A 57,671-nucleotide genomic window follows, 5' to 3' on the forward strand; every position below is an offset into this window, starting at 1 on the left:
GACTTTGGAGACGACGGAAGAAGAACTGATGAACACGGTCTTCCCGCATCCGACGATGTCGGAAATGATGCATGAAGCGGTGCTTGCAGCTTACGGACGGGCGCTGCATATTTGAGGGGATGAGGGTGTCAGGCGTCTTGCATGTAAAGCGTCAGACGCTTGGCGGCGTTCTTGAGATGGGACGCCGCCGCCTCACGCGCTCGGCATCTCCGGCCTCGAGCCTTCAATGATCGTGGCGCAGAGCATTCATATGGGCGACATCGTGACCCGCCGCCCGCTTGCCTGACCACCGCAGGCGTTCAGCAGAAGATCACCGAAGAATAGTCGAAGCTCTTGCAAATCCGGGCGATCAATCCGAATGCGAAGATTGTCGAGCTGTCGGGTGGCTCGGACCGGAGTCTCGTGAACTGTCTGGGCCGCGTGGTTGAGGAGTTTAGCCCCTCGGATGCCACCGAAGAAAAGATCATGTACGCGGCTGTGCACTGATCCTGACCATCTAAGTGTTTGAAAACAAAAGCCCCGTTCTGCCGTTGATTTGCGTCATTGCGGGATGGGGCAAAATGGTTAAACTTATTCTATGGGCCTTTGCCATGCGTGGCGGGGCGGTGACAGCATTGTCACGCAGGTCATGGACTGGCCCCGGGAGGGAAAACCATGTCCATAAATCACACAAAAACATCTGAAAAACTGCGCCATTCGCGCGATCAAAACATCTATCTTCGCGCCTTGCGCGGCCAGTTTTGGACCGCGCCTGCGGCGCTTTTGCTGGGCGCCGGGCTTTGCGTGCTCGGGTCTGCCGCCTTGGCGCAGACGCCCGCGGGTTTTGATCTGGATGCGGCGCAGACCGCGCTTTGGTCGGAACCCGACGCGGATCAAATCGCAACCTTGCAGGCCGATCTCGAGGCCGCAGCCGCCACGGGAGATGTCGCCGCGCAGCATCTTTTGGGGCAACATCTGCTCAACGGCTGGGTCCTGCCACAGGACGTGCCGCGTGGCCTGTCGCTACTCGAAGGGGTGGCCGAGACGGGCCATGTCGGCGCCTTGACCGATCTGGGTCAGGCCTATCTTTGGGGCACGGCTTTGCCCGCTGATCCGGATGTCGCAGTGCCCTATCTGGAACGCGCCGCAGCAAATGGCGGCACGGAGGCGCAGCGCATTCTTGGTGAGCAGATGATTGGCGGCTGGGTGCTGCCGCGCGATGTTGCGCGCGGTCAGGCTTATCTCGATCAAGCCATCGCGGGCGGTGATGTCGAGGCGCGGATCGCGCTTGGCAAACTCCAGCTTTACGGCATCGGCGTGCCCAAGGATGAGGCGGCAGCGCTGGCGCAATTCGAAGCCGCCGCAGAGGCCGGCAACGGTCACGGGCTGGCCGCCTATGGCGACAGCTTGATGTGGGAGTTCACCGATCCGGCAGAGGCCGAGGCCCTGTTGCAACGCGCGGGAAATCTCGGCGCGAGCGAGGCTTGGGTCTCTCTGGCCCGGGGCGCGATGTATGGCTACTTGGGCGGCGGCTCCGTGTCGCGGGCGAAATTCGACGGCTATGCGGAAAAGGCGCTGAGCGCGGGTGAGGAGGACGTTGCGGTGCTTGAGGCCACGCGTCAGATGTGGGGCATCAATATGCGCGCCAGCGGGCCGGAGACGATTGCGATCCTGCGTGAGGCAGCCGAAGAGGGGAATGCGTCTGCCGCGCGGTTCCTGATCGAGCTTTTGCGGGATGGCAATGGTTTGAACCTGCACCGGAAACGCGCAGAGGCCGCGGCGGCGCTCGATCAGTTCGGCCCGCTTTTGACCGACAAGGAACAGGCGCAATATGCGCTGACGCTGCGCGCGGCGGCGGCGCGCACGCCCAAAGCCTATGCGCCGGTGGCCGCCGATTATGCGGCGCATCCCGAGCTGCAGTCCGGCTGGTTCGCACAGGAGCTTTTGAAGGCCAATCCCAATGTCGCGGTCTATATCTTGCAAAAGAAATTCGCCGAAGAGGGGCTCTACCGTGGGGCGCTGGATGGCTTTGCGACCCGCCAGACATTGCGGGCAGTCTACAAGGCCTGCCTCGGGTTGGATCATCCCGAACGCTGCAACGACAGCGTCATGCGGCCGGACATCATGGGCGCATTGCTCGTGAACTGAAAAGCATCCTCATGTTCCGGATGGGATCAATCGCCTGCCTCCACAATCTGGGGGCAGGCGTGTTTTTGCATATTTAGACTGGGAGTGTTTGAGTCAAAGTCATCCCGATGATCGCCGTCATCGGGATGGAGCTGTGCAGTGCGTCAGTGTCTGTGACTGATTCTTGCGCAGATGCGACTCAGGATTTTCGAAAGTTTTAACCAAAATTTCCGCTGCGACATTGATAGCGTGTGACAACCATTGGGGTGAAAAGTGAAACATATACATCCCTAAGGTTGTGCATATCAAAATAGAACAACCTATTGGGTCAAAACTGTCTGAAAAGTTGCTTTGTGTCATGGCGGGCTGATGTAAGTTAACGGATACTTAACCATCCAGCGACCCGTCGATGGACTAACCAAGTTGACCGGCTCGTGTCGCTGAGAGTGACAAGGAGGGAATACTATGGGGGGAACCAGAATATTCCGGCCGGATTTCGAAAAACTCGAAACAGGCGCGACGGCAAAAACGGTCGTTATCGCTGGTGGGGCTGGGTTCATTGGGTCTAATTTAAGTCATCGTTTGATCGCAGAAGGCAGCAGGGTCATTTGCATCGACAATATGGAAACGGGGCGCCATGAGAATATCGCAGGGCTTCTGACGCATCCGAATTTCGTCTTTTTCTTGCATGACATCTTGGACCCGTTCCGGATCGAGGGGCCGGTCGATCGGATTTACAACATGGCCTGCCCGGGCTCGCCGCCGAAATACCAACGCGACCCGATCCACACCTTCAAGACCTCTGTGTTCGGCGGGCTGAACCTCTTGGAAGTGGCTGAGGAAAAAGGCGCGCGTATCCTGCAAAGCTCGACCTCAGAGGTCTACGGCGATCCCGATATTTCGCCCCAGACGGAGAGCTATCGCGGCTGCGTCAACACGGTCGGTCCGCGGTCCTGTTACGACGAGGGCAAACGCGGCGTCGAAACTCTGTTTCACGAGATGCACGAACGGCGCGGTGTCGACACGCGGATCGCGCGGATTTTCAACACCTACGGCCCGCGTATGGACCCCGAAGACGGGCGCGTCGTGTCGAACTTTGTGATGCAGGCGCTGATGGGCAAGGACCTGACGGTCTATGGCAACGGCGGGCAAACGCGGTCGTTTTGCTACATCGACGATCTGTTGAACGGGCTGATGGCCTTGATGGAGGGCGACGATCCTCTGGGGACGATTTTCTCCCCGGTCAATCTGGGAAATCCCGGCGAATTCACCATTCTGGAATTGGCGGAAACCGTGTTGCGCATGACCGGATCGCAGTCCGAAGTGGTCTACCGCGACCTGCCGATCGACGATCCGCATCAACGCTGCCCGGATATTTCGCGCGCCAAATCCATTCTGGATTGGGAGCCGAAAATCTCACTCGCAGACGGGCTCATCCCGACCATCGCCTATTTCAAAGGAGAGATCTCGGGGCGTCAGACCTTTGCGACACGGAGTGTGGCGTGATGACAGAGCTTAAGCCCTCGATCCTCGTGACGGGCGGCGCAGGCTACATCGGCAGCCACGCCTGCAAGGCGCTTGCCCAGGCGGGCTTTCGCCCCGTCGTCTATGACAACCTCTCGCGCGGCCATGCCGATGCGGTCAAATGGGGCCCGCTCGTTGTGGGCGAGCTTCATGACATCGCGCGTCTGCGCGAGACGCTCCGGCTCGAAAACATCCGGGCGGTGATCCATTTCGCCGCACTCGCCTATGTCGGCGAAAGCACGCAAGAGCCGGGGCGCTACTATGACAACAACGTCGGCGGGATGATTTCTCTCCTGGCGGCGATGCGCGACGAGGGCGTGGACAAGATCGTCTTTTCCTCGAGCTGCGCCACCTACGGCACGCCCGAGGCACAGCCGATCACCGAAGACATGCCGCAGGTGCCGATCAACCCCTACGGGCGCACCAAGCTGATCTGCGAATGGATGCTGCAGGACGAGGAACAGGCCACGGGTCTCACCCACGTTGCGCTGCGCTATTTCAATGCGGCAGGCGCCGATCCCGATGGCGAGATCGGCGAGCGGCACGATCCAGAGACCCATCTGTTGCCACTGGCCTTGTTAGCAGCGCGAGGCGGCGGTGAGGGTGCAGGGGAGCTGTCGGTCATGGGGACGGATTATCCCACGCCCGATGGCACCTGCATTCGGGACTATATCCATGTCACCGATCTGGCCCGCGCGCATGTTCTGGCGCTGGGGCATCTCATGGACGGGGGCGGGAGCCTTGCGCTCAATCTCGGCACCGGCGAAGGCCAATCGGTGCGCGATGTCATCGCCTCGGTTGAACGCGTCACGGGGGCCAAGGTGGCCTACCACGACGCCCCGCGCCGGGCGGGCGATCCGCCGGAACTGCGCGCCGATCCCTCGCGGGCCGAGGCCGAGATCGGCTTTCGCGCCGCCTACCGCGACCTCGATACGATCACCGCCCATGCCGCGCCCTGGTTCGGGTTTTCGGACTTTGAACGCGCGCCTTTGGGATTAAAGGACACAGGCTGATGACACGCCGAAGAGCCCATCCCGCGACCCTGAAACGCCCGATGTTGGCGCCGATGCTGCGCGGGTGGATGGCCGTGAAATACTATCTGATCGCCGGTCTCTGGATCGTCGCGGCGGGGTGGTTCTGGGCTTGGTGGCTGCAACCGCATCACATGGTCGGGCCGATCCGCTATTGGGGGGTGACGGCGGCGATGGTCTGGATCTGGGGGATGCAGCTCTACTTTGTGCTGATCTTCCTTCAGGCTCGCAAATCGGTGGCGCCCGACCCGCAACCGGGGCAATGGCGCGTCGCGATGATCACCACGAAAACGCCTTCGGAAAGCTTTGCCGTCGTGCGCGAGACGCTGGAGGCGATGCTGGCGCAGGATTATCCGCATGACACTTGGCTTGCGGATGAGGACCCGGATGCGGAGACGCGGGTGTGGTGCGCGGAGCATGGCGTCAAGCTGTCGACGCGCAAAGGTGTGGAGGCCTATCACCAAGCCACATGGCCGCGCCGCACCCGCTGTAAAGAAGGCAATTTGGCCTATTTCTACGACCATTGGGGCTATGAGGACTATGACATCGTCAGCCAGCTCGACTCGGATCACGTGCCTCGGCCCGGCTATCTGCGTGAGATGCTGCGGCCCTTTGCCGATGAGGCGGTGGGCTATGTCTCGGCCCCCTCGATCTGTTCGGCCAATGCCGACCGAAGCTGGGCGGCGCGCACGCGGCTTTATTCCGAGGCGGCATTTCACGGCGTGTTTCAGGCAGGCTATTCCTCCGTCCTGACCCCGATGTGCATCGGCTCGCATTACGCCGTGCGCACCAAGGCGTTGCGCGAAGCGGGCGGATTAGGCCCGGAGCTGGCGGAGGATCACTCGACCACCATGCTGATTTCCTCAGCGGGCTGGCGCGGTGTGCATGCGCCCGATGCCATTGCGATCGGGCAGGGGCCGGAAACGCTCGCAGACCTCGTGACGCAGGAATTCCAGTGGTCGCGCTCGCTCCTGTCGCTGCTCCTGCGCTACACGCCACGGTATCTCAAAACGATGCCCCTGCGGCTCAAGTTGCTTTTTTTGCTGTGCCAAACGTGGTATGTTTTCTTTGCGCTGTCGATGGCGCTCATGTACCTCGTGCCGATCCTGGCTGTGACCTTCGATCTGCAGATCGCGGATGTCACCTATCCGGCCTTTGTCGGCCATGCCTTGCCCGCCATCGCTGTGATGTTCGTCTTTGCCTTGGCGATGAAATCTGACGGGTTTTTGCGCCCCTTCAAGGCCAAGGTCTTCGCTTGGGAAACCATGCTTTTCGTGATGCTGCAATGGCCCTGGGTGTTCTGGGGCTGTGCCATGGCGGTGCGGGACCGGGTGACCGGGAAATTCGTTGATTTCCGCATCACCCCCAAAGGCGAGACCCAAGGCGCGCCGCTGCCGTCGCGGGTGATTGCCGTCTATGCCGTGCTGGCCATGGGGGCCGCGATCCCGGTGATCACCGTCTCCGATGTCCATGCCGCGCGCGGGTTCTATCTTTTGTCGCTGGTCAATACGGCGGTGTACCTGATCCTGTTGGCCGTGGCGTTTCGCTCGGAACTTAAACGCGCGCGCGGGGTCCGACACCATATTCGAAAAATACTGGCGCGCGATGTCCCTGTGTTGAGCCTGATCATGGCACTTTTGGGCACAGGGACCATACTGAGGGCGGAGGACAGCGCCAATGCGCTGGCTATCGGCCTCGAGGCGGTTGGAGCCGTCAAGGTGGAATACGTGGTGTCCGGCGCCGGCATGGGAGGTGACGGCGGCATCCGGGTCCGTTTCACACCGTTTTGGGGCGAGGGCTCTCCACGCTCCACTGTTAGGGAGGGAGAACGATGAGACATGAGTTCATCAAAACTGTGAAAACAATCCTCTATGGAACCGCGATGGCGACGGCTTTGACCGTCTCCGCCAGCGCGCAATCGGTGCCACCGGGAGAGCTGCCTTTTGGCGTTTATGACCCGGATGGGGACTTCACCGGATTGCAACCCGTGGTGATTGAGCACCTGTTCCTGCCTTGGGAGGACGTGTTCCTCGAAACCCTCTATGATGCCGATGACTATGCACAGGAGCGCAACCGCGCGCTTTTGGTGACGCTTGAACCCTGGACTTGGTCGCGCAGCGAGCGCAACACCGCGCGCTACCTGCAAAGCGGGATTGAGAGCGGGCGCTATGACCCCAACATGAAAGCGGTTTGTGACATCCTCGGCACGCTGAAAAGCCCGGTCACGCTGCGTTTTGCCCATGAGATGGATGACGACAACGGTCAGTTCATCTGGGCGGGCTGGGAGCCGGAGACCTATATCTCAAGCTACCGTCATATGATCGACGTCTGCCGCGCCTCCGCGCCGAATATCTCGGTGATGTGGTCGCCTTTGGGGGACGAAGGGATGGAGGACTACTACCCCGGCGATGACTATGCCGACATCGTGGGCCTGTCGGTCTTTGGGCTTCAGGCTTGGGATCAGGCGAAATACGGCGGGGATCGTGGCTTTGATGACATCTTTGGCCCGCGCTATGAGCGCGCCACGCAATTCGGCAAACCGATTGCTGTCGCCGAGCTGGGCTATGTCGGCACGGCGGATTATGTCGAGATGTGGAAAGACAGCGTGCGTGTGGTGAAAGAGGACTATCCGCAATTGGTCGGTGTCGTCTATTTCAACTACCCCGAGGTTTACCCCTGGCCCGAGGGCTTTGGGACGCCGGATTGGCGGATGAAGAACCAGATCCTCGAGTAAGGGCCACGGCGCAGGCTGTGTGAATTTTCGAGAGATTGCGTGAATTTGTGGCGTGCGGAGTGAATTTCCGCACGCCACTTTTGGTTTCAGACTGCTCAATTGCCGTATTTTCGCCGATTTTCAGACACGGAAAAGTAAGACTTGACCTCTAAGCTGGTTTGACGTGACACCTATCGGAAACCTCGATATCGGCGTGCGTCACAGGCTGCGTCGGTGATCAATAACAAAGGCAGAGCAGTCTATGATTACGATCTCCCTACGCAAGGTTCTTGTGTCTATTTCCATGGCTTCCGCATTGGTGAGCGCATCCGTCCTTCATGCCGAAACCACGCCGGACACCGCGCCTGTGGTTGCCCCGAAATCCGTGAAATCCGCCGCTGGCGTTGGTGCCGCGCGTTTTGACTGGCTTGCGAAATCCGCCTCCTCTGAGGCTGCGCCCGTGCGTGTCGCCCGCACCCAAATGTTGGGCAGCGGCAGCTGGGTGTGTTCTCCCGCGGGCTTTAACCGCAAATCGCGATGTGTTTCCCGCTGAGACGGCTTCCATGCTGTGTTGAGTGACCGATCATAGATGTGCTCTTGCGCATCTTTCGGTGTTTTTTGCCTCATGTGATGATCTTCTGTGCACGCAGCTCAGGAAACTTGGACTGCGGCAATCTGCGTGTGGGCGCGCGGGAGCGAACCTGTTAAGCCATGTTCGAATAACCGAAGGCTCGTTTTTATTGAGCGCATTTAGAGACAGACCAGAGATACGTATTTTATGACAGGTTTTCAGAACAACCCCGATTTCAGCTCCAAAAAACAACCGAAAGGACGCAACCTTTTCGCCCTGTTTCGCGTGATCGCCGTGATCGAGGGCGTGACCACCTTGCTGTTGTTCCTTGTCGCCATGCCGATCAAATATGGCCTTGATGATGCCTCCTGGGTCAAGCTCATGGGGCCGCTGCACGGCTATGCCTTTCTGGTCTATATCGCGCTGATGCTTGTGGTGATGCGCGGGCCGTTCTGGCAGGGGCGGGACCTGACGCGGGCGGCTCTGGCCTCTCTTGTGCCCTTCGGCACCTTCCTAAACGACCCGCATCTCAAACGTCGCGGCCAAGACATCTACTCGAACTGAAACCCGTTTCGGGCGAGGCACCTTGTCCTCTATGCGATGGCGCCCAGGGTGGTATAACGCCTTAGGTTTACATATTCGCATAAGAGGGATGATAGCATGACGCGCAAGGTTGATTTGGCCATTCTCGGGGCAGGCAGCGCTGGGGTCACCGCGCTGTTCACCTTGCTCAGGGCCGGGAAATCCGTCGTTCTGATCAATTCGGGGCCGGAGGGCACCACCTGCGCGCGCGTGGGCTGCATGCCGTCGAAAGCGCTGATCGAAGTGGCCTCGCTCTATCACGCGAAAACCCGTCAGGCGGCGTTCGGGATTGCGGGCACCGAAGCGCTTAGCGTCGATGGCCCCAAAGTCATGGCCCGCGTCCGTGACATCCGGGACAAATTGGTCAATGGTTTCATCACGCGTACCCACAAACATCTCGACGAGACGCAATTCATCGACGGCTTTGCCACGCTCACAGGCCCCAATTCGGTCGAGGTGAACGGTGAGACCATCGAGGCGGGTGCGATCATTATTGCCACCGGATCAAGCCCCGTTCTGCCCGCACCCTTCCGTGCCTTGGGCGACGCGCTTTGGACCACGGACACGTTTTTCGAACAGGCTGACCTGCCGAAATCCGTCGCCATCGTGGGCCTTGGCGTGATCGGCTGTGAAATCGGTCAGGCGCTGGGCCGTTTGGGCGTCGAGGTGCATGGCTTTGACGCCGCTCCTGTGATCGCGGGGATCAAAGACCCGGTGGTGGCCGAGGCCGCCGCAGAGGCGCTGGGACAGGATATGTCGCTCACTTTGGGCGCGACTGTCGAACCGACGCGTGAGGCGGACGGCACAGTAACGATCAAGGCGGGGGAAAAGACCATGCGGGTCGAGCGTGTACTCGCCAGCATCGGGCGGCGTCCGAATGTGGCGGGGCTGGGGCTTGAGAGCCTCGGTGTGGAGTTGGATGACAAAGGCATGCCCGCCTACGATCCCGAAACGCTCCAGATCGGCGATTTGCCGGTTTATATGACCGGCGATGTGAACGCTGACCGCCCGCTTTTGCACGAGGCCAAGGACGAGGGCAAAATCGCCGCGCTGAACATCATCGCTGGCGCGCGCAAATCCTTCCGTCGCCGCGTACCTCTGGCCGTGGCCTTCACCAGCCCGCAGATCGCCACCGTTGGCGCCGCCTTCGACACGCTTGACCCGGAGCAGATCGCCGTGGGCACCGCCAAGGCGCAAGACAACGGGCGCTCGAAGGTCAAGGCGGAGACGGCAGGGCTGATCCGCGTCTATGCCGACAAAACCTCGCTGAAACTTCTGGGCGCGACTTTGGCGATTGGTGACGGCGAACACATGGCGCATTGGCTGGCGCTGGCGATTGAACAGGGGCTGACGGTGGATGCCTGTCTTGAGAGCCCGTTCTATCACCCGGTGCTCGAAGAAACGCTCCAGGACGCTTTGATGAGTTGCCTGTCGAACAGCGGGCAGAAATTGCCGCATCCGCCGGGGCTGACGCCGGCATAACCTGAGGTTCGACAGAAACAGGGTGGTCGCAGCGGCGCTTTCGTGAAACGCTTCTGGTCAAACAGGAGGGGGTTCATGACCGCGCGCAAAGGCATCCTTGCAACCGGCATCGCCGTGATTGCGGCGGTGATCACGCTTGTGCTGCTGTTTCAGGGCGCGGCGATCTATTTCACCGCGCAGGAGCAATCGAAAGCGACGGGGCGTTTGTCGCTTTACCGCTCGACGGTGATTGCCGAATTGGATCGGTTTTCGCATCTGCCCTATGTCTTGGCCCGCGATCCTTACGTGCAGGCCACGGCGGAGGGCGGCGACCGGGCCGCGCTCAACAGTCGCCTGCGGGATTTTGCTGAGCGCGCGGGCGTCGATGCAATCTATCTCATGGCGCCGGATGGCGAGACGATCTCCGCCTCGAACGCGGGAACGGCGCTGAGTTTCGTCGGACAGAATTACGGGTTTCGCCCCTATGTCCGCGCCGCGCTCGACGGCGGGCAGGGGCGGTTTTACGGCATCGGTGCCACCACCGGCCTGCCGGGGTATTTCATCTCCGATCCGGTGCGCGATGCGGCAGGGCAGGTGATCGGCGTCATCGCGATCAAGCTCGACCTCACCGATCTGGAGGCCGCCTGGCGCGACGGTGGCGAACAGGTGCTTTTGGCTAATGACGAAGGCGTGGTGCTTTTGGCCTCGGATGAGGCGTGGCGCTACACCTTGCTGCGTGATCTGTCCGACGAAGAACGCGCGCGGATCGACAAAAATCGGCAATTCAGCGGTGCCGACCTGCGGCCTTTGGACTGGGATATTCAAAGCCAGCACGCCGCCCGGATCGGGGGCGAAGAGGTGATCCATCTGGAAACCCATGATTTGCCGCATGGCTGGAGCCTGCATTATTTCGCCAGTCGCGAACGCGTTGTGACGCTGAGCTGGCTGGTGACGGCGCTGGCCCTTGGGCTCGCGGCCGGGGTGGTGATCCTCTACCAGCTGCGGCGTACAGAACGGATTGGTGCGGCCCTCAAACGCTCGGAGGCCGAAGAGGCGGAGCTGCGTCAAGCCAACGAACGTCTGGCCAAAGAGATCGAGGACCGCCGCGCCGCCGAGCGCCGGTTGCAACGCACGCAAAAGGAATTGGAACGCGCCTCGCGTCTGGCGGCGCTGGGCGAACTGTCGGCCTCTGTGACGCATGAGCTGGGGCAACCGATCGCGGCCCTGAAAAATCACATTGCGGCGGCGGAGATCGGCGGCAAGACCGACCCCGATCTGCTGGCTCGGCTGTCCGGTCTGACCGAACGAATGGAAGGATTGACGCGGCAGTTGCGTTTCTTTGCGCGGCCCGGACAGCGCGGGCTGGAACCGGTGGACCTCGATCTGGCGATGGACGAGGCCTTGGCGCTGGTGGCCCCCAATCTTGCGCAGACGCGCGTGGCGCTGACCCGCAAACGTGCGGCGGCGCCGGTGGTGATCAAGGGCTCGAAACTCAGGATCGAACAGGTGATGACCAATCTCTTGCGCAATGCCGTGGATGCCATGGAGGAAGAGTGCGACACCCGCCTCGATGTGACTTTAGGCACGGGGCTGGGGGAGGAGGGCGAAGGGATCGGCTGGTTCGAAATTCGCGATACCGGCCATGGGCTTGGCGCGGCCACCCTCGATGAGCTTCAGGAACCCTTTGTCACGCGACGCGCCTCGGGGGCGGGCATGGGGCTTGGCCTCGCGATTTCGGCAAGTATCGTGCGCGAACATGGCGGGCGGATCGCCGCGCGCAACGTTGAGGAGGGGGCGGTGTTTCGGGTCGAATTGCCGCTGGTCGCAGAAGAGGAACATGGGGCGGATGAGCATGGCACGGATGCACAGGGGGAGGGCGAGGCATGAGTGAGGCAGGGTTGCGCATTTTGGTGGTCGATGATGACAAGGCGATGCGCACGTCTTTGATGGACCTGCTCACGGCGGCTGGTCATGAGGTCGAGGCCTTGCCGCGCGCCGATCAGGTGGTCGCGCATCTGGCGCAGAGCCTGCCGGACGTGATCCTGTCCGACGTGCGGATGCCGGGGATGTCGGGGCTTGAGCTTTTGGCCGCTTTGCCGCCCGAGGCGCCGCCTTTGGTGCTGATTTCGGCCCATGGCGACATCGCGACGGCCGTGCGGGCGATGCAGGACGGGGCCTATTCCTTTGTCGAAAAGCCCTATGAACCACGGCGTCTTTTGTCGATCCTGTCCCATGCCGGACAGCAGCACCGGCTGCATCAAAAGACCGAACGTCTCAAGGCCCGGCTGCGCAATTTGTCGGGGCTGGACAAGGTGTTTTTGGGCCAAGCTGCCGCGACGAAAGCCCTGCGCGAAGAGGTGCTGACGGTTTCCGACAGCCCGGCCTCCGTGCTCTTGGTCGGAGAAACCGGCACCGGAAAGGATGTGATCGCCCATGCGCTGCACGATCTGGGCGCGCAATCGGACGGGCCGTTTGTGGCGCTCAATTGCGCCACCCTGTCGCCCGACGGGTTCGAGCGCGAGATGTTCGGCGTCGAGGGCGGCGCGGCGGGGAAACTGGCCCGCGCGGATGGCGGCACGCTGTTCCTCGATGAGGTCTGCGCCTGTCCCTTGGCGGTGCAAGCCATGCTGTTGCGGGTGCTGGAACAGCGCGAGATCACGCCTCTGGGGGCCAGTCAGCCGCGCAGGCTCAGCTGTCGGGTGATCTCCGCTACCAACGAAGACCCGGAGGCGGCAGAGGCGGCGGGCACGCTCCGGCGCGATGTGCTGCATCGTCTCAACACGGTGCGGATTGACCTGCCGACCCTGCGCGGGCGGCGTGATGACATCCTGATGCTGTTCACGCATTTCGTGGCGGAGTTCGCCCGCATCTATGAGGTCGCGCCGCCCGAACCCGATGCCGACGGGCTGGCCATTTTGATGGGCCACGACTGGCCGGGCAATGTGCGGGAGCTGCGCAATGTGGCGGAGCGTTTCGTGTTGATGGCACGGCGGGGGACGCCATCGATGGCGGCGGCGGTGCATGCGGATCAACTGGAGGTGCCCGACACGCTGCGCGAGGCGGTGGCGGCCTTTGAGCGCGAGGTGATCGCGCGGGCCCTGCGCGCCAAAGAGGGCCGGATGGATGCGGTGGCCGAAGCGTTAGGGATCGGGCGGCGGACGCTCAATGAGAAGATCGTCAAGCTGGGGCTCGACAAGGAGGCGCTTTTGTAGGGCGAAAGCTCTGCGGAAATCCGCAGGGCGCGTGCGCGGCAGCTTGCAGATTCCTTCATAGGGAATACGGCAAAGCCGGTGCATAGTTTGACCAGACACATCAAAATGTCTTGGGAGGACATCATGAATAAGGTTTTGGGACGTGCGGCGATGGCCGCGCTTTGCGTTGGTTTTGCGACCGAGGCGATGGCGACGGAGTGGAACGTATCGCTCTGGGGCAAACGCCGCGCTTTCACCGAGAATGTCGAGAAAATCGCGGAGCTGGTCTCCGAGAAGACCGACGGCGCATTCACCATGAACATCTCTTATGGCGGCCTGTCGAAGAACACCGAGAATCTCGACGGCATCTCCATCGGCGCTTTCGAGATGGCGCAATTCTGCGCGGGCTATCACCCGGACAAGAACCCCTCGATCACCGTTTTGGAACTGCCGTTTCTGGGCATCGACAGCCTTGAGCTGGAGCGCGAGGTCTCCATGGCGATCTACAACCACCCGGCGACGGTCGAGGACCTTGCCCGTTGGAACGCCAAGCTTTTGATGCCGTCGCCCCTGCCGCAATACAACCTTGCGGGCGTGGGCGAGGCGCCGCATTCCATCGATGATTTCGCCGGTCTCACCGTGCGCGCCACCGGCGGCATCGGCGCGGCCATGTCCGCCTCGGGCGCTGTGCCGACCTCGATGTCCGCCACCGAAGTGCGTCAGGCCATGGACAGCGGCGTGATCCGCGCCGCCGCCTTTGCACCGCATGCGCATATGTCCTTTGGCACCGCCGAGATCGCGACGTGGTGGACGACGAACCTGAACCCCGGTGCGGTGAACTGCCCGGTGGTGGTGAACATCGACGCCTATGACATGCTCTCGGAGGCCGAACGTGAGGCGCTTGATAGTTCGGTCGAAGAGGCGATGGACTATTACATCGACTATTACAACGATGAGACCATGGCCAAATGGGGCCCGTTGATCGAGGACAAAGGCATCGAACAGGTGACCTTTTCGGAGGAGGACATCGCGGCCTTCAAAGCGGCGGCGGCGATGCCTGCGGCAGAGGCCTGGATCGCGGAGAACACCAAGCGCGGCCTGCCAGCGCAGGAGCTCTATGATCTGGTGATCGAAACGGTTGCGGCCTCGAAATAATGCCTCGAACCACGACCCGTCCTCGACCGAGGGCGGGTTTTCCGATTTCAAAAAGGGGGATGAGCGATGGCGGGAACAGCCACGGTCCTGACCGATGACAGCCGGTTGAGCCGGGTGGATCAGGGGTTACACAAACTGGAGCTGATGCTGGCGCTGTTGAGCGGGCTGACGGTCTTTGGCTTGATGCTTTTGGCGGTGATCTCCGTCGGCGGGCGCAATTTCTTCAATCAGCCTTTGCCCGGCTATGTCGACTGGATCCAACAGGCCATGCCTTTGATCGCCTTCATGGGCATCTCTTATACCCAGCGCAACGGCGGGCATGTGCGGATGGACATGCTGGTGGGCGCCTTGAAAGGCCGCCCGCTCTATATCGCGGAGCTGATCACGACCTTGGCGATGTTCGTCTTCATGGTGCTCATGGTCTGGGGCACATGGGCGCATTTTCAGCGCAGTTTTGATTTCGGAATGCCCTTGTGGAGCCGCGACAGTTCGATGGACATCAGCCTGCCGCTCTGGCCCGCGAAGCTTCTCGCTCCCGTCGCTTTTGGTGTTCTGACGGTGCGATTGGCGCTTCAGATCGTGGCCTATCTGCGCGCGATCATCACGGGCACGGACAACCCGGTGGCGGTGCCGTTGCCGATCGATATGGCGACACAGGCCGCGATGGAGGCCGAAAGCGTCTCCGGAAAAGACGAGTGAGGGCAGTCGCATGACATCCATTGAAATCGGACTGATCGTCTCTGGCGGGCTTCTCGTCATGGTGGTGCTCGGGATGCGGGTGGCCTTTGCCGCAGGGCTTGCGGGCATGGTGGGGCTGATCTGGATTTTCTGGTCGAAAAAGGGCTACGACCCTGAGGCCTTTGGCTGGGCGTTGACCGTGGCAGTGAAAACCGCAGGCCAAGTGCCGCATTCCAAAGTCTCGTCACAGGCGCTCTCGCTGATCCCGACCTTTATCCTGATTGGCTATCTCGCCTATTACGCGGGGCTGACCAAAGCCCTGTTCACGGCCGCGAAACGCTGGATCGCCTGGGTGCCGGGGGGGCTTGCGGTGGCGACCGTCTTTGCAACCGCAGGGTTCTCGGCGGTCTCCGGCGCCTCGATTGCGACCTCCGCGGTCTTTGCCCGGATCGCCATCCCGGAGATGATCGAAACCGGCTACAACAAGAAATTCGCCGCCGGTGTCGTGGCGGCGGGCGGCACGCTCGCCTCTCTGATACCGCCGTCGACGATCCTCGTGATCTACGCCATCATCGTGGAACAGGACGTGGGCAAATTGTTGCTCGCGGGCTTCTTGCCCGGCATGTTCTCCGCCGTGGTCTACGCGCTTTTGATCGTCGGGCTGTCTGTGGCGATCAAAGGGTTCGGGCCCGCCGTGGGAGGCTTTACCTGGAAAGAGCGGTTTCAATCCCTGCCGCCCGCAGCCCCCATCATGGTGGTGGTCCTGACTATTGTTCTCTTCGTCTATAACCCCTTCGGTGGCGAGGCTTGGGGCACGCCCACCGAAGGCGGCGCGATCGGGGCCTTCGTCGTCTTCCTCATGGCGGTTTACAAAGGCATGCGCTGGGGCCAGTTCCGCGACGCTTTGCTGGAAACCGCGAAGCTCTCGGTGATGATCTTCACCATCATCTGGGGTGTGCTGGTCTATGTGCGCTTTTTGGGCTTTGCCGATCTGCCAGGGGCCTTCGCCGACTGGCTGACCTCTCTGACCATGTCGCCGATGCTGATCCTCGTGTGCATCCTTCTGGCCTATGCCGTCTTGGGCATGTTCATGGATGCCATCGGCATGCTGCTTTTGACCCTTCCTGTGGTCTACCCGGCGGTCATGGCCTTGAACGGTGGCGAAATGGTGTCTGCGGCGGATGCGGCCTTTGGCATGTCCGGCCCGATGTGCGCGGTCTGGTTTGGCATTCTTGTGGTGAAAATGGCGGAGTTCTGTCTGATCACACCGCCCATCGGCCTCAACTGTTTCGTGGTGGCTGGCGTGCGTGAGGATCTGTCTGTGCAGGATGTGTTCAAAGGCGTGACGCCGTTTTTCATCGCCGATGCGATCACCATCGCGCTTTTGGTGACCTTTCCGATGATCGTCTTGTGGCTGCCGATGCAGGCCTGACGCGGGAGACATTTTTGAAAGGGCGGCGTGCGAGTTGCGCCGCCCTTTGACGTTTTAAACGGTCTGATTTTGGCGTTTGATCAGATGCAGACGGCGCACAAAAGCCACGAGAAAGATCGCGGTTTGCACGAGAACGATGGTCGGTGCAGGCGCGCTGTCGAGCCAGAAGCTTGCGTAAACGCCGCCCAGCATCGCGGCCAGATTGATCGCCGTTGCGGTCAAAAGCATCGCGGAAAACCGCCGCGTGAGCAGAAAGGCAATCGCGCCGGGGGCGATCAAAAGCGCGACGGCAAGGATCAGCCCGGTGGCGGTCAACGTCGCGACAATGCTCAGAGAGATCGCGGTCAAAAGCCCGTAGTGCAAAAGCTGAACAGGTAGCCCGGAGGCCCGCGCCTGTGCCGGGTCAAAGGCATGGAGCATCAGGTCTTTCCACTTGAGCAACAGTCCGGCAGAGACCATGAGCGCGATGGACCCGGCGGTCCAGAGGTCCTCGGCACCCACGCCCAGCATATTGCCGTAAAGGATGTGATCGAGATGCACATCCGAGGGCGTCGCAACATACATCACGATACCAAGGCCAAACATGCCGGAGAAGACGACGCCCATCACGGTGTCCTGCTTGACGCGGCTGTTCTGCGCCAGATAGCCGGTCGAGAGCGCCGTCACCATGCCCGCAGCAAAGGCGCCGACGATCAGGGGCAGGCCGAGGATATAGGCCAGAACGACGCCGGGCAGGATCGCATGGCTGATCGCATCGCCCATGAGCGCCCAGCCCTTAAGTACCAGAAAACAGGACAAAAGCGCGGTGGGGATCGCGACCAGAACGGAAATCAGAAAGGCGTTCTGCATAAAGCCGAACTGGAAAGGCATCAGGAGCGTGTCGATCATTGGACTGGGTCCTTGAGCGCGGCGCGGGCCTTGGCTTTCGCGGCCAATATCCCGTGTTTCGGGGCGAAAACAAAGGTCGTGAGGAAGATCAGCGTTTGCAAGCAGACGATGACCCCGCCGGTCGCGCCGTCGAGGAAATAGCTGATATAGGCGCCAGTGAAACTCGTCACCGTGCCGATCAGAACCGAGGTTGCGATGAGGCGCGGGAAGCGGTCGCACAACAGGTAGGCGGTCGCCCCCGGCGTCACCACCATGGCGACGACGAGAAAGGCCCCGACGGTCTGCATCGCCGCGACAACGGAGGCCGACAACAGCACGAAGAAGACGGCTTTCAACAAGCCGGGACGGAGGCCAATGGAGCGGGCGTGGCTTTCATCGAAAAACACCACCATCAGGTCTTTCCACTTCGCCAAAAGCACGGCCAGCGAGACAAACCCAATGAGCGCCAATTGCAGCGTGTCCTCGGGCGTGATCGCCAGAATGTTGCCCATGGTGATCGTATCCACTGAGATGGCCATGGGATTGAGCGAGACCATGAACAACCCGAGACCGAAGAAGGACGTAAAGATCATCCCGATCACCACGTCGATCTTGAGGCCCGAGCGCTCCGAGAGAAACAGCATCGCGGCGGCGGCCAGCCCGCCCGACAGAAACGCGCCCAAGGCAAAGGGCAGGCCCAGCATATAGGCCCCTGCCACGCCGGGAACGACGGAATGCGACAGCGCATCGCCAATCAGGGACCAGCCCTTGAGCATAAGATAGGCCGACAAAAAGGCGCAGACGCCGCCGACCAAGGCCGAAACCCACATGGCGTTGGTCATATAGCCGTAGGTGAAGGGTTCCAGCAGGGTCATCTGTCTGCCCCTTCTGAGGATTTCGCCTGCACCCGAGTCTGGCTGCCGTAGCGCACCAGAGGGCGTTCGTCGTCCGTCAGGATCGTCACATGCCGCGGGTCGTCATCGTCATGAAGATCGGCACCGCTTAGGGTAAATTGGCGCAGCACACCACCAAAGGCGCGCTCCAAATTCTCGCGGGTAAACGTCGTCTCGGTCGGCCCATAGCCCAGCACCGTGCCTTTGACCAAAACCGTGCGGTCGCAAAACTCCGGCACAGAGCCGAGGTTGTGGGTCGACACCAACATCACCCGGCCTTCGTCACGCAGATCGCGTAAAAGCGCGATGATCTGCTCCTCGGTTTTGACATCGACGCCGGTGAAAGGCTCATCCAAAAGGATCACCTGACCCTCCTGTGCCAGCGCGCGCGCAAGAAACACGCGTTTCTTTTGTCCGCCGGACAGCTCGCCGATCTGGCGCTGTCGAAAGTCCTGCATATTGACCCGCGCGAGGGCGGCCTCCACCGCCGCGTGATCGGCCTTTGACGGACGGCGCAGGAAGCCCATGTGACCGTAGCGCCCCATCATCACCACGTCCTCGACCAGCACGGGGAAGGACCAATCGACCTCCTCGGCTTGCGGTACATAGGCCACGAGGTTTTGGCGCAGCGCCTCTTTGACGCTCAACCCCAACAGCCGAATGTCGCCCTGCGCCACGGGGACAAAGCCCATGATCGCCTTGAACAGCGTCGATTTCCCCGCGCCATTGACGCCGACCAATGCGGTCACCGTGCCGCGCGGGATCTCGAACGTGGCCTGCCGTAGCGCCGTGTGGCCATTGCGATAGGTCACCGTCACATCGCGCGCCGAAATCCCGTCTCCTGCTTCAGCGCTTTGAACAGGGTCGCCGTTTTGCATCATCTCGCCTCTCTTATGTCCCACGCTCAGTTGCGCGCGGCTTCAAGCCCATCCGCCACGGTCTGAGCCGTCACCCGCAGCAAATCGAGGTAGCTCGGCACCGGGCCGTTTGGTTTTGACAGGCTGTCGACGTAAAGCTCGCCGCCATAGCGCGCGCCGGTCTCGCGGGCGACCTGTTTGGCGGGGGCGGTGTTGACCGTGCTTTCGCAGAACACCACCGGAATGTCGTTGTCCTTCACGCCGTCGATCACCGCGCGCACCTGTTGCGGTGTGCCCATCTGATCGGCGTTCATCGGCCAGAGATAAAGCTCCTTCATGCCGAAATCGCGCGCCAGATAGGAGAAGGCGCCTTCGCAGGTCACCAGCCAGCGTTGATCTTCGGGAACCTCGGCGACGCGGGCGCGCAGAGGCTCCAAAGTGGCGCGCAGATCGGTCTTATAGGCCTCTGCATTCTCCGCATAGGTGGCGGCATTCTCGGGGTCCTGCGTGCTTAGCGCCGTCTCGATATTGTCGATATATATCAGAGCATTATCCAACCCCATCCAGGCGTGGGGATTGGGCTTGCCCTCATAGCTTCCGCCCGCGATCGAGATCGGGTCGATGCCGTCACTGAGGGTCGCGGAAGGCACATCCTTGAGATGCGACAGGAACTGTTCGAACCAGAGCTCAAGGTTCATGCCGTTCCACAGGATCAGGTCCGCGTCCTGCGCCCGCACGATGTCGCGGGGCGTCGGTTGGTAGCCGTGAATTTCCGCGCCGGGTTTGGTGATCGACACAACGTCTGCGGCGTCTCCGGCGACCTGGCTGGCCATGTCGGCCAAGACGGTGAAGGTGGTGACAACTTTCATCCGGTCTTCGGCCTGTGCGCTAGAGGCCAAGGCGAGTGCGGCGACGGAGCCGAACACGGATATTCTGGTGAGACTCATGGTCCGTCCTTTGCGGGCTTTTTCCTGTTGCTGTCATGTAAGTGATAATCATTCGCAACTGTCAAACAGATATTGCGAACCATTCGCAACTGGACGCTTCCAGTTGCGAATGCCTGAAATATAGGCTCGAAATTGGCCCTAGATCGGCCTGAGATCGGACAGAAGTTGGCGTGACATAGGCGCGGGATCGCCGCTTTACCCGCCAAAGACCTTGCGCATCATCTCGGGATTTTCGCCAACCCAGACGGCGGCGCCTTTAGCCACGGCTGTGTAAACCGCCGCGCCAATCGCCTCTCCCAAGGCCGTGTGAAGCCCCGCATATTCCTGAGCCCCATCGGGGGCGGCCAGAGCAAGGCAATCGGTGCCGGTGCCAGTCACGGGACCATGGGGAAAGCTGAGACCCGCCTCCATTACGGCGGCCGTGCGGGCTTGGGCTGCGATGCTCAGCGCTTCGATCTGCGCCGTCTCGGTGACCGCTTCGGAAAGCTGCACGGCGATGTTGATTGTGCCGAATTGCTCGACGCCCCAATCGCGGGGTGTGCGCGAGCCGATGCGCTCGGCATTGCCCAAGCCCACGGTGGCCATCGCGGCCACACGCGTGCCGTCAATCTCGGCTTCAGCGCGTTGAAATTTCGTCACGTTGCGCGAGGTGAGCATGCCGACCGCCTCCGCGTGACCAACCTTTGCCATCTCAGAGGAAATCCAATCGGAGACGCAAACTTCAGGTGGCAGGTCGGCATTTCTCAACTCGCGCCAGACGATGTGTTGCGCGGTGACGAACCCCGGTCGATAGGGGGCAAAACTCAACACCCGCATCGGCGCGCCGAGGTCGGCCATGAGCCAAGGACGGGTGAGGGTCGGGGTCAGCATCGCGCTCATCTCTTGACCTGCGACAGCGGGTGCAAAACCATGCCCTCGGGCGTTTCCGCAATGTGGCAGCGGATGGCAAAGACTTCGGCCAAGAGCGCCTCGGTCAGCACCTCGCGCGGCGGCCCGTCGGCGACGATCCGACCTTCGGAGAGCACAACGATGCGGGTGCAATGCCGCGCGGCGAGACCCAGATCATGCAGCGAGACCACCACACTGCGGCCCTCACCCGCGAGGGCGGCAAAGGTCTCCATGCAGCCGATCTGATGCGCGGGATCAAGCCCTGCGGTGGGTTCATCGGCCAGCAACAAGGGCGTGTCCTGCGCCAGTGCACGCGCGATCAACACGCGGGCCTGTTCGCCGCCCGACAGCCCCGTGGCCTTGCGGTCGGCGAAGTCCAAAAGGTCCATGCGTTTCAGGGCTGCCAACACTTCGGGGGCGTCTTCGCGCTCGTTTTGCGCCAGAGACACCAGATGTGCAACGCTGACCGGCCAGGCGATCTCGCGGGCTTGCGGCAACCAGGCGGCGGCTTTGGCGCGCGCTGTTGGGGACATTTGGGCCAGCGTGCTGTCGCCTTCCGCCGGGATCAACCCAAGCGCCGCACGTAAAAGCGTGGATTTGCCCGCGCCATTGGGGCCAATGAGGCCGATCATTTCGCCGGGCTCTACGGACAACGAAGCGTGATCGAGGGTCACGCGGGCGCCGCGCCGGACGGTGAGATTTTGTGTCGTCAAAAGGCTCATGACCGCCCCCGCATCCGCCAGATCAGATGGAAAAACACCGGCGCGCCGACCAGTGCCATCAAGACGCCGAGTTTGAGGTCGCGACCGGGCAGGATGAGCCGCACGGCCACATCTGCGGTCAGGACCAAAATCGCGCCGCCCAAGGCGGAGGCGAGCAAAAGCCGCGCCGGGCGCGCGCCAACGAGCGGGCGCAAAATATGCGGCACGACAAGCCCGACAAAGCCCACGGCGCCCGCGACGGCGGTGGCCGCGCCGACGGAGGCCGCGACACCGCCGACAAGGAGCAGACGCAGGTGCTTGAGGTTCACGCCCATGGAAGCGGCGGCCTCTTCGCCCAGCGTCAGCCGGTCGATGCCGCGTCCTGTGAGGGCCAAAAGGCCCCAGCCCACAGCCATGATCGGCAGGGCCATCCAGACATGGAGGAAAGATCGGTCCGCCAGAGAGCCCATCATCCAGAAAATGATCTCATTGGCGGCAAAGGGATTGGGCGAGAGGTTGAGCACCAGCGCGGTGAGCGCCGAGGACAGGGCCGAGACCGCGATGCCCGCGAGGATCAAGGACAGCGTGCCGCCGGAGCCCGCGAGCAGGAGAATGAGCAGGACGCAGATCGCGGCGCCGACGAGCGCGGCGAGGGGCAGGGCGAGGGCGAAGAGCGCGGCAAAGCCGCTTTGAAGTGCGATGACGGCGCCCAAGGCGGCGGAGGCGGAAATGCCGATGACGCTGGGTTCGGCCAAAGGATTGCGCAGGTAGCCTTGCAGCGCGGCGCCCGAGAGGCCGAGACTGACGCCCACCATCACGCCCAAAAGCGCACGCGGCAGGCGGATCTCGCGCATCACCATCGGCAGGGGGCCTTCGCCGCCGCCAAAGAGGGCACTGAGACTGTCGGAGATGGGCATATCGGCGACGCCCACGAGGAGTGAAGCGATGAAAAGCGCGACGAGGGCGAGGGTCAACAGGACCAAAAGCCGGGGGTAGGTCATTGAGGCATCTCCAGCGTGTCCCGCTCGTCGCGCAGCCGCTCGATCGCGCCCAACACAGAGGGCAGGCCGCAAATCCAGTCCTTGTCCTGCATCGGCATATGCCCGCCCGTCAGATGGGTCAATGCGGGATGGGACAGCACCTCTTCGGCGCGCGCGGTACCGGGATAGTCGGCGCCGGAGATTACCAGATCGGGGTCGGCCATGATCAAGGCTTCGAGCGGCACAAAGCCGCCCATCGGCAGGCCTAACTCGGAGGCGAGTGTGGTGAAACCGGCGGTCTCGATGATCTCGCCCGAAAGGCTTTGTGCGCCGGTGCTATAGCCGTTGGCGGCATAGGTTGCGGCGGTGGGGCGGGCATCTGTCGGAGTTTCAATCTCGTTGAGGCGACGGGTGAAGTCTTCGGCCATGCTCTGCGCCACATCTTCGCGCCCCAAAGCCTCGCCCATTTTCACCATATTGGCGGCGACATCGTCCAAAGAGCGCGCGGGGGAGAATTCGACGACCTCGACGCCAAGACGGCGCATCATCGACACGGTCGCCCGGGCGGTGAATTGGCCTGCGAGGACGAGATCGGGTTTCAAAAGATAAATCTCTTCGGCCAGCCCGTTGTTGGTCGGATAGGCTTTCGCCGCGTCGGACATGACGGAAGCGCGCGGGTCTTGGGCCATGGCGGTGATGGACAAAAGCTGACCGGGGCTTGCGATCATCATGGCGAGTTGATCGGTGCAGAGGTTGATCGAAACGACATGTTGCGGTGTCGTGTCAGGTGGCGTTTCCGCCAAAACCGCCGCCCCCGAAAAGAGGGCGGTGGTCAATGTTATGATCTCAGGAAAGCGCACTCAGAAGGACGCTTTGAGACCGAGATAGGCGGAGCGACCGGGGGTGTTGTAGCCACCCGCGGTCTCGTAATCCTCGTCGGTGAGGTTGTCTGCGCGCAGGTAGAGCTGGACCTTGTCAGTCAGGTCATAGGACAGGCTGGCATTGAACAGCGTGTAGTCATCGAGTTTTTCCGAACCGTCTAGGACATCGGCAACGTGTTGAACCATGAGCTGGCCGTTGATGCGGTCAGAGAGGATGGCATCGACGCCGACGACAAGATCGTGGCGCGGCACACGGACGGCACGCACGTCTTCCGTTTTGGCGGACGTATAGGTGTAGTTCCCGAACAGCGAGATGGCATCGGACAGAGTGTATTGGCCGGAAAGCTCGACACCTTTTGAGACCGTTGTGCCTTCGACCTGATCGTAGCCGGAGCCGCCCCAGTCGATGCGATCATCAATCTCGGTATAGAACAGCGTGCCTTTGACGAAGCCGAGATCGCCAAAGCGACGCTCAAGGCCAAATTCGGCGCTTTGGCTGGTTTCTTCCTTTAGGCCGGAGTTGCCGTAGGGCCCGAAAAGCTCGTAGAGCGACGGCGCGCGAAAGCCCGTACCCAGGACTGCGCGGGCAGTCCATTCCGGGGCAAACTCCCAAGCGGCGGCGAGACGACCAGAAATATGTTCGCCGAAATCGGAATGATCGTCATAGCGCAGAGCAGCGGAGAAATTTAAACCGGCTGTGGGTTCGATCAGCAGTTCGCCTTTGAGAGATGCCGTGTGGCTTTTGCCTCCGGACGAACCGTAAGCTCCCGAGGCGCTGGAGTATTTTTCTTCGACGTAGTCGGCACCGAAAGTCAGGGTCGTGAGCGCCGAAAGATCGGTCGAGCCGAGATAGTTGAACTCTTTACGTCGGCTGGTGTAATCCGTTTCGTCTTTCGGGAAAAAGCCGACCCCCCATACATTGGTATCTGCGATATAGGTCCGGTCTGCGTTGAACATCGAGGCGCTGATCTCATGGGTCACCACGTCTCCCGCGATGCGAACATAGCCGCGTAGCCCTTTTTCTTCATGGCTTGCTGTGGCGTAGACATCGTCAAAGGCATCGTAATCCAGATCGGAGTCGCGATAGAGACCGGTCAGGCCAAGTGTGATACTGTCACTGACGTCTTGCTCCAGGCCGAAGGTCAGGGTGGTTTCTTCGAACCCGTCATCTTCGGAGTTGCTGGCCTGCGAAGAGAACCCGTCGGTTTTGAAATGCGACAGCGTGAAGGCGAGAGAGCCAGTGTCATTTTCGATCTTGTTGGAAACGCCTGCGGAGTAGGTGCCGTAGCTGCCCGCCTCAACGGTCGTGCTCAGTCCGGGCTCACCTGAGAGTGTGTCGATGCTGATCAGACCGGCGATGGCTTCGGAGCCATAGAGCGCAGATTGCGAGCCTTTGAGAACTTCGATTGAGGAGGCGCCATAGGACAAGAGACCGCCAAAATCATAGCGCACCTGTGAACCAGACGCGTCTGTCACATCAATGCCGTTGATCCGCACGCCGATGTAATCGGACGAGAGACCGCGAATGCGCAATGTGGTGCTGGCTCCGACGCCACCGTTACGGCTCATCGAGACGCCGGGCAGGGTCGAGAGTACATCTGAGACCGATTGCGTGGCGTTGCCGCTCTCATCGGCGTCCACCGTCTCCACCGTCGCGCCTGTGTCGCTTTTGGCGACGGGCGTCAGGCTACCGGAGACGACGATTTCGTCCAGTGTGTAAATCTCGTCCGCGTCTTGGGCGAGGGCGGCGAGTGGCAGGGTCAATGCGGCTGTTGCCAGCAGTGAAAAGCGCAGGCTGGTAAGGGCGTGCATGGAGTATCCTCCTGAAAAGAAGCGCGCGGCTTCCCGTGATCCGTTGGGGCCTGTGGAGGAGAGCTCCGCAGACAGTGAGGGCGTCACCGCTGCGGACAGCCGCTTCCGTGACGCACCCCGCGTCCGGGAAAGGGTGATCATCCAAGCAGGTCTCCTGGCTCACGGATCGCAGCGGTCGCCAACCTTCCCAGGGTGTTCCCAGTGGTGTTTTGGCGTCGCTCACCGTTCACAGTTGCGGGGGCAGCCACGGCTTTGATCATAGGCAGCTCTGCCGGATCATCCCGTGTTCCCTTTTCATCCGGCTGGGCCGGAACTTGAACGGGTGCAGAAAAGCGAAATGGCCGGAGAAGTCAAGATTCTCCGGCCAATGCTTTGGTCCTATCATGTTGCGGAAGGCCGCACTCGCGTCAGGTTTTCTTTTTCATCGCATCCAAAAGCGCAGCACCAAAGGCGCCTTGGCTCTCGGAGGTGCGGGGCTTGGGCGCGTTGCCGCCACGGGGTTTGCCACCGTATCCGCCTTTGCCGCCGGTATTGCCGCGGGGCTGTTGCGCGCTGCGGTCCTGTTGACCCCTGTCCTGCGCACCGCCATCCTTGCGCATCGACAAGCCGATGCGTTTGCGCGGAATGTCCACTTCGGTGACGCGCACCGACACGATGTCGCCTGCCTTCACCACTTCATGCGGGTCTTTGACAAAACGGTCGGCCAATTGGCTGACGTGCACCAAACCGTCCTGATGCACGCCGATGTCCACGAATGCCCCGAAGGCCGCGACGTTGGTCACAGTGCCCTCAAGCCGCATGCCGGGTTTCAGATCCTTGATGTCCTCGACCCCGTCGGTGAAGGTCGCGGTTTTGAACTCGGGTCGCGGATCGCGGCCCGGTTTTTCCAACTCCGTGAAAATGTCGCGCACGGTCGGCAGGCCGAAGTCTCCGGTGACGAATTGCTCCGCCCGCAGGCCCTTGAGCGCCGTCGGATTGCCCATGATCTCGCGCATGTCACGGCCACAGGCTTTGACGATTTCGCGCGCCACATCATAGGCTTCGGGGTGCACGGAGGAGGCGTCGAGCGGCTCGTCACCTTCGCGAATACGCAAGAACCCCGCGCATTGTTCAAAGGCTTTCGGACCAAGACCGGACACTTTCAAAAGCGCCTTGCGCGACGGGAATGCGCCATGAATGTCGCGGTGGGTGACGATGCTTTGCGCCAGAGACGGGCCAAGACCCGCGACCTGTGCGAGCAAAGGCGCGGAGGCCATGTTCAAATCCACCCCCACGGCGTTCACCGCATCCTCGACCACGGCTTCGAGTGCTTGCGACAGGCGGCGCTGGTCGACGTCATGCTGATATTGACCGACGCCGATGCTTTCGGGCGTGATCTTGACCAGCTCGGCGAGCGGGTCCTGCAGGCGCCGCGCAATCGACACCGCGCCACGCAAGGAGACGTCGAGATCGGGGAATTCCTGCGCCGCCAATTCCGAGGCGGAATAGACCGAGGCGCCCGCCTCGGAGACCACGACCTTGGTCGGGGCTTTGACGCCCGGCGGCAGCAGTTTTAGCGTCTCGCCTACCAGTTTTTCGGTCTCCCGGCTGGCTGTGCCGTTGCCGATGGCGATGAGGCCAACGCCGTGGCGGGTCACCAACTCGATGATCTTCGCCTCCGCCCCGCGCACATCCATTTTCGGCTGGAAGGGGTAGAGCGTTGCGGTTTCCAAAAGCTTGCCCGTGGCATCGACCACGGCGGCTTTGACGCCCGTTCGGATGCCCGGGTCGAGGCCGAGGGTGGCTTTTGCGCCCGCAGGGGCGGCCAGAAGCAAGTCTTTGAGGTTTCTAGAAAACACAGTGATTGCATCTTCATGGGCGCGCTGGCGCAGCTCGCCCAACAGATCGATGTGCAGCGAGATCGCGAATTTCACCCGCCAAGCCCAACGCGCAACGGTGCGCAGCCACAGATCGCCGGGTTGCTCGGTCGAGGTGCCCAGATAAGAGGCGACCATGGCGATGGCGCGATCTGCACCGGCCTCAGGCTCTGGCGCGATCTCCATGGTGACGATCTCTTCTTTGGCGGCACGCAGGATCGCCAGCGCCCGGTGTGACGCGATGTCGGCCCATTTTTCGGAATGGTCGAAATAGTCCGAAAACTTCGCGCCCTCTTGTTCCTTGCCCGCGATGACTTTCGCGGTGACAAGCGCCTCGCGCCGCATGAAATCGCGCAGTTTGCCCAGAAGGTCCGCACTTTCCGACAGCTCTTCGGTGGCGATGTCACGCGCGCCATTGAGGGCGTCTTTCACGGTCGGCACGGCCTCAGAGATGAACCCTTCTGCAAGCGTTTCGGGATCGGCGGAACGGTCAGATTTGATCGCCTCCAACAAAGGCTCCAGCCCGTTTTCGCGCGCGATCATCGCCTTCGTGCGGCGTTTGGGCTTATAGGGCAGGTAGATGTCTTCGAGCGTCGATTTGCTCTCCGCGCCTGCGATGGCGCGTTTCAGGTCGTCGGTCAGCTTGCCCTGATCCTCGATGGATTTGAGGATCGTTACCCGCCGCGCTTCCAGTTCGCGCAAATAGGACAGACGGTCGTTGAGCAAACGCAACTGCGTGTCGTCCAAACCGCCCGTCACCTCTTTGCGGTAGCGCGCGATGAAGGGCACGGTCGCGCCCTCGTCCAAAAGCCCGATGGCGGCGGTGACCTGCGCCGTGGAGGCGGCGATGTCGGTGGCGATGGTGCGCGAAATGCGCTCAGATGTTTGCGGATCGGTGGGCGTGCTCAAATCTGGTCCTCCTGTCGGGAGGCCAGTCTTAGCGGTCCTGAAAGGTCGCGCCAAGAGGGGAGATGACCTCTCCACAGTCGATATGATATATCTATCGTAACGCATCGCCTCGATCAGGTTTTCGCCATGCTCAACAAGCTCGAAATGTTCATCGCTGTCGCCAAGGAGGGCCATTTTGGCCGCGCCGCGCGGGCACTTGGCATCACCCAGCCCAGTCTCTCGGCGGGGATCAAGCAGCTTGAGGACCAGTTGGGGGTGCAGCTCATCTTTCGCGGTTCTCGCTTCGGCGGATTGACGCCGGAGGGACAACGTGCCCTCGTCTGGGCGCGCAAGATCGTCGCCGACAGCCGTCAGCTCCGCGATGAAATGCGGGCGACCCGGCACGGGTTGTCCGGCCAGCTGCGCCTTGCCGCGATCCCGACGGCGCTCACCTGGGCTGCGCGGATTTCAACTGTGTTCACGGCGGCGCATCCCAATGTGAAACTGACGATCCTCTCGCGGCCCTCGTCGCAAATCCTCACCATGCTCGACGATCTCGAGACGGACGCGGGCCTCACCTATCTCGACAACGAACCGCTGGGGCGGGTCAGCGCCGTGCCACTCTATGGGGAGCGCTACATGGTGGTGAGCGCCGGGGGCGGCGTCTTTGCGGGGCGAAAATCGGTGGATTGGAGCGATCTCGACGGGGTGCCGATGTGTCTCTTGTCGCCGGAGATGCAGAACCGGCGGATCATTGACCGGAACTTGGGCGCCTCAGGCGTGGTGCCGCAGGTCGGCGTCGAATCGAATTCCACCGTGGTGCTGATTGCGCATGTGCAGAGCGGCGGCTGGGTCACCGTCCTGCCCGAGGGCATCGCGCGGTTCCTGACACAGGGCAAGCCGCTGGACCTCATTCCGCTCACCGGCGGTGAAGTGGGGCATCGTGTTGGCCTGATTGCGCCGCACCGCGATCCCAATACGCCGGTTCTCGCCGCTTTGCTGGCGGAAGCAGGGCGTGTGTCTGAACTTTTATAATAGGTTTTGGCTATCGTTTAACGGTTTAGCGATATTGATTTCGCGATACACCTCATGCTCTCATGGGAGAAATGTATACGGTCGTATCCGAAGAGGTCAGCCATGACGCCAGCCAGCTCCCCGTATGATGACGGGACGATTGCGGAGATCATCTCCTCCCACGCCCATCTCGAAGGCCCGCTTTTGCCCATGTTGCATGCGTTGCAAGAGAGCTTTGGAGTGATTCCCGAGGCGGCCCATGCGCCCCTTTGCAAGGCGCTGACGATCACGCGGGCTGAACTCAAGGGCGTGATTTCCTTCTATCATGATTTCCGCGAAAAGCCCGCTGGCAAACATGTGCTGAAAATCTGCCGCGCAGAAGCCTGTCAGTCGATGGGCGGCACGGCTCTGGCAGAGCGGCTTTTGGAGAAACTCGGCCTCGATTGGCACGGCACCACGCCGGACGGCAAGCTGACGGTGGAGCCGGTCTATTGTTTGGGCCTCTGCGCCTGTGCGCCCGCCGCGATGCTGGACGAGAAACTGATCGCGCGCGCCGACGAAGCCCGCGTTGAAAAAGCGCTAGCAGCCAAGAAAACGGGGGGCTCGGCATGAAGATTTACGTCCCGATGGACAGCGCCGCCAAGGCGCTCGGCGCCGATGAGGTGGCCGCAAAACTGACGCAGGAGATCGCCGCACGCGGCCTCAAAGCGGAGATTGTGCGCAACGGCACCCGTGGCATGATCTGGCTGGAACCGCTCGTCGAGATCGAAAAGGACGGTGAACGTCTGGCCTATGGTCCGATTGCCGAGGACGATGTCGCGGCGCTTTTGGAGGGGCAGATCGACACTCTGGGGAAGGTCGAGGACATTCCTTTCTTTGCCCGCCAGACCCGCCTGACCTTTGAGCGCTGTGGTGTGATCGACCCGCTGTCTCTGGCGGATTACGAGGCCCACGGCGGGCTCGAAGGCCTCAAACGCGCGATTGGCATGAGCCAGGACGCGATCATCGACGAGGTGAAAACCTCTGGCTTGCGTGGCCGTGGCGGTGCGGGTTTCCCGACTGGCATCAAATGGGACACGGTGCGGCTTGCGAAAGCGCCGCAGAAATACATTGTCTGCAACGCCGACGAGGGCGACAGCGGCACCTTTGCCGACCGGATGATCATGGAGGGCGACCCCTTCACCCTGATCGAAGGCATGGCCATCGCGGGTTTGGGATGTGGCGCGACCAAAGGCTACGTCTACACCCGCTCTGAGTACCCGGATGCGGTTTCTGTGATGCGGCAGGCGATTGAAATTGCGCGGGCTGCGGGCGTGCTGGGCACCAATGTGCTGGGCTGTGGTCGCGCGTTTGACATGGAGGTCCGCGTCGGTGCGGGGGCTTATGTCTGTGGTGAAGAAACTTCGCTCTTGAACTCGCTCGAAGGCAAACGCGGCGTGGTCCGTGCCAAGCCGCCGCTTCCGGCGCTTGAGGGGTTCCTGGGCCGCCCGACCGTGGTGAACAACGTGATCTCTCTGGCCACCGTGCCGGTGATTTTCGCCAAGGGCGCGGAGCATTACGCCAATTTCGGCCTCGGGCGTTCGAAAGGCACCATGCCGATCCAGATCGCAGGCAATGTGAAATTCGGCGGGCTGTTCGAGACCGCATTCGGCATGCCGCTTGGCACTTTGGTCAATGAGATCGCGGGCGGCACCGCCTCCGGGCGTCCGGTCAAGGCTGTGCAAGTCGGCGGGCCTCTGGGCGCCTATCTCCATACGGATCAATTCGATACGCCCTTTGGCTACGAAGAGTTCGATGGGCAAAAGGCGCTGATTGGACATGCTGGCATCGTGGTGTTTGACGACACGGCGGACATGCTTGCCATGGCGCGGTTTGCGATGGAATTCTGCGCAGTGGAAAGCTGTGGCAAATGCACGCCCTGCCGCATCGGCGCGGTGCGGGGCGTTGAGACGCTCGACCGCATCAAAGAGGGCGACGCCAGCGCGATCCCTCTGCTCGAAGACCTCTGCGAAGTCATGACCGACGGCTCGCTCTGCGCGCTGGGCGGCTTTACGCCCTTTCCGGTGCTCTCCGCACTGCGCCATTTCCCCGAAGAATTCGCGCCCAACACCGCTCAGAAGGAGGCCGCAGAATGAAAGATTTCATTATTCCCTGGGAAAACGGGACCGGCATTCAGGACGACATCGACCGTGGCACCCCCGCCAAAACTGGCAAGCCGGTGACGCTGACCATTGACGGCATGGAGATCACCGTGCCGGAGGGAACCTCCGTGATGCGCGCGGCAAGCGAGCTGGGCATCCAGGTGCCGAAACTCTGCGCCACCGACAGTCTTGAGGCCTTTGGCTCCTGCCGTCTTTGCGCCGTCGAGATCGAGGGCCGTCGTGGCACGCCCGCGTCTTGTACGACGCCGGTGCACGCCGGGATGAAGGTCCACACCCAGACCGACAAATTGCGCCGCATCCGTAAGGGCGTGATGGAGCTTTACATCTCCGATCACCCGCTCGACTGCCTGACCTGTTCAGCCAATGGCGACTGTGAGTTGCAGGACATGGCGGGGGCCGTCGGACTGCGCGATGTGCGCTACAAGGCGCCGAAAAACGCGCCGCTCGCGAACCATTTCGAGACGCGCAATACATCGGGCGAGGCCAATCCCGAATGGCTTCCGAAAGACGACAGCAACCCCTATTTCTCCTACGACCCGTCGAAATGCATCGTCTGCAACCGGTGTGTGCGGGCCTGCGAAGAGGTCCAGGGGACCTTTGCTCTGACCATCGAAGGCCGTGGTTTTGACAGCCGCGTGGCCGTGGGCGCGGAGAACTTCCTCGCCTCCGATTGTGTGTCTTGTGGCGCCTGTGTTCAGGCTTGCCCGACCGCGACGCTGCAAGAAAAATCCGTGATCGAAATGGGCACGCCGGACCGTTCCGTTGTGACCACCTGCGCCTATTGCGGTGTCGGCTGTAGCTTCAAGGCGGAGATGCAGGGCGATCAATTGGTGCGCATGGTGCCCTATAAACACGGCAAGGCGAACCGGGGTCATTCCTGTGTTAAAGGCAGATTTGCCTACGGATATGCCACGCATAAGGATCGTATTTTGAGCCCGATGGTCCGCGACAGCGTTGATCAGCCGTGGCGCGAAGTGTCTTGGAATGAGGCGCTGTCTTTCGCGGCGAAGAAACTCGTCGGCCTGCAACAGAAATACGGTCAGAAAAGCATCGGTGTGATCACCTCGTCGCGCTGCACCAATGAGGAAACCTACCTCGTTCAGAAACTCACCCGCGCCGTGTTCGGCAACAACAACACCGACACCTGCGCGCGTGTGTGTCATTCGCCTACGGGCTATGGTTTGGGCCAGACCTTCGGCACCTCGGCGGGCACGCAGGACTTCGACTCGGTTGAAAAATCCGATGTCGTGGTGGTGATCGGGGCGAACCCGACGGACGGGCACCCGGTTTTTGCCTCGCGTCTGCGCAAACGTCTGCGTGAAGGGGCCAAGCTGATCGTGGTCGATCCGCGTCGCATCGATCTCTTGGAAACCCCGCACCTGAACGAGGCGCATCACCTGCCGCTGAAACCCGGCACCAACGTCGCCGTGGTCTCTGCGCTGGGGCATGTGATCGTGACCGAAGGGCTTTATGATGAGACCTTCATCGCGGAGCGCTGTGATGTGGATGCCTGGGAAGATTACAAGGCGTTCATCTCCGACGAACGCCATGCGCCCGAAGCCACCGAAGCCCTCACCGGCGTGCCTGCACTGGCCCTCCGCGAAGCCGCGCGCGCCTATGCGCAGGGCGGCAACGGGGCGATTTACTATGGCCTCGGTGTGACCGAACATTCGCAAGGTTCGACCACGGTCATGGCCATCGCCAACCTCGCGATGATGACTGGCAACATTGGCCGTCAAGGCGTGGGGGTGAACCCGCTGCGCGGTCAGAACAACGTGCAGGGCTCCTGCGACATGGGCTCTTTCCCGCACGAACTGCCGGGCTATCGCCATGTGAAACTGCCGGAAGTGCGGAAGATTTTCGAAGACACCTGGGGCGTCGAACTGGACGCAGAACCCGGTCTGCGCATTCCGAACATGTTGGACGCCGCTGTCGATGGCACCTTCAAAGGGCTCTATTGCCAAGGCGAAGACATCCTGCAATCCGACCCGGACACCAAACATGTGGCCGCCGGTCTTGCCGCTATGGAATGCGTCATCGTGCATGATCTGTTCCTGAACGAGACTGCAAATTACGCCCATGTTTTCTTGCCCGGATCATCTTTCCTCGAGAAAGAAGGCACATTCACCAACGCCGAGCGCCGCATCAACCGCGTGCGCAAAGTGATGGCGCCGAAGAACGGCTATGAGGATTGGGAAGTCACCCAAATGCTCGCCAATGCCGTCCTGAAAGAGACCGGTGGCAAGCCCTGGTCCTACGCGCATCCGGCGGAAATTATGGCGGAGATCGCCGCGACCACGCCATCCTTCGCGGGCGTCGATTACACGGTGCTCGAAGAAAAAGGCTCCGTGCAATGGCCCTGTAACGAGGAGCACCCGGACGGCACGCCGCTCATGCATGTCGACGGTTTCGTGCGCGGTAAGGGGCGGTTCATCGTCACCGAATATATCGCCACGGACGAGAAATCCGGGCCGCGTTTCCCGCTTTTGCTGACCACGGGGCGTATTCTGAGCCAGTATAACGTGGGTGCCCAGACGCGGCGGACGGAGAACTCCGTCTGGCACGATCAGGACGTGTTGGAAATCCACCCGCATGACGCCGAAAATCGCGGTCTGCGGGATGGTGACTGGGTGCGTCTGGCGTCGCGTTCCGGCGAGACGTCTCTGCGGGTCAAGATCACTGATCGGGTCAGCCCCGGCGTGGTCTACACCACCTTCCACCACCCGGACACGCAGGCCAATGTCATCACCACGGATTACTCCGACTGGGCGACGAATTGCCCGGAATACAAGGTGACGGCGGTGCAGGTGTCGCCGTCGAACGGCCCGTCGGAATGGCAGGAACGCTACAACGCGCAGGCCGAGCAATCGCGCCGGATCGAGGCGGCTGAATGACCACGGTCGACGCCCTCCCTGAAGAAGCCCCCGTCGCGCTCGTGTATAACGGCTCGACGGCGGCTGTCATGATGGCGTCGCCCTTTGATTTGCCTGAGTTTTTGACCGGCTTTGCCGTCTCCGAGGGCATCGTCTCCGAGGCCTCGGACGTCACCGAGATTTCGGCGATCAAACACGCGCACGGCTACGAGGTGCGCGGGCGCATTCCTGACGACCGCTCGGCGGCGATGGATGCGCGGCGACGGGCGTCAGTGGGGCCAATGGGCTGCGGCTTGTGTGGCATCGAAAGCCTGGATGAAGCGACGGCTTTTCCGGGGACGGTGACGCCGATGATGGCGGGGTTGGAAGCCCATGCTCGTGCCGCTTTGGATGCGCTGAACGCAGGCCAAAAGCGCCGTGATCAGGTCGGCGCAATGCATGCCGCCGGGTTCTTCACAACTGAGGGGCTTATTGCCCTTCGCGAAGACGTGGGGCGGCACAACGCGCTCGACAAACTCATTGGCGCGCTGGCCGGAACGGATGTGAGCGGGGGCGCGGTGATCATCACCTCGCGGCTCTCCGTCGATCTGGTGCAAAAATGCGTGCGCGCCGGGATTTCCGGGCTCTTCGCTTTGTCCTCGCCAACACGCGCGGCGGTGGAGCTGGCAAAAGACACAGGACTGACTTTGATGGTGCTGCGCCGCGAGGCGGTGGTGGCCTATACGGACGAGAAGGAACACTGCGCATGACCGATGCGAAAATGGTGCTGATGGCCAATCAGATCGCGAGCTTTTTTGCCACGCAGCCGGGCGGGGATCAGGCCGCCGGAGTGGCAGCGCATCTCAAGGATTTCTGGGAGCCGCGGATGCTCAATCAGCTCAAGACCTATCTGGGTCAGGGTGGCGAAGGCTTGCACGCTCTGGTGATTGAGGCCGGTCAGGCGCTCTGAAATGTCAAAATAGAATTTAAAAACCCCGCCGATGTGGCGGGGTTTTATTATTTTGGGCTTTAGGAACGAGGACGTTCCTTTTTCGGATCGTAATGCGGGAAGGGCGCGACGCGGGCAGAGTAGCGTTTGAGGTGGCCGTCAAGCTGGCCGACCTCGACCTCTGTGCCCTCATCGGCATGGGCCACATCAATGCGGGCAAGTGCAATCCACTGGCCAGTACGGGGGCTGCGCATGGCGGAGCAAATCTCGCCCACCTGTGCGCGCCCGATGCGGATACAATCGCCATGCGCCACGGCGTTTTGGCCGTCGATCTCAAGACCTACGAATTTGCGCGAGGGCGTTTCCTTGCGACGCAGCAGAGCATCGCGCCCGACAAAGTCAGAGGTCTTGGATTTCAGCGGCACGGTAAAGCCGACACCAGCCTCGAAAGGATCCGTCTGATCGGAGAAATCGTAGCCTGCGAACACCAGTCCAGCCTCAATTCGCACGAGGTCCAGAGCGGCGAGGCCCATGGGCTTCATGCCGACCTTTTGACCGGCCTCCCAGACCGCTTTGAAAATCTCCGCGCCATGTTTCGGATGACAGAAAATCTCATAGCCTAACTCGCCGGTGTAACCCGTCCGCGAGATCACCACAGGGATGCCGTCGTGATCGCCGAGACGCGCGGGGGTAAAGCGGAACCAACCCATCTCCATCAAATCAGGATGATGCGGGGCGGTCCAAAACAGCTCATTGATCAAATCACGCGATTTCGGACCTTGAACGGCGAGGTTGTGCATCTGATCGGTCGAAGAGCGGATCATGACGTTGAGGCCAAGGCGCTTCGCCTCTTCGCGCATCCAGACGCCGCCCTCATCAGAGCCGCCGATCCAGCGGAAATTATGCTCGCCCAGACGGAACAAGGTGCCGTCGTCAATCATGCCGCCGTGCGGGTAGCACATGGCGGAATAGACCACCTGACCCACGGCGAGTTTCTCGACATTGCGGGTCAGAACCCAGTTCATCAGAGCCTCGGCATCGGGGCCGGTGACCTCGAATTTACGAAGCGCGGAGAGGTCCATGACCACGACGCCCTCGCGGCAGGCCCAGTAGCTCTCCACCGGGTCGCATTCGGGGAAGGAGTTCGGCAGCCAGAACCCGTTGTAGTCGGCAAAGTCGCGGGTCATCGTGGCAAAGGAATCGTAGAAACCGCTTTCACGCGTCATGATCGGATCCTCGTCAGGGGTCGGGCGCCAGGCGGTGGCGCGGGAGAAACGTTCCTCGGCGCCGTAGGTGCGCACATGGATGTCGGTGAGGTGCCAGCCATTGGCGGCGGAGGTGTCATCGGGGCAGGACGACGAGACGCACACGAGATCGGTGAGTGCGCGCAACAAGACGTAGTCGCCGGGACGCGACCAAGGCTCGTCGGCCAACATCACGCCATGCTCGTCGACGCCCGTGTTGAAAAAGAAATTCGCCGCCATCCAGCCGGGGCGGGCGGGGATGCCGTACGGGTCCAGAACTGCGTTGAAATTGTCGGAACAATTCGCGTGACCGGGGTAGCCGATGTCGTCGTAATATTTTGCGTTGCACGCCAGTCCAAAGGCGTCGTGACGGCCGCAGGTGTCTTGGACGACTTCGACCAAGGGCGTCAGATCGTGGTCGAAATACTTCGAATGCAGGCCGGGCATCGGGTAGGCGTGGCCTTGGATCGTGCGGGTGGTGGTGACGTCGAGCGGGTGGAAAATGCCCTTGTCGACCTTGCGCGCATCAAAACACTGGAAGTCGGTGCACTGACGACCATCGACATCCATGATCTGGATGAATTCGCCCTTTTTGACCGTATAGGCCTTGGCCGTGGCGGAGGCGATGCGGATGTCTTGCAGCGTGTCGGCGAGCGGGTCGGGGAGGGCGAATGAGCCCTCATGGCGGGCCTCCGCGCGCGTGAGTGTCACGGTCAAAGGCGTGGCGGTGTTTTGCGCCTCGAAATCGGGTTCCGGGGCCGGGGCGGTGATCAACAGCCAGCCCGGTCCATGCGCGGTGAAGCTGACGCCTTCGCCGGCGGGGCTGGTGGTGGAAAAGAGGCCGATGGTCTTGGCGCCAGTCAGTTCGATCTGACGTTTCGCAAGGCCCAAACGGAGACGCGCCATGCCGGGTAGAGCGCTATTCACCGTGGCGCGCAGATCGTCGCCGGATGCGTCAGCGGACCAGCCGAGAACACCCGGATCGACGCGACCGTCCGTGTGCGCCGCGAGCAATTCACAGCGCTGGCCGCCTTCGGTGTTGGTGACGCTGATCCGATCACCGGGCTTTACCTCAAGCAAAGACGCCCCACCGCCTTGGACGGTGTGGCGTTCCTCGTTGGAGGCCAGCCGGTAAGCGCCAGCACGACGCGGGAGAGAGGCCGTTGGCGGGCCGGATCGAAAGGGAAGGCCGGAAGGATCGAGGATCAACGGGATCTCCATCGGTATAAAAAAATCCGGGGGTGCGGGGACGCGGTCCCCCGGATCAGGGGAGAGGGAAGGGGCCCCGTCACCGGGGCGCCTGATCAGTTTTGCAAGTAGGCTTCCATGCTGTCGTCCAGCGCGTCTTTCCACGGCGTGTGGTGGACGGGCGCCATGGTGCCGGTGATGACCGAACGGTAGGAGTTGTTGCGGAAGTCCATGATGTCTTTCGCCTTGTGTTTCTTCCACTCGAAGAAGGCCTCGCAAGCGCCGTCGATGTCGAAGGACGGGTAGTCGGTGTCGGCCACCAGTTCCTTGACGTAATCGGCCTGATATTTGATCGCGTATTTCACATCGTCAGAGGCGTCTTCGCGCTCCACACGTTCCACAACGTCGGCCTCCAAAACGGCTTTATCGGTCGGAACCTCGATGCGGCCAAGGATGATGTCACGCACATACCACGCCTGCGCGTCGAACATGTTGAAGGTGAACCACTGGTCCTGCATGCCGAGGTAGAAGAGCTTCGGATTGTGGGTGTAGACCACGCCTTTGTAGAGATCGGCGGTCGCCAGACGGTTCTTGGTCTTGAGGCGCAGATCGTCGGGCAGGAAGGGGAAATAGTGTTTGTAACCGGTGCACAGGATGATCGCGTCGATGTCCTTGGTGGTGCCATCGGCGAAATAAGCGGTCTTGCCCTCGACCTTTTGCAGCGCCGGTTTTTCTTCCCAATTGTCCGGCCATTTAAAGCCCATCGGCGCGGAGCGGTAGCAGGTGGTCACCGAGTTCGCGCCGTATTTCCAGCATTGCGAGCCGATGTCTTCGGCGGAGTAGGAGGACCCCATCAAAAGCACGTCCTTGCCTTCGAATTCGCGGGCGTCGCGGAAGTCATGGGCGTGGACGATGCGGCCGTTGAACTGGGCGAAACCCTCGTATTCCGGCACGTTCGGGGAGGAGAAGTGGCCGGAGGCGATGATCACATTGTCGAAACGCTCTTTGTAAACGCGGTCCTCGACCATGTCGTGCACGGTGACTTCGAAATCGCCTTTTTCTGCGTCATATTCGACCCAACGGATCACGGAAGAGAAGCGAATCCACTTGCGGACGTCGGCTTTGATCACGCGGCCTTCGATGTAGTCGAACAGCACGGCGCGCGGCGGGTAGGAGGCGATTTGCTTGCCGAAATGTTCCTCAAAGGAATAGTCGGCAAATTCCAGACCCTCTTTCGGACCATTGGACCAGAGGTAGCGGTACATAGACCCGTGCACAGGTTCGCCATTCTCATCGACGCCGGTGCGCCAAGTGTAGTTCCACAGCCCGCCCCAGTTCGATTGCTTCTCAAAACAGACGACTTCCGGGATCTCGGCGCCCTTTTGGGCGGCGGATTGGAAGGCACGCAGTTGAGCGAGGCCGGAGGGGCCCGCGCCGATGACGGCGACTCGTTTGGTCATATTGAAAACTCCCGTTGGTTGAGCGTGTGTTGGTATGGACCAATAATCAAGATTGGTTCTTTTGGATTTACTCTGGTTTGGTCCAAAAATTTTCTACTGGTCAATGAATTTTCCTTAGAGGAATATGTGAATCGGGAAATCTCTCGGTCCATTGACCTATTTTTGAGCGCGAGGTGAAAAAATGAGCAGCGCTTCTCTGGCGCAGAGACTGGCCGTCGCAGGCACCTTGCCGCGCCTCAGCGTGCAGGATCGCGCGCCCATTCGGATTGGCGCGCTGGTGCCGATGTCGGGCGCCGAAGAATTCTGGGGCCGACCCGGTGTCGAGGGCTGTCAGCTTTGGGTCGATTGGATCAACGCGCATGGCGGTATGATGCTGGGCGGGCGGCGGCACTTGGTCGAGTTGAGCGTCTATGACAGCGGCGACGGGCCAGAAGTGACGCTTGAGGCCGCGCGGCAGATGGTCGAGACCCAGCGCGTGCGGCTGGTCCTGACGCTTGGCGGCGGCGACATGGCGCTGGCGCTGCCGTACCTGATGCAACGTCGCATCCTGACCGCGACGCTCTTGCCGTCGGACCTCTCCCCCGATCACCCCTTTCTCATCGCGCCCGCCGAAGTGCACCCGTTTTTCAACGTCACCGGCGTCGACTGGCTGGCCCGCACCCGGCCGGAGGCGACGCGAGTGGCGCTCTGTTCGCAACGCGATCTCATGGGGCTGCCGTCTCTCGCCACCTACCGCGCCGCCTTCGATGTCGCAGGCCGCGAGGTGGTGCGCGAAGTGCATTATGAAGCCGAGGCGGGGAACGCGCGCGCCATCGTCGCGGAGATGCTGTCCTCCGATCCCGATGTGCTCTGCTGGTGCTCGTCTGCGCCGCCGATGATCGAGGAGCTGACAGTGGCGGCCTATGAGGCCGGGTTCACCGGCGAGATCCTCGCCTGTACCTGCGACAATTATCAGCGCCTGATCACCCGCACTTCGCCCGACTTCATGGAGTGCTTCACCTTCCAATTCCCGGATTTCGACGATGCCGCGCTGGCCGACACGGCGTTTTTCTTTCACCGGCCCAAGGCGTTTTTCGACGCCTATACCGAACGTTTCCCGGATCACTGGTCCGCGGTAAGTTGGGAATATGCCTCCATTCTGGACCTTTGGCACGATGCGGTGGAGACGGCGGACAGCCTCAATACGGCTTCGGTTCTGGCCGCGCTGAAACGGGGCCGCCGGATGCCGCATGCTTTTGGGCTGGCGACCTGGTGGGGCACGGATGTTTACGGCATCGACAATGCGCTGGTGGGCGATTGGCCGGTGGTGGCGATCCGGGACGGCAAGGCGGAGATTCAGGAATTCGGCTCGGTGCTGGGCTGGCTTGAGGCCCATGGGGACCGGTTGATGGAAGAGCTGGGTGCGCTCGGTCAGCTTTGGCACCAACGCGACAAACCCGATTTGACACGCGCACTGGCGCAGGACTGACCGCCAAAACGCGGGTCTTATATATAAGAGAGAAAGAACGTGACAGGAGAGATGACTTTGAAGCCGGAAGAAACCGCCCTGCGTCAAAACCCTCATGCTGTGAAAGAGCTGCGGGAAAAGAACCTCGAAGTCGCCATCGGGCGTCAGGTGCGCGAGCTGCGCAAACGTCAGCGCCTGACGGGCGCCGATCTGGCGGCGCAGACCGGGCTGTCCGTGGGGATGCTCTCCAAGATCGAGAATGGCGTAATCTCGCCTTCGCTCAACACGATCTCCGCACTGGCGCATGCGTTGAAAGTGCCCTTGGTGCAGCTGTTCTCCGGCTATGAGGAAGAGCGCGGCTGTATGCATGTGAAAGCGGGCGAGGGGGTCGAGATCGAACGCGAAGGCACCCGCGCCGGGCATCAATACAGTCTCTTGGGCCATATCGGGTCGAACAATTCGGGCGTGGTGGTCGAACCCTATTTGATTGAACTGACCGATGCCTCCGACAGGTTCCCGGCGTTTCAGCACGAAGGCATCGAGCTTTTGTACATGTTGGAGGGCCGCGTCGAGTATCGTCATGGCGACAAGATTTATCCGCTGGAGCCGGGCGACACGCTTTTGTTCGACTCGGATGCGCCGCATGGCCCGGAAGTCATCAATGAGCTGCCCGCCCGCTACCTGTCGATCATCACCTACCCGCAGGCGCGCTGAGCCTGCGGATCATTGGCGATTCTGCGTCGTTTTGGGTGAAATTTTCACATTTCGCCCAATTCGTGGGCGATTTCCTCGGCTCTGCAAGCTTGTTGAGTAAAAAGAAAGCATATTTCCTGTGGATAAGTATTTTTTCCAGTGAGGTGAAAAACTTTCTTGAAGAGAAAATAGGTTTCCCGCTAGTGATGTTGGTGACGGCGCAAGACGCCGATAACCTCACTCACTATGGAGGAACCTATGTGTGGCATTGTTGGCCTCTTCCTGAAAAAGGATGAATTGCGCCCCCAACTGGGCGATTTGCTGACCGATATGCTCATCACCATGACCGACCGCGGCCCGGACAGCGCCGGGATTGCGATCTATGGCGATGAGACGGACGGCATGGTGAAAATCACCGTTCAATCGGACACGCCCGCCGAGGCCTTCGCCGATCTCGACGCCGCCGTCTGTGCCGCCATCGATGCACCGGTGACGATCAAAGTGGTCGACACCCACGCGGTTCTGACCCTGCCGGAAAGCGCCGTGAAACCCGCCATCGCGGCGCTCGAAGACAAGGGCCTGCGCATCATGGGGTCTGGTGCTTCCATGGAAATCTACAAGGAAACCGGCCTGCCGAAAGACGTCGCGGCGCGTTTCGGCCTGCGCGATATGGGCGGCTCCCACGGCATCGGCCACACCCGCATGGCGACTGAATCCGCCGTGACGACGATGGGCGCGCACCCATTCTCCACCGCCGACGACCAGTGCCTCGTGCACAACGGCTCGCTGTCGAACCACAACCAGATGCGCCGCAAACTCGCCAAGAAAGGCGTGTTCACCCGTTCTGAGAACGACACCGAAGTGGGCGCGGCTTACATCTCGTCCCGCATCGCGGATGGCGCCACTTTGGGCGAAGCGCTCGAAGGCACAATTGAGGATCTCGACGGCTTCTTCACCTTCGTGACCGGCACCAAGAACGGCTTTGGCGTCGTGCGCGATCCGATCGCCTGTAAACCCGCCGTGATGGCCGAGACCGAAGACTACGTCGCCTTCGCCTCTGAATATCGCGCCTTCGCAGACCTGCCGGGCATCGAGGCCGCCCGCGTCTGGGAGCCGGAACCTGCAACTGTTTACTTCTGGGAGCGCTGATCCAATGACTATGACGCTTGATAAAACGGTGCTCGACATGACCGCGACCGAGTTGCGCGAGGTCAACACCACCCTTCAGGCCGCCGCCAAGGCACAAGCCAACGCCGCCTATGAAATCATCAACCCGCGCGGCTCGCACGCCATGGCCTGTGGCCTCGACGGTCCGCTCTCCGTGACGATCAAGGGGTCCACCGGCTACTACTGTGCGGGCATGAACAAGGAAGCCACCGTCACCGTCGAAGGCTCCGCCGGTCCGGGTGTGGCCGAAAATATGATGTCCGGTGTCGTGACCATCGAAGGCGACGCCTCGCAATATGCGGGCGCCACCGGTCACGGCGGGCTTTTGAACATCAAAGGCAATGCCTCCTCGCGCTGCGGCATTTCGATGAAAGGCATCGACATCGTCGTGCATGGCAACATCGGCCACATGTCCGCCTTCATGGCGCAAAAGGGCAATCTGGTTGTTCTGGGCGATGCAGGCGACGCTTTGGGTGACTCTCTCTACGAGGCCCGCCTCTTTGTGCGCGGCAATGTGAAATCTCTCGGCGCCGACTGCATCGAGAAAGAAATGCGTCCGGAGCACATCGCGATCCTCAAGGAACTCCTTGAGAAAGCCGGCGCCGACGCCAAACCCGAAGAGTTCAAGCGCTACGGCTCTGCCCGCAAGCTCTACAATTTCAACATCGATCACGCCGACGAATACTGAGGAGCGCGACATGGACAAGACACCTCAAACCGAACCGCGTCAGAGCTGGACCTTCTCCAACTCGATCAACTCGGAAATCCGTCGTGCGGCCGACACCGGCATTTACGACATTCGTGGCGGTGGCGCGAAACGCCGTGTGCCGCATTTCGACGACCTGCTGTTCCTCGGCGCCTCGATGTCGCGGTATCCGCTCGAAGGCTACCGTGAGAAATGCGACACTTCCGTCACCCTCGGCACGCGGTTCGCGAAAAAGCCGATCGAGCTGAAAATCCCGGTGACCATCGCGGGCATGTCCTTCGGCGCTCTGTCCGGTCACGCGAAAGAGGCTCTGGGCCGTGGTGCGACCATGGCGGGCACTTCGACCACCACCGGCGACGGCGGCATGACCGAGGAAGAGCGCGGTCATTCCGAGAAACTCGTCTACCAATATCTGCCGTCACGTTATGGCATGAACCCGGACGACCTGCGTCGGGCGGATGCCATCGAGATCGTGGTGGGCCAAGGCGCGAAACCGGGGGGCGGCGGGATGCTTTTGGGTCAGAAGATCACCGAACGCGTTGCCGGTATGCGCGATTTGCCGGTTGGCATCGACCAGCGCTCCGCCTGTCGTCATCCCGACTGGACCGGGCCGGATGACTTGGAAATCAAAATCCTCGAAATCCGCGAAATCACCAATTGGGAAAAGCCGATCTACATCAAAGTCGGCGGCGCGCGTCCCTATTATGACGTTGCTCTGGCCTGTAAAGCGGGTGCCGATGTGATCGTTCTCGACGGCATGCAGGGCGGCACCGCCGCGACCCAAGACGTGTTCATCGAGCATGTCGGTCAGCCCACGCTGGCCTGTATTCGTCCGGCTGTTCAGGCGCTCCAAGACCTCGGCTTGCACCGCGAAGTGCAGCTCGTCGTCTCCGGCGGCATCCGCACCGGTGCGGATGTGGCGAAAGCTTTGGCTCTGGGCGCGGATGCCGTTGCCATCGGCACCGCCGCTCTGGTGGCTCTGGGCGACAACGACCCGAAATGGGAATCCGAATACAACAAACTCGGCACCACGACGGGCGCCTATGACGACTGGCACGAGGGCCGCGACCCGGCGGGCATCACCACGCAGGACGTGGAGCTGATGAAACGCCTCGATCCGGTCGCTGCAGGTCGCCGCCTGCGCAACTACCTCAACGTGCTGACGCTGGAATGCCAGACGCTCGCACGCGCCTGTGGTCACAACCACGTCCACAACCTTGAGCCGGAAGACCTCTGTGCGCTGACCATGGAAGCCGCTGCCATGGCGCAAGTGCCGCTGGCTGGGACCAACTGGTACCCGGGCAAGCCCGGCTTCTGAGCTCTAAACGCACATATTTGAGGGGCCTCTGGCCCCTCATTCACCAACAGGGAATTGAAAATGAGCAAACTTGCCAAATTCGCCGAGGAAAAAGGCGTCAAATATTTCATGATCTCCTACACCGATCTCTTCGGAGGCCAGCGCGCCAAACTGGTTCCGGCCCAAGCGATCGCGGATATGGAGGAAGACGGCGCGGGCTTCGCGGGGTTCGCAACCTGGCTCGACCTGACGCCGGCGCACCCCGATATGCTGGCCGTGCCGGATGCGGACGCCGCCATCCAACTGCCTTGGAAACCCGAAGTGGCCTGGGTGCCCGCCGACTGCGTGATGGAAGGTGAGCCGGTCGAACAAGCGCCGCGCAACGTGTTGAAGAAACTCGTGAAAGAAGCCGCCGAAGAAGGTCTGCGCGTCAAGACCGGGATCGAAGCGGAATTCTTCCTTTTGACGCCGGAGGGCGATCAAATCTCCGACCCCTTCGATACGGCGGACAAGCCCTGTTACGACCAACAGGCCGTGATGCGCCGCTATGATGTGATCGCGCAAATCTGTGATTACATGCTGGAACTTGGCTGGGGGCCGTATCAGAACGACCACGAGGACGCCAATGGCCAGTTCGAAATGAACTGGGATTTCGATGACGCCCTGCTCACCGCTGATCGCCACAGCTTCTTCAAATTTATGGTGAAATCCGTCGCTGAACAGCACGGTTTCCGCGCCACCTTCATGCCGAAACCGATCGAGGGCCTGACCGGCAACGGCTGTCACGCGCATATCTCGGTCTGGGATCTCGAGGGTAAGACCAACGCCTTTGCGGGCGATGCCGGGGGGCAGATCGGCGAAGTGGGCCTCTCGGAGCAGGGCGGTTACTTCCTCGGCGGGATCATGAAGCACGCCGAAGCCTTGGCTGCGATCACCAACCCGACGGTGAACTCCTACAAACGCATCAACGCGCCGCGCACCATGTCGGGTGCGACCTGGGCACCCAACACCGTCACCTGGACCGGCAACAACCGCACCCACATGGTCCGCGTTCCGGGTCCGGGCCGCTTCGAGCTGCGCCTGCCGGACGGGGCGGTGAACCCCTATCTGTTGCAAGCCGTGATCATCGCCGCTGGTCTTTCGGGCATCCGCTCCAAGGCCAACCCCGGTCCGCGCTATGACATCGACATGTATGCCGAAGGTCACAAGATCGAAGGCGCGCCGAAACTGCCGCTCAACATGCTGGATGCGATCCGCGCCTATGATGCCGATCCGGAGTTGAAAGCCATGCTCGGCAATGATTTCTCCGCGTCTTACATCAAGATGAAGCATCAGGAATGGAACACCTTCGTGTCGCATTTCTCGCGCTGGGAAAAAGACAACACGCTCGACATCTGAGCCCGAAATATCCCTGAGCGGCGGCCCTCATCGCCACCGCTGTTCCCTGAAAGGCCCGGCTTATGTCGGGCCTTCTTTTTTGCGCAGTTGCGAGGGCGCCATACCGTAGGATTTGCGGAAAGCATCAGAGAAATGCGCCTGTGACGAGAAACCTGTCATTTGGGCAATTTCGGCCAGGGGGATACGCGTCGTTTCAATCAAATCTTTCCCTGTTTCCAAACGGATACGACGATATTCCTCCATCACGGATCGGCCCGTGTTTTCGCGGAACTGGCGTTGCAATTGACGGGTGGAGAGGCCGGAGAGATCGGCCAATTGGTCCTGATCCAAAGGGTCGGCGATATGCGATTGCATCAGCTCCAAAGCGGCCATGACCGCGTCCGGCAACACACCGTAAAGGGCGGACAAAGACCGGCGCTGCGGCGCTTCCGCTCCCCGAACTTCGGCCTGAATGAACCAGTCCGAAATGCGTCCGGCGAACCCCGTACCGTGGTCGCGCGCGATGATCGCATGCATCATGTCGAGAGGCGCCGAGCCCCCCGCGCAGGTGTAGCGATCCCGGTCGATGACAAAGAGTTTGCGCTCCAAAAGCCAGTCGCCGGGCAGTTCGTCGAAGTCATCGTAATGGTGCCAGTGAACGGTAAACCGGCGGTTCTCCAACAGGCCCGCTTTTGCCAATATCACCGCGCCGCCGGAGATGCCGCCAAGCGCCACGCCGTTCCTGTCCGCCTGCCGCAACCACTTGAACAGCGCGGGGTCGGTGATCCGTGCGGGGCTGCCTCCGGCGACGACGAACAACAGGTCGAAAAGCGGGAAAACGTCTTGGAAAGGCCGGGTCTGAAACGTGGCGCCGACGGAGGATTTCGCCTCTGCTCCGGTGCCCGAGAGGAGCGTGATGTCATAGTTCAACGTGGGCGAAAACAGGTTCGCTGCGCGCAAAGGTTCAAGCGCCGAGGCCGTCGACAAAAGCGCATATCCGTCGAGCAAAAGAAAGGCGATTCTCCGCATTTGCGACCCTTGTCAGTTTTTTGGAAATTTCGTCTTGAATATATAAATAAATGACTTGAAACAGGAAGAACAGCCCCAAAATCACCGCTAAAACAGTGTTGTGACGAAGGAGCGCATCTATGAAATTTTCAGGTTTCAAAGTCGTGAAAGAGGCCCTGACCGGGCACAAGGGCTGGACGCAACTCTGGCGTAACCCGGAGCCGAAACCGGCCTATGACATCGTGATCGTGGGCGGCGGCGGACACGGGCTGGCGACGGCCTATTACCTCGCCAAGGTCTATGGCGAGCTGAGCATTGCGGTGCTGGAAAAGGGTTGGATCGGGTCCGGCAACGCGGGCCGCAACACGACGATCATCCGCTCCAACTACCTGCTGCCGGGCAACCAGCCGTTCTATGAGTTCTCGATGAAACTCTGGGAAAATCTCGAGCAGGACACGAATTTCAACTCGATGGTCTCGCAGCGTTCGATCATCAACCTGATCCACTCGGACGGCCAGCGCGACGCCTATCGTCGGCGCGGCAATGCGATGATGCTCTCGGATGCGGGGGCAAAACTTTTGTCCCGCGACGACATCAAACGCATGGTGCCGTTTTTGAATTTCGACAATGCGCGCTTCCCGATCAAGGGCGGCTTGATGCAGAGCCGCGCGGGCACGGCGCGCCACGATGGTGTCGTCTGGGGCTATGCCCGTGGTGCCGATCAGCGCGGCGTCGACATCATCCAGAATTGCGAAGTCACCGGCTTCAAAATCGAGAACGGCAAGGTGTTGGGCGTCGAGACCTCGCGCGGCTTTATCGGTGCGAAAAAGGTCGGTGTCTCGGTTGCGGGCTCGTCTGGCCGAGTGATGGAAAAGGCAGGGATGCGCCTGCCGATCGAAAGCCACGCGTTGCAGGCCTTTGTCTCCGAAGGGCTCAAGCCGACCATTCCGGGTGTGATCACCTTTGGCGCCGGGCATTTCTATGTCAGCCAATCCGACAAGGGCGGTTTGGTCTTTGGTGGCGACATCGACGGCTATAATTCCTATGCGCAGCGCGGCAATCTTCCAGTGGTCGAGGATGTGCTCGAAGGCGGTATGGCTTTGATGCCGATGATCGGTCGTGCGCGTCTGTTGCGTGCCTGGGGCGGGCTTGTCGACATGTCGATGGACGGCTCGCCGATCATCGACAAAACCGGCATAGACGGCCTCTATTTCAACGGCGCCTGGAACTACGGCGGGTTCAAAGCGACGCCGGCGGCGGGCTACACCTTCGCCCATTTGCTCGCGACCGATACCCCGCATGAGACCGCGACGGCCTTCCGGTTCGACCGGTTCAACCGCGGCTATGTCATCGACGAAAAGGGCGTTGGCGCCCAACCGAACCTGCATTGAGGAGCGCGTAACATGTTGATCCCTCACCCACTTCTCGGCCTGCGCGACAGTCAGGAGTTCACCTATCTGGGCGACGCCTCTCTGATGCAGCGGCCTGATGCCTCTGCGGAAAATGCCGAAGCTCAATTCTGCGACTACGTTTTTCTGCGCGACAACCCGGCGGGCGTGCACCGTGAGCTGTGGTTCCACGAACAGGGCGACCGGAGCTGGCTGGTCGTCACCCGCGACACCACCACGCATGAAATCCTCGGCGCTGAATTGGCCTTAGACGTGAAAGGAGCGGCGAAATGACCCGTTTGACCGGTGGTCTCATTGACCGCAATGCGCCGCTGAATTTTACGTTTAACGGCAAGACTTACAAAGGTTTCCAAGGCGATACGCTGGCCTCGGCTCTCTTGGCCAATGGCGTTCAACTCATGGGCCGGAGTTTCAAATACCACCGTCCGCGCGGCGTCTTTGCGGCAGGCTCCGAAGAGCCCAACGCCATGGTTGAACTGCGCACCGGCGCGCGCCAAGAGCCCAACACGCGGGCGACCGTGACCGAACTTTTCGACGGGCTGATCGCGCGGACTCAGAACCATGTCGGGCCGCTGGAACGTGACTTTATGGCGGTGAATGACCTCCTGTCGCCCTTCTTCGCGGCGGGGTTCTATTACAAGACCTTCATGTGGCCGAAGGTGTTTTGGGAAAAGCTTTACGAGCCGATGATCCGCAAGGCGGCGGGGCTTGGATCGCTTTCGATGCTGCCCGACCCGGATGATTACGACAAAGGCTTCCTGCATTGCGATCTTCTGGTCGTGGGCGGCGGGGCTGCCGGTCTGGCCGCCGCTTTGACGGCGGGGCGCGCGGGTGCTGAGGTCGTCGTGGCCGATGAAGATTTCGCCCTTGGCGGGCGCCTCACGATGGAGAGCGATCTTTTGAACGAGGCTGCCGCGACCGATTGGATCGCCAGCGTGAAAGCCGAGTTGGAGAGCCTGCCGAATGTTCGCATCATGACCCGCACCACGGTGTTCGGCGTCTATGATCACGGCATCTACGGAGCGGTTGAACGCGTGTCGGATCACCTCGCGGTGCCGGGCGACAAGGTGCGTCAGACGCTCTGGCGGATCACCGCGAAACGCGCGGTTCTGGCGGCGGGGGCGACCGAACGGCATATGCCCTTTGCCGACAACGACCGTCCGGGCGTGATGCTGGCGGGGGCGATGCGGGCCTATGCCAACCGCTGGGCCGCAAGCCCGGTGAAGCGCGACAGCGATGCGATTGCGATTTTCACCAATGGCGATGATGGTCACCGCACCGCGATGGATCTGATCGCGAAAGGCGCGAAGGTTTTGGGCGTGATTGACGCCCGCGAAGCCGCGCCGCGCTTTGGCGATTATGAGGTCTTCGCTGGATCGATCGTGACAGGGACGAAGGGTCGTCTGGGCCTCACCGCGATCGAGATCACCCGCAATGGCCAGTCGCAGTGGCACAGTGTCGGCGCGCTTGGCGTGGCGGGCGGGTGGAACCCGAACGTGCATCTGGCCTCGCATCATCGCGGGCGTCCGGTCTGGGACGACAACCTTCTGGCCTTTGTGCCGGGGCCGAATGGTCCGGCGGGGCTGATCCCGGCTGGGGCTGCGGCGGGTAAGGGCGGCACCGAAGAGGCTTTGACCGACGGTATGACAGCCGCGATCACGACGCTTTCCGAGATTGGGATCACGGCCTCAGAGATTGTGTTGCCGAAGGCCGAGAATATGCCCTCTGAACAGGTTGCGTTTTGGCATGTGCCGGGCACCAAACGTGCCACGAAAAAAAGGGCATGGGTGGATTTCCAGAACGACGTGACCGTCAAAGATATCGCCTTGGCGCATAAGGAAAATATGACGCCGGTCGAGCATTTGAAACGCTGGACCACGCTGGGTATGGCGACCGATCAGGGCAAGACCTCGAACATTTCCGCGCTGGCCGTCATGGCCGAACTGACCGGCAAGTCGATCCCCGAAACCGGCACGACGATTTTCCGTCCGCCCTACACCGGCGTCTCGCTGGGTGTCTTGGGCGGGGGCGACACCGGGCCTTTGTTCCGTCCGCGTCGCCTGACGCCGACGCACGCTTGGGCGGAGGCGCAGGGGGCAGAGTTTGTCGAGGTTGGACCGTGGATGCGGGCGCAATATTTCCCGCGTGCGGGCGAGACGACATGGCGCGAGACCGTGGACCGCGAGGTTCTTGCCGTGCGCTCCGGCGTGGGTCTTTGTGATGTCACCACGCTCGGCAAGGTCGATGTGCAGGGCGCCGATGCGGGCGAATTTTTGAACCGCATGTATTCCAACATGATGGGCACATTGAAGGTCGGCATGGTGCGTTACGGTCTGATGCTGCGCGAAGATGGGCACGCTTATGATGACGGCACCTGCGCGCGGATGAGCGAAGATCACTATGTGGTCACGACGACGACCGCCAATGCGGGGCTGGTCTATCGCCAGATGGAATTCGCGCATCAATGCCTCTGGCCCGAGCTGGATGTGCAGCTGATTTCCACCACCGACGCCTGGGCGCAAATCGCCGTGGCGGGGCCGAAATCGCGTGAGTTGCTCTCCCGGATCGTCGATGAGTTTGACCTGTCGAATGAGGCCTTCCCCTTCATGGCCTGCTCTGAGCTGACGATCTGCAACGGTCTGCGCGCACGTCTGTTCCGCATCTCGTTTTCCGGCGAATTGGCCTATGAAATCGCGGTGCCGGCGCGTTACGGCGATGCTTTGATGCAACGCTTGATGGAGCAGGGGGCCGACCTCGGCGCCACGCCTTACGGCACCGAAGCACTTTCGGTCCTCCGCATCGAAAAAGGTCACGCAGCGGGCGCGGAACTCAACGGTCAGACCACAGCGCAGATGCTGGGGCTGGGCAAGATGGTCTCCGCCAAGAAAGACAGCATTGGCGCGGTGATGTCGCGGCGCGAAGGCATGGCGGCGGAGAAACGGCGTCTCGTGGGCTTCAAATCCGTCGAGCCGCAAAAACAGGCCATGGCCGGCTCGCATCTCTTCACAGACGGCACAGTGCAGGATATGAGCACAGACCAAGGCTGGCTGACATCGTCTTGCTACTCGCCGCACCTGAATGGCTACATCGCGCTTGGCTTTTTGGAGAATGGCGATACACGGATGGGCGAGATCATCGTGGCGGCCAACCCGGTCGAAGGCCAGACTGTGAAACTTGAAGTGGTCTCTGCCCATTTCGTTGATCCCGAAGGAGGACGTCTCCGTGCTTGATCATGTGACTGATTTGACCCCCATCACTGCTCTGGGCGCAACAGCCGCACGCGCTGAAAGCTTTGGCGCGCTGACTGTCACGGAGAACGCAGGTCTGGGCTTGGCCTCTCTGGCGCTCCGCAAGGGGCAAAGCGCGCCGCAGCCTTTTGGTCTGCCGCTGCCGGGTGTAGGCACAGCCGTCTCCATGGGCGATTATGCCGCCTTCTGGACCGGCCGCGATCAGTGGATGGTGGAGGCGACCGGCAAGGCGGAGGTGAACTTCGCCGCCATGTTGAAATCCGAGGCGCCGGAGTGTTCTTTGACGGAGCAGACCGACGGGTTCACCGCCTTTGAAATTGCCTCCTCGCAAGGGGCGGCACCGATTGAGGCCTTGATGCGCAAACTTGTCAACATCGACCCGAAAGCCTTCGGGCCGGGGCAGGCGACGCGCACGGGGCTGGAACATATGACCGTCTTTCTGATCCGCCGCGCCGATGACCGGCTGGCCGTGATCGGGATGCGCACTTTGGCGGGATCGCTGTGGCATGCTTTGGCCGTCGCTGCGCGCCGCCTCGAAGACTGAGTTGGAGAAAGAACATGACTGCACAGATCATTGATGGAAAGGCCTTCGCGGCCACGGTGCGCGAGAAAGTCGCCTCCCATGTGGCGCGCCTCAAGGAGGTGCATGGCATCACGCCCGGTCTCGCCGTGGTTCTGGTTGGCGAAGACCCCGCGAGCCAGGTCTATGTGCGCAACAAGGGCAAACAGACCATCGAGTGCGGCATGAACTCTTACGAGCATAAGCTGTCGGAAAAGACGTCTGAGGCCGATCTTCTTGCACTTATCGAACAATTGAACGCCGACCCATTGGTGCATGGCATCCTCGTGCAACTGCCCTTGCCCGACCATCTCGACAGCGATCTGGTGATCAACTCCATCGATCCGGCGAAGGATGTGGACGGGTTCCATATTTCCAACGTGGGTCTTTTGGGGACCGGTCAAAAGAGCATGGTGCCCTGCACGCCCTTGGGCTGTCTCATGATGCTGCGCGATCAGCTCGGCAGCCTCTCCGGGCTCAATGCTGTGGTCGTCGGGCGCTCCAATATTGTCGGCAAACCGATGGCGCAATTGCTGCTGCGCGACAGCTGCACCGTGACCATCGCGCATTCGCGCACGAAAGACATCGAAGAGGTCTGTCGCCGTGCTGACATTCTTGTGGCCGCCGTCGGCCGCCCGGAGATGATCAAAGGCGATTGGGTCAAACCCGGCGCGACCGTGATCGACGTGGGCATCAACCGTGTGGATGCGCCCGAAAAAGGCCTGCGCGAAGATGGTTCCGTGAAAACGAAACTCGTGGGCGATGTCGATTTCGACACGGCGGTCGAAGTGGCGGGTGCCATCACGCCAGTGCCGGGCGGCGTCGGTCCGATGACCATCGCCTGCCTTTTGGCGAACACCGTGACGGCCGCCTGCCGCGCCAATGATCTTCCCGAGCCCGAGGGGCTGACGGCCTGAGTGGGCCTGTGGGACCAAAGTTAAAACAACGATAAAAAACACAAAATACACACCAACATCGGGGCGGCGCACACAGGGGAGCGCTCCCATCTGGAGACAAGACATGACGAAATTTTGCCTGACCGTGGCCTGCGAGACCAAACGTGGGATCGTCGCCGCCATTGCCACTTTCCTTGCCGACAACGGCTGTAACATCACCGACAGCTCGCAGTTTGACGACACCGAAACGGGTCAGTTTTTCATGCGCGTGAGCTTTGCCTCGGAAGAGGGCGTGAAGCTTGCAGCACTCGAAGAGGCCTTTGCCGCGATCGCGGAAGACTTCGGCATGACATTCTCCTTCCACGACGAGGCCGTGAAGATGAAAGTCGTGATCATGGTGAGCCGTTTCGGTCACTGTCTGAACGATTTGCTCTACCGTGTTCATATCGGCGCGTTGCCGGTGGAAATCGTGGCGGTGATCTCAAATCACATGGATTATCAAAAGGTTGTGGTGAACAACGACATTCCGTTCCACTGCATCAAAGTGACCAAAGAGAACAAGCCCGAGGCCGAGCGCGCGATCATGAAAGTGGTCGAAGATGCCGATGCCGAGCTGATCGTTTTGGCACGCTACATGCAGATTCTGTCGGATGAAATGTGCACCAAGATGTCGGGTCGGATCATCAACATCCACCACTCCTTCCTGCCGTCGTTCAAAGGCGCGAACCCCTACAAGCAGGCCTACGCGCGCGGCGTGAAGCTGATTGGGGCGACCTCGCACTATGTGACCGCCGATCTCGACGAAGGTCCGATCATCGAGCAGGACATCGTCCGCATCACCCACGCCCAAAGCGCCGAAGATTACGTGTCGTTGGGCCGTGACGTGGAAAGCCAAGTGCTGGCCCGTGCGATCCACGCCCATGCCAACCACCGCGTGTTCCTGAACGGCAACAAAACCGTGGTGTTCCAGGCGTCTCCGGGGTCTTATTCGAGTGAGAGAATGGGGTGAGGCGCGGTCGACCCGCAGGGTCGATCCATCGCTCCAGTGGAGCGATGGAAGCGCCGAACGCCCGAGCACGCCTGCGAGGGCTGGGGTGAGAACCGGTCGCGGCCTTGCCGCGGCACAAGGCTCCAGTGGAGCATTGTGAGGTTCGAACGCGCCCGCAAACCTGCGGGCGCCGGGTAAAGACGTTTGTCTAAGCAATCAAAAACCCACCCAAAGAGGCGCGAAATTCCGCGCCTCTTTCGCATTCAGTCCCATACATCGCCTGCCACCCTCTGGACCAATTCCGAAAAATTGGTCTAATAGGCGGTGATTTCAAAGGACTGATCCGTTGCCGAATTCCTCTCTGCCCCACGCCTCTCTGCCCGGTGCCACCGTGAAATACGTGATCGAGACGCTCTCGACGCGGATTGTGACGCGCGAATATGCCACCGAAGAGCGGCTGCCCTCCGAGCGGCAATTGGCGCAAGAGCTGGGGGTGGCGCGCAACACGGTCCGCGAGGCGTTGGACCAGTTGGAGACCCGTGGCATGATCCGGCGCCGGGCGGGGTCGGGGTCTTTCGTGACATATAATCCCGATGGCGCGAGCGAGGCGCTGTCGCCCGTGGCGCATGAGACCGGGCCGCTGCAATTGCAGGTGATGCGCGGCATCCTTGAGCCCGAAATGGTGCGACTGGCCATCGTCAACATGTCGCCGAAACAGATCGAGGCGCTCTCTGTCGTGCTCTCGAAAATGGAGGCGGTGCAGGCCGACGCCACCGCTTTTGTCGCGCTCGAAGAAGAGTTCCACCGTTTGATCGCCGAGGGCACCGGAAACCCGCTTTTAATCGCCTGCTATAACCTCGTGATCGATGCGCGGCGGCAGTCCTTTCGGGCCGCGATGTACCGCCGTCACCTGACGCCGGCGCGGATCGAGATTTACCAGCGCGGCTACAACGGCCTCTTCAACGCGATCGCCGCGCGTGACATCGAAGAGGCGTCGGAATTCATGAAGCTTGCCCTGATCGAGGATCAGCGGCTTTTGCTTCAGGAAGATTGATCCTCAACACTGGCTAAAATTGGTTGGGCCAATATTGGCGCGCAGTTGGCCTGTGATTTTTGCGACATTTGCACCGCAAAACTGCGAATCTCTCGCGTGTTTCCCCTCTCCTTGCCCTTTTCTGCGGCGTTTTTCCGGACAGGTATCGATTGCCGGTCGCTCAATCAGGCTTGGTTGGGTTCTCCTTGCGCCCATAAATTCATCACTCCGACCTGTTGAGATGGTCGTTTGACCTAAAAAGCAGCGCACCTCTGGTGAAAATAAATTCCTGACAGGAAAAAAGTTTGACCGGTGGTGATCCATTCTTCCTCATGGAAGTCACTGAGTGAGCCAGTTCGCACAATTGGTCCAAACCAAAAATCGGACCGAAGCTGGCTTGAGATTAGGTCACGTTCACTGGACAGGGAGAACGACTTGGAACAGGATCTTGCATCCTTGGCTGCCGCGGTTGCGGAGCTACAGGGAAACCACGCCGCGACAAACGGCACGTTTTCCGAGACATTCTACTATCTGACGATCCCGCTCATGGTGCTGATCCATGCCGGGTTCCTCGCATATGAAATGGGCGCATCGCGGTCGAAAAACGCGCTGGCCTCGGGCATCAAGAACATCCTCGCCTTCGCGATGATCGTGCCCTTCTTCTACTTCATCGGTTGGTGGATCTACTGGGCCTTCCCGACAGGTCTGACGCTCTCCGAAGGCGCCATGGGCATCTCCGGTTTGGCCTATGCCAACGAGGTCGCTCTGCCGTGGAGCCAATACATGGGGCCAAACCTTGATGACCGCTCTTCTGGTGTGTTCTGGGGTGCGTTCGTGCTCTTTGCCGCCACCACCGCCTCCATCATGTCCGGCGGTGTGATCGAACGGATCAAACTGACGGGTTTTGTCGTCCTCGCCATCGTTTTGGGCGCTTTCGTCTGGATCCTGGCGGGCGCTTGGGGCTGGCATGCAGACGGCTGGCTTGTGACCAAATTCGGCTATCATGACTTCGGCGCCGCAGGTGTCGTGCACATGATCGCTGGCTTCTTCACGCTGGGTGTTCTGATCAACCTCGGGCCGCGGGTCGGTAAGTTCAACGCCGATGGCACCGCCAATCACATTCCGGGCCACTCGATGCCGATGACGCTCATTGGTCTGATGCTGATCATCGCCGGGTTCTGGGGTTTCCTCATGGGCTGTGTCATCGTTCCGGGCGAAGCCTGGTCCTGGGGCACTGAGATTGAGGCGACGATCTACGGCACGCCGATGACGATCTCCGGCATGACCTTCAACACGCTGATGGCCTTTGCGGGCGGTATCATCGGGGCCTGGATGGTCACGCGCGATCCGTTCTGGATGATGTCCGGCGCTCTGGGCGGGATCATCTCTTCTGCGGCGGGTCTCGACCTCTGGTATCCGCCCATGGCCTTCGCCATCGGTTTCATCGGCGCCTGCATGATGCCCTTTGTCGCCACCTTCATCGAGAAACGCGGCATCGACGATGCGGTTGGCGCCTTTGCGGTGCACGGCTTCCTCGGCATGTGGGGTCTGATCGCGGTCGGTATCGCGGCCCAAGGCTACCCGGCGCTCTTTGGTGAAGACGTCATCGAAACCTCCTTCATCGGTCAGCTGGTGGGTGCGGTCGTGATGGGGCTCATGGGCTTTGTTCCGGGCTATGTCGTCTCCTTCATCCTCAAGGTCACGGGCCAGCTTCGTGTGCCGGAAGAGGCCGAGATCATGGGGCTCGACAAGGTCAAAGTGCCTGCCGAAGCCTACCCTGAATCGCTTCACCCGTCGGTCAGCCCGGCTGAGTGATCCCCAGACATCTGAAAGGACAATCCAATGGAAGCACCATTTGACGCAACCTCCTGGGACGGCATCACGGGCGCCATCTACGCTGGCTACGGCTCCGTCGAAGGTCTCTGGCTCCTCGCCTGCCTCGCCATGGTCGTGATCGCGATCGTGTTCGGTTGGCGCCACGAAGAGCACGCCTACAAGGCGACTGAGAAGAAGAACTGACAACAGTCTGATCTCAAAGAATAGGGTTTCACGCCCTGTCCCCGAACCGGCGGCGCGCCCCGTCGCCGGTTCTCAAAACAAGAAATTGAAACGACGACCCTAAGGATAAAAACAATGATCGCATCATGGAGATTTTCCGCACTGGCGGACCGGCACCGCGCCCTTGGCTCCGATCTCGAAGACTGGAGCGGCATGGGCACCGCCTGGAGCTATGACAAGGATCAGACGGAGGAATATCTGGCGATCCGCACCAAGGCGGGCGTCATGGATGTCTCGGGCCTCAAGAAGGTTTACGTTGTGGGCCCTCACGCCCAATACGTGATCGACAAGGCCACGACCCGCAATATCGAAAAACTGAAACCCGGTCGCTCGACCTATGCCACCATGCTCAATGATGCCGGCAAATTCGTCGATGACTGTGTGATCTACCGCCTCGGGCCGCAGAATTTCATGGTCGTGCATGGTTCCGGCGCGGGGCATGAGCAACTGACGAAATACGCCGCCGGGCGCAATGTCGCGGTGCTGTTCGATGACGATCTGCATGACATTTCGCTGCAAGGGCCGCTGGCCGTCGATTACCTCGAAAAACACGTGCCGGGCATCCGCGATGTGGTTTATTTCAGCCACATCCAAACGACGCTCTTCGGCAAACCGGTGATGATTTCCCGCACGGGCTACACCGGCGAGCGCGGCTATGAGATTTTCTGCCGCCGCCAAGACGCCGTCGAGATCTGGGACACGATCGTGGCCGAGGGCAAGGAGATGGGCATCATCCCGACGCGCTTCACCACGCTCGATTGGCTGCGGGCGGAGAGCTATCTGTTGTTCTTCCCCTATGACAACTCGGAAATGTACCCGTTCGAGGATGAGGCCAACGGCGACACGCTGTGGGAGCTGGGTCTCGAGTTCACCGTCTCGCCGGGCAAAACCGGCTTCCGCGG

At 61.1% G+C, this 57,671-nt stretch carries 50 protein-coding genes and 1 riboswitch (1 of these 51 running past the window's edge); of the genes, 36 read left to right on the top strand and 14 right to left on the bottom strand.

Annotated elements, in window-relative coordinates:
* Window positions 1-333: 333 nt before the first annotated feature.
* From LC094_RS00005 to LC094_RS00070, 14 genes are all read left to right on the top strand, one after another.
* Entirely contained in the window at window positions 334-486 is a 153-nt protein-coding gene (locus LC094_RS00005) for a hypothetical protein (protein ID WP_226548810.1), read from the top strand.
* 168 nt (window positions 487-654) lie between these two features.
* Window positions 655-2,127 (top strand): tetratricopeptide repeat protein, encoded by a 1,473-nt coding sequence (locus LC094_RS00010; RefSeq protein ID WP_226548812.1) that lies wholly within the window; start codon window positions 655-657, stop codon window positions 2,125-2,127.
* Between the two features lie 444 nt (window positions 2,128-2,571).
* A complete protein-coding gene (locus LC094_RS00015) occupies window positions 2,572-3,612 on the top strand; it encodes a UDP-glucuronic acid decarboxylase family protein (protein ID WP_226548814.1) in 1,041 nt (346 codons plus the stop codon).
* Window positions 3,612-4,643: a UDP-glucose 4-epimerase GalE gene (gene galE / locus LC094_RS00020; RefSeq protein ID WP_226548817.1), complete on the top strand. Its 1,032-nt coding sequence runs from the start codon at window positions 3,612-3,614 to the stop codon at window positions 4,641-4,643. The genes LC094_RS00015 and galE overlap by 1 nt, the downstream gene beginning before the upstream one ends.
* A complete protein-coding gene (locus LC094_RS00025) occupies window positions 4,643-6,496 on the top strand; it encodes a glycosyltransferase family 2 protein (RefSeq protein ID WP_404814953.1) in 1,854 nt (617 codons plus the stop codon). The genes galE and LC094_RS00025 overlap by 1 nt, the downstream gene beginning before the upstream one ends.
* The gene (locus LC094_RS00030) at window positions 6,493-7,395 is read left to right on the top strand and encodes a glycoside hydrolase family 26 protein (protein WP_404814954.1); all 903 of its coding nucleotides are present in this window, start codon (window positions 6,493-6,495) and stop codon (window positions 7,393-7,395) included. The genes LC094_RS00025 and LC094_RS00030 overlap by 4 nt, the downstream gene beginning before the upstream one ends.
* Before the next feature lie 241 nt (window positions 7,396-7,636).
* On the top strand, window positions 7,637-7,927 hold the full coding sequence (locus LC094_RS00035; protein ID WP_226548819.1) for a hypothetical protein: 291 nt from the start codon (window positions 7,637-7,639) through the stop codon (window positions 7,925-7,927).
* A gap of 225 nt (window positions 7,928-8,152) precedes the next feature.
* Window positions 8,153-8,509 (top strand): DUF3817 domain-containing protein, encoded by a 357-nt coding sequence (locus LC094_RS00040; protein ID WP_226548822.1) that lies wholly within the window; start codon window positions 8,153-8,155, stop codon window positions 8,507-8,509.
* Window positions 8,510-8,605: 96 nt separating this feature from the next.
* Window positions 8,606-10,009, top strand: coding sequence for a dihydrolipoyl dehydrogenase (locus LC094_RS00045; protein WP_226548825.1), 1,404 nt, complete (start codon window positions 8,606-8,608; stop codon window positions 10,007-10,009).
* Window positions 10,010-10,084: 75 nt separating this feature from the next.
* Window positions 10,085-11,875 carry a sensor histidine kinase gene (locus LC094_RS00050; RefSeq protein ID WP_226548828.1) on the top strand — a complete coding sequence of 597 codons (1,791 nt, stop codon included), beginning with the start codon at window positions 10,085-10,087 and terminating at the stop codon, window positions 11,873-11,875.
* Window positions 11,872-13,200, top strand: coding sequence for a sigma-54-dependent transcriptional regulator (locus tag LC094_RS00055; protein ID WP_226548831.1), 1,329 nt, complete (start codon window positions 11,872-11,874; stop codon window positions 13,198-13,200). Before LC094_RS00050 ends, LC094_RS00055 begins: the two co-directional genes overlap by 4 nt.
* A gap of 123 nt (window positions 13,201-13,323) precedes the next feature.
* Window positions 13,324-14,334, top strand: coding sequence for a C4-dicarboxylate TRAP transporter substrate-binding protein (locus tag LC094_RS00060; RefSeq protein ID WP_226548834.1), 1,011 nt, complete (start codon window positions 13,324-13,326; stop codon window positions 14,332-14,334).
* A 66-nt stretch (window positions 14,335-14,400) separates the two neighbouring features.
* Window positions 14,401-15,033, top strand: a complete 633-nt coding sequence (locus LC094_RS00065; protein WP_226548837.1) for a TRAP transporter small permease subunit — start codon at window positions 14,401-14,403, stop codon at window positions 15,031-15,033.
* A gap of 10 nt (window positions 15,034-15,043) precedes the next feature.
* Entirely contained in the window at window positions 15,044-16,444 is a 1,401-nt protein-coding gene (locus LC094_RS00070) for a TRAP transporter large permease (protein WP_226548839.1), read from the top strand.
* Between the two features lie 54 nt (window positions 16,445-16,498).
* Here the strand turns inward: LC094_RS00070 and LC094_RS00075 are convergent, their stop codons facing one another.
* From LC094_RS00075 to LC094_RS00120, 10 genes are all read right to left on the bottom strand, one after another.
* On the bottom strand, window positions 16,499-17,332 hold the full coding sequence (locus LC094_RS00075; protein WP_226548842.1) for a metal ABC transporter permease: 834 nt from the start codon (window positions 17,330-17,332) through the stop codon (window positions 16,499-16,501).
* A complete protein-coding gene (locus LC094_RS00080; RefSeq protein ID WP_226548846.1) occupies window positions 17,329-18,186 on the bottom strand; it encodes a metal ABC transporter permease in 858 nt (285 codons plus the stop codon). The genes LC094_RS00075 and LC094_RS00080 overlap by 4 nt, the downstream gene beginning before the upstream one ends.
* On the bottom strand, window positions 18,183-19,082 hold the full coding sequence (locus LC094_RS00085) for a manganese/iron ABC transporter ATP-binding protein (protein ID WP_226550324.1): 900 nt from the start codon (window positions 19,080-19,082) through the stop codon (window positions 18,183-18,185). The genes LC094_RS00080 and LC094_RS00085 overlap by 4 nt, the downstream gene beginning before the upstream one ends.
* Window positions 19,083-19,108: 26 nt before the next feature.
* Entirely contained in the window at window positions 19,109-20,008 is a 900-nt protein-coding gene (locus tag LC094_RS00090; RefSeq protein ID WP_226548849.1) for a metal ABC transporter substrate-binding protein, read from the bottom strand.
* Window positions 20,009-20,203: 195 nt separating this feature from the next.
* Window positions 20,204-20,878 carry an adenosylcobinamide amidohydrolase gene (locus tag LC094_RS00095; RefSeq protein ID WP_226548852.1) on the bottom strand — a complete coding sequence of 225 codons (675 nt, stop codon included), beginning with the start codon at window positions 20,876-20,878 and terminating at the stop codon, window positions 20,204-20,206.
* 5 nt (window positions 20,879-20,883) lie between these two features.
* Window positions 20,884-21,618: an ABC transporter ATP-binding protein gene (locus LC094_RS00100; RefSeq protein ID WP_226548855.1), complete on the bottom strand. Its 735-nt coding sequence runs from the start codon at window positions 21,616-21,618 to the stop codon at window positions 20,884-20,886.
* Window positions 21,615-22,598 carry a FecCD family ABC transporter permease gene (locus LC094_RS00105; RefSeq protein WP_226548858.1) on the bottom strand — a complete coding sequence of 328 codons (984 nt, stop codon included), beginning with the start codon at window positions 22,596-22,598 and terminating at the stop codon, window positions 21,615-21,617. The genes LC094_RS00100 and LC094_RS00105 overlap by 4 nt, the downstream gene beginning before the upstream one ends.
* Window positions 22,595-23,413 (bottom strand): ABC transporter substrate-binding protein, encoded by an 819-nt coding sequence (locus LC094_RS00110; RefSeq protein WP_226548861.1) that lies wholly within the window; start codon window positions 23,411-23,413, stop codon window positions 22,595-22,597. Before LC094_RS00110 ends, LC094_RS00105 begins: the two co-directional genes overlap by 4 nt.
* Window positions 23,414-23,437: 24 nt before the next feature.
* Complete coding sequence (locus LC094_RS00115) at window positions 23,438-25,270, bottom strand: TonB-dependent receptor plug domain-containing protein (RefSeq protein WP_226548864.1); 1,833 nt, start codon at window positions 25,268-25,270, stop codon at window positions 23,438-23,440.
* Between the two features lie 127 nt (window positions 25,271-25,397).
* Window positions 25,398-25,603: riboswitch (cobalamin riboswitch) on the bottom strand.
* Window positions 25,604-25,677: 74 nt separating this feature from the next.
* A complete protein-coding gene (locus LC094_RS00120) occupies window positions 25,678-28,035 on the bottom strand; it encodes a Tex family protein (RefSeq protein WP_226548868.1) in 2,358 nt (785 codons plus the stop codon).
* 126 nt (window positions 28,036-28,161) lie between these two features.
* Here LC094_RS00120 and LC094_RS00125 point away from each other — a divergent pair, with 126 nt between their 5' ends.
* The 6 genes from LC094_RS00125 (at window position 28,162) to LC094_RS00150 (ending at window position 35,012) form a co-directional block, all read left to right on the top strand.
* On the top strand, window positions 28,162-29,049 hold the full coding sequence (locus LC094_RS00125; protein WP_226548872.1) for a LysR family transcriptional regulator: 888 nt from the start codon (window positions 28,162-28,164) through the stop codon (window positions 29,047-29,049).
* Between the two features lie 102 nt (window positions 29,050-29,151).
* Window positions 29,152-29,640: a formate dehydrogenase subunit gamma gene (locus tag LC094_RS00130; protein WP_226548874.1), complete on the top strand. Its 489-nt coding sequence runs from the start codon at window positions 29,152-29,154 to the stop codon at window positions 29,638-29,640.
* On the top strand, window positions 29,637-31,163 hold the full coding sequence (locus LC094_RS00135; protein WP_226548877.1) for a formate dehydrogenase beta subunit: 1,527 nt from the start codon (window positions 29,637-29,639) through the stop codon (window positions 31,161-31,163). Before LC094_RS00130 ends, LC094_RS00135 begins: the two co-directional genes overlap by 4 nt.
* On the top strand, window positions 31,160-34,084 hold the full coding sequence (gene fdhF / locus LC094_RS00140; RefSeq protein ID WP_226548880.1) for a formate dehydrogenase subunit alpha: 2,925 nt from the start codon (window positions 31,160-31,162) through the stop codon (window positions 34,082-34,084). The genes LC094_RS00135 and fdhF overlap by 4 nt, the downstream gene beginning before the upstream one ends.
* Window positions 34,081-34,812, top strand: a complete 732-nt coding sequence (gene fdhD, locus LC094_RS00145; RefSeq protein ID WP_226548883.1) for a formate dehydrogenase accessory sulfurtransferase FdhD — start codon at window positions 34,081-34,083, stop codon at window positions 34,810-34,812. The genes fdhF and fdhD overlap by 4 nt, the downstream gene beginning before the upstream one ends.
* A complete protein-coding gene (locus LC094_RS00150) occupies window positions 34,809-35,012 on the top strand; it encodes a formate dehydrogenase subunit delta (RefSeq protein WP_226548886.1) in 204 nt (67 codons plus the stop codon). Before fdhD ends, LC094_RS00150 begins: the two co-directional genes overlap by 4 nt.
* Before the next feature lie 59 nt (window positions 35,013-35,071).
* On the opposite strand, the gene LC094_RS00155 is transcribed toward LC094_RS00150, so the two are convergent.
* Entirely contained in the window at window positions 35,072-37,441 is a 2,370-nt protein-coding gene (locus LC094_RS00155; protein ID WP_226550326.1) for a DUF1989 domain-containing protein, read from the bottom strand.
* A 98-nt stretch (window positions 37,442-37,539) separates the two neighbouring features.
* Entirely contained in the window at window positions 37,540-38,883 is a 1,344-nt protein-coding gene (locus tag LC094_RS00160) for an NAD(P)-binding domain-containing protein (protein WP_226548889.1), read from the bottom strand.
* A 181-nt stretch (window positions 38,884-39,064) separates the two neighbouring features.
* Between LC094_RS00160 and LC094_RS00165 the strand changes: the two genes are divergently transcribed.
* The 6 genes from LC094_RS00165 (at window position 39,065) to glnT (ending at window position 45,591) form a co-directional block, all read left to right on the top strand.
* On the top strand, window positions 39,065-40,351 hold the full coding sequence (locus LC094_RS00165; protein ID WP_226548892.1) for an ABC transporter substrate-binding protein: 1,287 nt from the start codon (window positions 39,065-39,067) through the stop codon (window positions 40,349-40,351).
* A 51-nt stretch (window positions 40,352-40,402) separates the two neighbouring features.
* On the top strand, window positions 40,403-41,044 hold the full coding sequence (locus LC094_RS00170) for a helix-turn-helix domain-containing protein (protein WP_226550327.1): 642 nt from the start codon (window positions 40,403-40,405) through the stop codon (window positions 41,042-41,044).
* Window positions 41,045-41,281: 237 nt separating this feature from the next.
* Window positions 41,282-42,172 (top strand): class II glutamine amidotransferase, encoded by an 891-nt coding sequence (locus LC094_RS00175; RefSeq protein ID WP_226548895.1) that lies wholly within the window; start codon window positions 41,282-41,284, stop codon window positions 42,170-42,172.
* 4 nt (window positions 42,173-42,176) lie between these two features.
* Complete coding sequence (locus LC094_RS00180) at window positions 42,177-42,878, top strand: GltB/FmdC/FwdC-like GXGXG domain-containing protein (RefSeq protein WP_226548898.1); 702 nt, start codon at window positions 42,177-42,179, stop codon at window positions 42,876-42,878.
* Between the two features lie 10 nt (window positions 42,879-42,888).
* Window positions 42,889-44,214: an FMN-binding glutamate synthase family protein gene (locus tag LC094_RS00185; RefSeq protein WP_226548901.1), complete on the top strand. Its 1,326-nt coding sequence runs from the start codon at window positions 42,889-42,891 to the stop codon at window positions 44,212-44,214.
* 60 nt (window positions 44,215-44,274) lie between these two features.
* The gene (glnT, locus tag LC094_RS00190; RefSeq protein ID WP_226548904.1) at window positions 44,275-45,591 is read left to right on the top strand and encodes a type III glutamate--ammonia ligase; all 1,317 of its coding nucleotides are present in this window, start codon (window positions 44,275-44,277) and stop codon (window positions 45,589-45,591) included.
* Between the two features lie 60 nt (window positions 45,592-45,651).
* On the opposite strand, the gene LC094_RS00195 is transcribed toward glnT, so the two are convergent.
* Window positions 45,652-46,599, bottom strand: coding sequence for a GlxA family transcriptional regulator (locus tag LC094_RS00195; RefSeq protein ID WP_226548906.1), 948 nt, complete (start codon window positions 46,597-46,599; stop codon window positions 45,652-45,654).
* A 119-nt stretch (window positions 46,600-46,718) separates the two neighbouring features.
* Between LC094_RS00195 and LC094_RS00200 the strand changes: the two genes are divergently transcribed.
* From LC094_RS00200 to LC094_RS00230, 7 genes are all read left to right on the top strand, one after another.
* Window positions 46,719-47,969, top strand: coding sequence for a sarcosine oxidase subunit beta family protein (locus LC094_RS00200; protein WP_226548909.1), 1,251 nt, complete (start codon window positions 46,719-46,721; stop codon window positions 47,967-47,969).
* A gap of 12 nt (window positions 47,970-47,981) precedes the next feature.
* Window positions 47,982-48,260: a sarcosine oxidase subunit delta gene (locus tag LC094_RS00205; RefSeq protein ID WP_226548912.1), complete on the top strand. Its 279-nt coding sequence runs from the start codon at window positions 47,982-47,984 to the stop codon at window positions 48,258-48,260.
* Window positions 48,257-51,217 carry a sarcosine oxidase subunit alpha family protein gene (locus LC094_RS00210; protein WP_226548915.1) on the top strand — a complete coding sequence of 987 codons (2,961 nt, stop codon included), beginning with the start codon at window positions 48,257-48,259 and terminating at the stop codon, window positions 51,215-51,217. Before LC094_RS00205 ends, LC094_RS00210 begins: the two co-directional genes overlap by 4 nt.
* Window positions 51,210-51,779, top strand: coding sequence for a sarcosine oxidase subunit gamma (locus LC094_RS00215; RefSeq protein WP_226548918.1), 570 nt, complete (start codon window positions 51,210-51,212; stop codon window positions 51,777-51,779). The genes LC094_RS00210 and LC094_RS00215 overlap by 8 nt, the downstream gene beginning before the upstream one ends.
* Before the next feature lie 14 nt (window positions 51,780-51,793).
* Window positions 51,794-52,711: a bifunctional methylenetetrahydrofolate dehydrogenase/methenyltetrahydrofolate cyclohydrolase FolD gene (folD, locus tag LC094_RS00220; RefSeq protein ID WP_226548921.1), complete on the top strand. Its 918-nt coding sequence runs from the start codon at window positions 51,794-51,796 to the stop codon at window positions 52,709-52,711.
* Between the two features lie 103 nt (window positions 52,712-52,814).
* Window positions 52,815-53,699 (top strand): formyltetrahydrofolate deformylase, encoded by an 885-nt coding sequence (gene purU / locus LC094_RS00225; protein WP_226548924.1) that lies wholly within the window; start codon window positions 52,815-52,817, stop codon window positions 53,697-53,699.
* Window positions 53,700-54,024: 325 nt separating this feature from the next.
* On the top strand, window positions 54,025-54,732 hold the full coding sequence (locus LC094_RS00230; protein WP_226548928.1) for a FadR/GntR family transcriptional regulator: 708 nt from the start codon (window positions 54,025-54,027) through the stop codon (window positions 54,730-54,732).
* Between the two features lie 3 nt (window positions 54,733-54,735).
* Here the strand turns inward: LC094_RS00230 and LC094_RS00235 are convergent, their stop codons facing one another.
* On the bottom strand, window positions 54,736-55,035 hold the full coding sequence (locus tag LC094_RS00235) for a hypothetical protein (RefSeq protein ID WP_226548931.1): 300 nt from the start codon (window positions 55,033-55,035) through the stop codon (window positions 54,736-54,738).
* A 111-nt stretch (window positions 55,036-55,146) separates the two neighbouring features.
* Between LC094_RS00235 and LC094_RS00240 the strand changes: the two genes are divergently transcribed.
* The 3 genes from LC094_RS00240 to LC094_RS00250 form a co-directional block, all read left to right on the top strand.
* Window positions 55,147-56,526: an ammonium transporter gene (locus LC094_RS00240; protein WP_226548934.1), complete on the top strand. Its 1,380-nt coding sequence runs from the start codon at window positions 55,147-55,149 to the stop codon at window positions 56,524-56,526.
* Window positions 56,527-56,553: 27 nt separating this feature from the next.
* Window positions 56,554-56,730 carry a hypothetical protein gene (locus LC094_RS00245; protein WP_167599695.1) on the top strand — a complete coding sequence of 59 codons (177 nt, stop codon included), beginning with the start codon at window positions 56,554-56,556 and terminating at the stop codon, window positions 56,728-56,730.
* Between the two features lie 114 nt (window positions 56,731-56,844).
* On the top strand, window positions 56,845-57,671 hold the 5' portion of the coding sequence (locus tag LC094_RS00250) for an aminomethyltransferase family protein (RefSeq protein WP_226548937.1). Its footprint extends 307 nt past the window's final position; only the first 827 of its 1,134 coding nucleotides appear in the window; its start codon is at window positions 56,845-56,847; its stop codon lies beyond the right edge, outside the window.

This window comes from Celeribacter naphthalenivorans (assembly GCF_020524585.1).
GTDB lineage: Bacteria > Pseudomonadota > Alphaproteobacteria > Rhodobacterales > Rhodobacteraceae > Celeribacter > Celeribacter naphthalenivorans.

Bases quoted from the DNA above. Each gene is read 5' to 3' on its own strand.
- LC094_RS00060 (WP_226548834.1), top strand. From the start codon at position 13,324: ATGAATAAGGTTTTGGGACGTGCGGCGATGGCCGCGCTTTGCGTTGGT.
- LC094_RS00050 (WP_226548828.1), top strand. From the start codon at position 10,085: ATGACCGCGCGCAAAGGCATCCTTGCAACCGGCATCGCCGTGATTGCG.
- LC094_RS00080 (WP_226548846.1), bottom strand. From the start codon at position 18,186: ATGACCCTGCTGGAACCCTTCACCTACGGCTATATGACCAACGCCATG.
- LC094_RS00025 (WP_404814953.1), top strand. From the start codon at position 4,643: ATGACACGCCGAAGAGCCCATCCCGCGACCCTGAAACGCCCGATGTTG.
- LC094_RS00090 (WP_226548849.1), bottom strand. From the start codon at position 20,008: ATGAGTCTCACCAGAATATCCGTGTTCGGCTCCGTCGCCGCACTCGCC.
- LC094_RS00130 (WP_226548874.1), top strand. From the start codon at position 29,152: ATGACGCCAGCCAGCTCCCCGTATGATGACGGGACGATTGCGGAGATC.
- LC094_RS00210 (WP_226548915.1), top strand. From the start codon at position 48,257: ATGACCCGTTTGACCGGTGGTCTCATTGACCGCAATGCGCCGCTGAAT.
- LC094_RS00030 (WP_404814954.1), top strand. From the start codon at position 6,493: ATGAGACATGAGTTCATCAAAACTGTGAAAACAATCCTCTATGGAACC.
- LC094_RS00065 (WP_226548837.1), top strand. From the start codon at position 14,401: ATGGCGGGAACAGCCACGGTCCTGACCGATGACAGCCGGTTGAGCCGG.
- LC094_RS00180 (WP_226548898.1), top strand. From the start codon at position 42,177: ATGACTATGACGCTTGATAAAACGGTGCTCGACATGACCGCGACCGAG.
- fdhF (WP_226548880.1), top strand. From the start codon at position 31,160: ATGAAAGATTTCATTATTCCCTGGGAAAACGGGACCGGCATTCAGGAC.
- LC094_RS00095 (WP_226548852.1), bottom strand. From the start codon at position 20,878: ATGCTGACCCCGACCCTCACCCGTCCTTGGCTCATGGCCGACCTCGGC.
- LC094_RS00105 (WP_226548858.1), bottom strand. From the start codon at position 22,598: ATGACCTACCCCCGGCTTTTGGTCCTGTTGACCCTCGCCCTCGTCGCG.
- LC094_RS00195 (WP_226548906.1), bottom strand. From the start codon at position 46,599: ATGCGGAGAATCGCCTTTCTTTTGCTCGACGGATATGCGCTTTTGTCG.
- LC094_RS00160 (WP_226548889.1), bottom strand. From the start codon at position 38,883: ATGACCAAACGAGTCGCCGTCATCGGCGCGGGCCCCTCCGGCCTCGCT.
- LC094_RS00045 (WP_226548825.1), top strand. From the start codon at position 8,606: ATGACGCGCAAGGTTGATTTGGCCATTCTCGGGGCAGGCAGCGCTGGG.
- LC094_RS00185 (WP_226548901.1), top strand. From the start codon at position 42,889: ATGGACAAGACACCTCAAACCGAACCGCGTCAGAGCTGGACCTTCTCC.
- LC094_RS00135 (WP_226548877.1), top strand. From the start codon at position 29,637: ATGAAGATTTACGTCCCGATGGACAGCGCCGCCAAGGCGCTCGGCGCC.
- LC094_RS00070 (WP_226548839.1), top strand. From the start codon at position 15,044: ATGACATCCATTGAAATCGGACTGATCGTCTCTGGCGGGCTTCTCGTC.
- LC094_RS00165 (WP_226548892.1), top strand. From the start codon at position 39,065: ATGAGCAGCGCTTCTCTGGCGCAGAGACTGGCCGTCGCAGGCACCTTG.
- LC094_RS00115 (WP_226548864.1), bottom strand. From the start codon at position 25,270: ATGCACGCCCTTACCAGCCTGCGCTTTTCACTGCTGGCAACAGCCGCA.
- LC094_RS00040 (WP_226548822.1), top strand. From the start codon at position 8,153: ATGACAGGTTTTCAGAACAACCCCGATTTCAGCTCCAAAAAACAACCG.
- LC094_RS00035 (WP_226548819.1), top strand. From the start codon at position 7,637: ATGATTACGATCTCCCTACGCAAGGTTCTTGTGTCTATTTCCATGGCT.
- LC094_RS00245 (WP_167599695.1), top strand. From the start codon at position 56,554: ATGGAAGCACCATTTGACGCAACCTCCTGGGACGGCATCACGGGCGCC.
- LC094_RS00085 (WP_226550324.1), bottom strand. From the start codon at position 19,082: ATGCAAAACGGCGACCCTGTTCAAAGCGCTGAAGCAGGAGACGGGATT.
- LC094_RS00075 (WP_226548842.1), bottom strand. From the start codon at position 17,332: ATGATCGACACGCTCCTGATGCCTTTCCAGTTCGGCTTTATGCAGAAC.
- LC094_RS00010 (WP_226548812.1), top strand. From the start codon at position 655: ATGTCCATAAATCACACAAAAACATCTGAAAAACTGCGCCATTCGCGC.
- fdhD (WP_226548883.1), top strand. From the start codon at position 34,081: ATGACCACGGTCGACGCCCTCCCTGAAGAAGCCCCCGTCGCGCTCGTG.
- LC094_RS00175 (WP_226548895.1), top strand. From the start codon at position 41,282: ATGTGTGGCATTGTTGGCCTCTTCCTGAAAAAGGATGAATTGCGCCCC.
- LC094_RS00015 (WP_226548814.1), top strand. From the start codon at position 2,572: ATGGGGGGAACCAGAATATTCCGGCCGGATTTCGAAAAACTCGAAACA.
- folD (WP_226548921.1), top strand. From the start codon at position 51,794: ATGACTGCACAGATCATTGATGGAAAGGCCTTCGCGGCCACGGTGCGC.
- LC094_RS00170 (WP_226550327.1), top strand. From the start codon at position 40,403: ATGACTTTGAAGCCGGAAGAAACCGCCCTGCGTCAAAACCCTCATGCT.
- glnT (WP_226548904.1), top strand. From the start codon at position 44,275: ATGAGCAAACTTGCCAAATTCGCCGAGGAAAAAGGCGTCAAATATTTC.
- LC094_RS00200 (WP_226548909.1), top strand. From the start codon at position 46,719: ATGAAATTTTCAGGTTTCAAAGTCGTGAAAGAGGCCCTGACCGGGCAC.
- LC094_RS00235 (WP_226548931.1), bottom strand. From the start codon at position 55,035: ATGGATCACCACCGGTCAAACTTTTTTCCTGTCAGGAATTTATTTTCA.
- LC094_RS00100 (WP_226548855.1), bottom strand. From the start codon at position 21,618: ATGAGCCTTTTGACGACACAAAATCTCACCGTCCGGCGCGGCGCCCGC.
- LC094_RS00055 (WP_226548831.1), top strand. From the start codon at position 11,872: ATGAGTGAGGCAGGGTTGCGCATTTTGGTGGTCGATGATGACAAGGCG.
- purU (WP_226548924.1), top strand. From the start codon at position 52,815: ATGACGAAATTTTGCCTGACCGTGGCCTGCGAGACCAAACGTGGGATC.
- LC094_RS00150 (WP_226548886.1), top strand. From the start codon at position 34,809: ATGACCGATGCGAAAATGGTGCTGATGGCCAATCAGATCGCGAGCTTT.
- LC094_RS00125 (WP_226548872.1), top strand. From the start codon at position 28,162: ATGCTCAACAAGCTCGAAATGTTCATCGCTGTCGCCAAGGAGGGCCAT.
- galE (WP_226548817.1), top strand. From the start codon at position 3,612: ATGACAGAGCTTAAGCCCTCGATCCTCGTGACGGGCGGCGCAGGCTAC.
- LC094_RS00205 (WP_226548912.1), top strand. From the start codon at position 47,982: ATGTTGATCCCTCACCCACTTCTCGGCCTGCGCGACAGTCAGGAGTTC.